The sequence below is a fragment of the Pseudomonas sp. IT-232MI5 genome, from assembly GCF_949767845.1.
Lineage (GTDB): Bacteria > Pseudomonadota > Gammaproteobacteria > Pseudomonadales > Pseudomonadaceae > Aquipseudomonas.
Genome location: NZ_CATKQE010000003.1, coordinates 230,686 through 287,138, shown reverse-complemented (window position 1 = coordinate 287,138; position 56,453 = coordinate 230,686). Strand labels below are relative to the sequence as shown.

General features: G+C 60.7%; 53 protein-coding genes and 1 pseudogene (2 of these 54 only partly in view). 26 read left to right on the top strand and 28 right to left on the bottom strand.

Annotated features, from left to right (window positions below):
• The 3 genes from ACM6JQ_RS03885 to ACM6JQ_RS03875 form a co-directional block, all read right to left on the bottom strand.
• Positions 1-1,323, bottom strand: partial view of an MFS transporter gene (locus ACM6JQ_RS03885; RefSeq protein WP_007914693.1) — the 5' portion only. The gene continues 60 nt to the left of window position 1, outside the view; 1,323 of the gene's 1,383 nt are visible here — the first part of the coding sequence; its start codon is at positions 1,321-1,323; its stop codon lies beyond the left edge, outside the window.
• A 127-nt stretch (positions 1,324-1,450) separates the two neighbouring features.
• Positions 1,451-2,185, bottom strand: a complete 735-nt coding sequence (locus tag ACM6JQ_RS03880) for an ArsR/SmtB family transcription factor (RefSeq protein ID WP_007914692.1) — start codon at positions 2,183-2,185, stop codon at positions 1,451-1,453.
• Between the two features lie 317 nt (positions 2,186-2,502).
• The gene (locus ACM6JQ_RS03875) at positions 2,503-3,432 is read right to left on the bottom strand and encodes a LysR family transcriptional regulator (RefSeq protein WP_007914691.1); all 930 of its coding nucleotides are present in this window, start codon (positions 3,430-3,432) and stop codon (positions 2,503-2,505) included.
• Between the two features lie 119 nt (positions 3,433-3,551).
• Here ACM6JQ_RS03875 and ACM6JQ_RS03870 point away from each other — a divergent pair, with 119 nt between their 5' ends.
• The 3 genes from ACM6JQ_RS03870 (at position 3,552) to ACM6JQ_RS03860 (ending at position 5,223) form a co-directional block, all read left to right on the top strand.
• On the top strand, positions 3,552-3,845 hold the full coding sequence (locus ACM6JQ_RS03870) for a putative quinol monooxygenase (RefSeq protein ID WP_007914690.1): 294 nt from the start codon (positions 3,552-3,554) through the stop codon (positions 3,843-3,845).
• A gap of 30 nt (positions 3,846-3,875) precedes the next feature.
• A complete protein-coding gene (locus tag ACM6JQ_RS03865; protein ID WP_414893254.1) occupies positions 3,876-4,889 on the top strand; it encodes a zinc-binding alcohol dehydrogenase family protein in 1,014 nt (337 codons plus the stop codon).
• Positions 4,890-5,049: 160 nt separating this feature from the next.
• The gene (locus tag ACM6JQ_RS03860; RefSeq protein ID WP_007914687.1) at positions 5,050-5,223 is read left to right on the top strand and encodes a hypothetical protein; all 174 of its coding nucleotides are present in this window, start codon (positions 5,050-5,052) and stop codon (positions 5,221-5,223) included.
• Between the two features lie 7 nt (positions 5,224-5,230).
• Here the strand turns inward: ACM6JQ_RS03860 and ACM6JQ_RS03855 are convergent, their stop codons facing one another.
• Both ACM6JQ_RS03855 and ACM6JQ_RS03850 read right to left on the bottom strand, forming a co-directional pair.
• Positions 5,231-6,433, bottom strand: a complete 1,203-nt coding sequence (locus tag ACM6JQ_RS03855; RefSeq protein ID WP_414893253.1) for a multidrug effflux MFS transporter — start codon at positions 6,431-6,433, stop codon at positions 5,231-5,233.
• Between the two features lie 87 nt (positions 6,434-6,520).
• A complete protein-coding gene (locus ACM6JQ_RS03850) occupies positions 6,521-6,718 on the bottom strand; it encodes a cation transporter (RefSeq protein WP_007914683.1) in 198 nt (65 codons plus the stop codon).
• 147 nt (positions 6,719-6,865) lie between these two features.
• Here ACM6JQ_RS03850 and ACM6JQ_RS03845 point away from each other — a divergent pair, with 147 nt between their 5' ends.
• The 3 genes from ACM6JQ_RS03845 (at position 6,866) to cueR (ending at position 10,216) form a co-directional block, all read left to right on the top strand.
• Positions 6,866-7,249, top strand: coding sequence for a hypothetical protein (locus tag ACM6JQ_RS03845; protein ID WP_414893252.1), 384 nt, complete (start codon positions 6,866-6,868; stop codon positions 7,247-7,249).
• Between the two features lie 163 nt (positions 7,250-7,412).
• Positions 7,413-9,806: a copper resistance metal-translocating P1-type ATPase CueA gene (gene cueA / locus ACM6JQ_RS03840; protein ID WP_095114402.1), complete on the top strand. Its 2,394-nt coding sequence runs from the start codon at positions 7,413-7,415 to the stop codon at positions 9,804-9,806.
• Positions 9,803-10,216 carry a Cu(I)-responsive transcriptional regulator gene (gene cueR / locus ACM6JQ_RS03835; protein ID WP_007914676.1) on the top strand — a complete coding sequence of 138 codons (414 nt, stop codon included), beginning with the start codon at positions 9,803-9,805 and terminating at the stop codon, positions 10,214-10,216. The genes cueA and cueR overlap by 4 nt, the downstream gene beginning before the upstream one ends.
• Here cueR and ACM6JQ_RS03830 read toward each other — a convergent pair.
• Positions 10,170-11,378, bottom strand: a complete 1,209-nt coding sequence (locus ACM6JQ_RS03830) for an MFS transporter (protein ID WP_414893251.1) — start codon at positions 11,376-11,378, stop codon at positions 10,170-10,172. The two genes, cueR and ACM6JQ_RS03830, sit on opposite strands and share 47 nt — an antisense overlap.
• 328 nt (positions 11,379-11,706) lie before the next feature.
• Complete coding sequence (locus ACM6JQ_RS03825; RefSeq protein ID WP_007914672.1) at positions 11,707-12,603, bottom strand: PA4780 family RIO1-like protein kinase; 897 nt, start codon at positions 12,601-12,603, stop codon at positions 11,707-11,709.
• Positions 12,604-13,050: 447 nt separating this feature from the next.
• Here ACM6JQ_RS03825 and ACM6JQ_RS03820 point away from each other — a divergent pair.
• Positions 13,051-14,139, top strand: a pseudogene (locus ACM6JQ_RS03820) (cache domain-containing protein); the annotation flags it as partial.
• Positions 14,140-14,229: 90 nt separating this feature from the next.
• Entirely contained in the window at positions 14,230-14,997 is a 768-nt protein-coding gene (locus ACM6JQ_RS03815) for a methyl-accepting chemotaxis protein (protein WP_371748302.1), read from the top strand.
• A gap of 214 nt (positions 14,998-15,211) precedes the next feature.
• Here the strand turns inward: ACM6JQ_RS03815 and ACM6JQ_RS03810 are convergent, their stop codons facing one another.
• Entirely contained in the window at positions 15,212-16,489 is a 1,278-nt protein-coding gene (locus tag ACM6JQ_RS03810) for an acetyl-CoA C-acetyltransferase (RefSeq protein ID WP_007914669.1), read from the bottom strand.
• Between the two features lie 257 nt (positions 16,490-16,746).
• Between ACM6JQ_RS03810 and ACM6JQ_RS03805 the strand changes: the two genes are divergently transcribed.
• From ACM6JQ_RS03805 to ACM6JQ_RS03790, 4 genes are all read left to right on the top strand, one after another.
• A complete protein-coding gene (locus tag ACM6JQ_RS03805; RefSeq protein ID WP_007950382.1) occupies positions 16,747-18,099 on the top strand; it encodes a 3-oxoacyl-ACP reductase in 1,353 nt (450 codons plus the stop codon).
• Positions 18,100-18,101: 2 nt separating this feature from the next.
• Entirely contained in the window at positions 18,102-18,956 is an 855-nt protein-coding gene (locus tag ACM6JQ_RS03800; protein WP_123376372.1) for a MaoC family dehydratase, read from the top strand.
• A 299-nt stretch (positions 18,957-19,255) separates the two neighbouring features.
• Positions 19,256-20,917, top strand: a complete 1,662-nt coding sequence (locus ACM6JQ_RS03795; protein ID WP_414893250.1) for a collagen-like triple helix repeat-containing protein — start codon at positions 19,256-19,258, stop codon at positions 20,915-20,917.
• A gap of 134 nt (positions 20,918-21,051) precedes the next feature.
• Positions 21,052-22,722: a ShlB/FhaC/HecB family hemolysin secretion/activation protein gene (locus ACM6JQ_RS03790; RefSeq protein ID WP_123376374.1), complete on the top strand. Its 1,671-nt coding sequence runs from the start codon at positions 21,052-21,054 to the stop codon at positions 22,720-22,722.
• Between the two features lie 554 nt (positions 22,723-23,276).
• Here the strand turns inward: ACM6JQ_RS03790 and ACM6JQ_RS03785 are convergent.
• The 3 genes from ACM6JQ_RS03785 to ACM6JQ_RS03775 form a co-directional block, all read right to left on the bottom strand.
• The gene (locus tag ACM6JQ_RS03785; RefSeq protein WP_007914653.1) at positions 23,277-23,687 is read right to left on the bottom strand and encodes a response regulator; all 411 of its coding nucleotides are present in this window, start codon (positions 23,685-23,687) and stop codon (positions 23,277-23,279) included.
• Between the two features lie 71 nt (positions 23,688-23,758).
• Entirely contained in the window at positions 23,759-23,971 is a 213-nt protein-coding gene (locus ACM6JQ_RS03780; protein WP_007914651.1) for a Flp family type IVb pilin, read from the bottom strand.
• Positions 23,972-23,989: 18 nt separating this feature from the next.
• Positions 23,990-24,199, bottom strand: coding sequence for a Flp family type IVb pilin (locus ACM6JQ_RS03775; RefSeq protein WP_007914649.1), 210 nt, complete (start codon positions 24,197-24,199; stop codon positions 23,990-23,992).
• A gap of 331 nt (positions 24,200-24,530) precedes the next feature.
• On the opposite strand from ACM6JQ_RS03775, the gene cpaB reads away from it, so the two are divergent.
• From cpaB to ACM6JQ_RS03735, 8 genes are read left to right on the top strand one after another with little or no spacing between them, the layout of a single operon-like run.
• On the top strand, positions 24,531-25,472 hold the full coding sequence (cpaB, locus tag ACM6JQ_RS03770; protein WP_414893249.1) for a Flp pilus assembly protein CpaB: 942 nt from the start codon (positions 24,531-24,533) through the stop codon (positions 25,470-25,472).
• Positions 25,473-25,492: 20 nt separating this feature from the next.
• Positions 25,493-26,710: a type II and III secretion system protein family protein gene (locus tag ACM6JQ_RS03765; protein ID WP_414893248.1), complete on the top strand. Its 1,218-nt coding sequence runs from the start codon at positions 25,493-25,495 to the stop codon at positions 26,708-26,710.
• Positions 26,707-27,897: an AAA family ATPase gene (locus tag ACM6JQ_RS03760; RefSeq protein WP_007914643.1), complete on the top strand. Its 1,191-nt coding sequence runs from the start codon at positions 26,707-26,709 to the stop codon at positions 27,895-27,897. Before ACM6JQ_RS03765 ends, ACM6JQ_RS03760 begins: the two co-directional genes overlap by 4 nt.
• Entirely contained in the window at positions 27,894-29,162 is a 1,269-nt protein-coding gene (locus ACM6JQ_RS03755) for a CpaF family protein (protein WP_095114393.1), read from the top strand. The genes ACM6JQ_RS03760 and ACM6JQ_RS03755 overlap by 4 nt, the downstream gene beginning before the upstream one ends.
• Before the next feature lie 18 nt (positions 29,163-29,180).
• A complete protein-coding gene (locus tag ACM6JQ_RS03750) occupies positions 29,181-30,065 on the top strand; it encodes a type II secretion system F family protein (RefSeq protein WP_414893247.1) in 885 nt (294 codons plus the stop codon).
• A 1-nt stretch (position 30,066) separates the two neighbouring features.
• Positions 30,067-30,951, top strand: coding sequence for a type II secretion system F family protein (locus ACM6JQ_RS03745; protein ID WP_007914637.1), 885 nt, complete (start codon positions 30,067-30,069; stop codon positions 30,949-30,951).
• Between the two features lie 22 nt (positions 30,952-30,973).
• A complete protein-coding gene (locus ACM6JQ_RS03740) occupies positions 30,974-31,696 on the top strand; it encodes a tetratricopeptide repeat protein (protein ID WP_007914636.1) in 723 nt (240 codons plus the stop codon).
• Positions 31,697-31,706: 10 nt separating this feature from the next.
• Positions 31,707-31,979 (top strand): DUF3613 domain-containing protein, encoded by a 273-nt coding sequence (locus ACM6JQ_RS03735; protein ID WP_034154790.1) that lies wholly within the window; start codon positions 31,707-31,709, stop codon positions 31,977-31,979.
• Positions 31,980-32,094: 115 nt separating this feature from the next.
• Here ACM6JQ_RS03735 and ACM6JQ_RS03730 read toward each other — a convergent pair whose 3' ends face one another.
• From ACM6JQ_RS03730 to ACM6JQ_RS03720, 3 genes are all read right to left on the bottom strand, one after another.
• On the bottom strand, positions 32,095-32,457 hold the full coding sequence (locus ACM6JQ_RS03730) for a DUF6124 family protein (protein WP_414893246.1): 363 nt from the start codon (positions 32,455-32,457) through the stop codon (positions 32,095-32,097).
• 1,261 nt (positions 32,458-33,718) lie between these two features.
• Positions 33,719-34,507 carry a response regulator transcription factor gene (locus tag ACM6JQ_RS03725; RefSeq protein WP_007914633.1) on the bottom strand — a complete coding sequence of 263 codons (789 nt, stop codon included), beginning with the start codon at positions 34,505-34,507 and terminating at the stop codon, positions 33,719-33,721.
• A gap of 126 nt (positions 34,508-34,633) precedes the next feature.
• Positions 34,634-35,104: a prepilin peptidase gene (locus ACM6JQ_RS03720; protein ID WP_176472353.1), complete on the bottom strand. Its 471-nt coding sequence runs from the start codon at positions 35,102-35,104 to the stop codon at positions 34,634-34,636.
• Positions 35,105-35,179: 75 nt separating this feature from the next.
• Between ACM6JQ_RS03720 and ACM6JQ_RS03715 the strand changes: the two genes are divergently transcribed.
• Together ACM6JQ_RS03715 and ACM6JQ_RS03710 are read left to right on the top strand one after the other, a co-directional pair.
• A complete protein-coding gene (locus tag ACM6JQ_RS03715; protein ID WP_414893245.1) occupies positions 35,180-35,623 on the top strand; it encodes a TadE/TadG family type IV pilus assembly protein in 444 nt (147 codons plus the stop codon).
• The gene (locus ACM6JQ_RS03710) at positions 35,620-38,373 is read left to right on the top strand and encodes a PAS domain-containing sensor histidine kinase (protein ID WP_095113550.1); all 2,754 of its coding nucleotides are present in this window, start codon (positions 35,620-35,622) and stop codon (positions 38,371-38,373) included. The genes ACM6JQ_RS03715 and ACM6JQ_RS03710 overlap by 4 nt, the downstream gene beginning before the upstream one ends.
• Here ACM6JQ_RS03710 and ACM6JQ_RS03705 read toward each other — a convergent pair.
• The 5 genes from ACM6JQ_RS03705 to ACM6JQ_RS03685 form a co-directional block, all read right to left on the bottom strand.
• Positions 38,370-40,367: a pilus assembly protein TadG-related protein gene (locus tag ACM6JQ_RS03705; RefSeq protein WP_007914629.1), complete on the bottom strand. Its 1,998-nt coding sequence runs from the start codon at positions 40,365-40,367 to the stop codon at positions 38,370-38,372. The genes ACM6JQ_RS03710 and ACM6JQ_RS03705 overlap by 4 nt on opposite strands.
• A gap of 203 nt (positions 40,368-40,570) precedes the next feature.
• The gene (locus ACM6JQ_RS03700) at positions 40,571-41,128 is read right to left on the bottom strand and encodes a DUF4136 domain-containing protein (RefSeq protein ID WP_414893243.1); all 558 of its coding nucleotides are present in this window, start codon (positions 41,126-41,128) and stop codon (positions 40,571-40,573) included.
• Between the two features lie 54 nt (positions 41,129-41,182).
• A complete protein-coding gene (locus ACM6JQ_RS03695) occupies positions 41,183-41,797 on the bottom strand; it encodes a DUF4136 domain-containing protein (RefSeq protein WP_007914627.1) in 615 nt (204 codons plus the stop codon).
• A gap of 12 nt (positions 41,798-41,809) precedes the next feature.
• Positions 41,810-42,559, bottom strand: a complete 750-nt coding sequence (locus ACM6JQ_RS03690) for a methyltransferase (RefSeq protein ID WP_007914626.1) — start codon at positions 42,557-42,559, stop codon at positions 41,810-41,812.
• The gene (locus tag ACM6JQ_RS03685; RefSeq protein WP_007914625.1) at positions 42,559-42,861 is read right to left on the bottom strand and encodes a MazG-like family protein; all 303 of its coding nucleotides are present in this window, start codon (positions 42,859-42,861) and stop codon (positions 42,559-42,561) included. The genes ACM6JQ_RS03690 and ACM6JQ_RS03685 overlap by 1 nt, the downstream gene beginning before the upstream one ends.
• A gap of 245 nt (positions 42,862-43,106) precedes the next feature.
• Between ACM6JQ_RS03685 and ACM6JQ_RS03680 the strand changes: the two genes are divergently transcribed.
• Positions 43,107-43,400, top strand: a complete 294-nt coding sequence (locus ACM6JQ_RS03680; RefSeq protein WP_007914623.1) for a hypothetical protein — start codon at positions 43,107-43,109, stop codon at positions 43,398-43,400.
• Positions 43,401-43,470: 70 nt separating this feature from the next.
• Here the strand turns inward: ACM6JQ_RS03680 and ACM6JQ_RS03675 are convergent, their stop codons facing one another.
• Both ACM6JQ_RS03675 and ACM6JQ_RS03670 read right to left on the bottom strand, forming a co-directional pair.
• Positions 43,471-43,929 (bottom strand): ecotin family protein, encoded by a 459-nt coding sequence (locus ACM6JQ_RS03675; protein ID WP_095113548.1) that lies wholly within the window; start codon positions 43,927-43,929, stop codon positions 43,471-43,473.
• 110 nt (positions 43,930-44,039) lie between these two features.
• Positions 44,040-44,483: an ecotin family protein gene (locus ACM6JQ_RS03670; RefSeq protein ID WP_414893242.1), complete on the bottom strand. Its 444-nt coding sequence runs from the start codon at positions 44,481-44,483 to the stop codon at positions 44,040-44,042.
• Between the two features lie 211 nt (positions 44,484-44,694).
• On the opposite strand from ACM6JQ_RS03670, the gene ACM6JQ_RS03665 reads away from it, so the two are divergent.
• Positions 44,695-46,044 carry an MATE family efflux transporter gene (locus ACM6JQ_RS03665; RefSeq protein ID WP_414893241.1) on the top strand — a complete coding sequence of 450 codons (1,350 nt, stop codon included), beginning with the start codon at positions 44,695-44,697 and terminating at the stop codon, positions 46,042-46,044.
• Here ACM6JQ_RS03665 and ACM6JQ_RS03660 read toward each other — a convergent pair.
• The 7 genes from ACM6JQ_RS03660 to ACM6JQ_RS03630 all read right to left on the bottom strand — a co-directional run bounded on the left by ACM6JQ_RS03660 (position 46,038) and on the right by ACM6JQ_RS03630 (position 53,710).
• Positions 46,038-46,913: an alpha/beta hydrolase gene (locus ACM6JQ_RS03660; protein ID WP_414893240.1), complete on the bottom strand. Its 876-nt coding sequence runs from the start codon at positions 46,911-46,913 to the stop codon at positions 46,038-46,040. The genes ACM6JQ_RS03665 and ACM6JQ_RS03660 overlap by 7 nt on opposite strands.
• Positions 46,914-46,930: 17 nt before the next feature.
• Positions 46,931-47,725, bottom strand: coding sequence for a DUF4123 domain-containing protein (locus tag ACM6JQ_RS03655; RefSeq protein ID WP_007914618.1), 795 nt, complete (start codon positions 47,723-47,725; stop codon positions 46,931-46,933).
• Positions 47,722-49,059 (bottom strand): type VI secretion system Vgr family protein, encoded by a 1,338-nt coding sequence (locus ACM6JQ_RS03650; protein ID WP_414893239.1) that lies wholly within the window; start codon positions 49,057-49,059, stop codon positions 47,722-47,724. Before ACM6JQ_RS03650 ends, ACM6JQ_RS03655 begins: the two co-directional genes overlap by 4 nt.
• Before the next feature lie 233 nt (positions 49,060-49,292).
• Positions 49,293-51,206, bottom strand: a complete 1,914-nt coding sequence (gene speA / locus ACM6JQ_RS03645) for an arginine decarboxylase (protein ID WP_007914615.1) — start codon at positions 51,204-51,206, stop codon at positions 49,293-49,295.
• A 219-nt stretch (positions 51,207-51,425) separates the two neighbouring features.
• Complete coding sequence (locus ACM6JQ_RS03640; protein ID WP_007914613.1) at positions 51,426-51,797, bottom strand: translation initiation factor Sui1; 372 nt, start codon at positions 51,795-51,797, stop codon at positions 51,426-51,428.
• A gap of 284 nt (positions 51,798-52,081) precedes the next feature.
• Positions 52,082-52,639 (bottom strand): NUDIX hydrolase, encoded by a 558-nt coding sequence (locus tag ACM6JQ_RS03635; protein ID WP_007914611.1) that lies wholly within the window; start codon positions 52,637-52,639, stop codon positions 52,082-52,084.
• 3 nt (positions 52,640-52,642) lie between these two features.
• Positions 52,643-53,710 carry a DUF2333 family protein gene (locus ACM6JQ_RS03630; RefSeq protein ID WP_007914608.1) on the bottom strand — a complete coding sequence of 356 codons (1,068 nt, stop codon included), beginning with the start codon at positions 53,708-53,710 and terminating at the stop codon, positions 52,643-52,645.
• Between the two features lie 425 nt (positions 53,711-54,135).
• On the opposite strand from ACM6JQ_RS03630, the gene gcbA reads away from it, so the two are divergent.
• Both gcbA and ACM6JQ_RS03620 read left to right on the top strand, forming a co-directional pair.
• Positions 54,136-55,806, top strand: coding sequence for a diguanylate cyclase GcbA (gcbA, locus tag ACM6JQ_RS03625; protein WP_007914606.1), 1,671 nt, complete (start codon positions 54,136-54,138; stop codon positions 55,804-55,806).
• A gap of 51 nt (positions 55,807-55,857) precedes the next feature.
• Positions 55,858-56,453, top strand: partial view of a methyl-accepting chemotaxis protein gene (locus ACM6JQ_RS03620; RefSeq protein ID WP_414893238.1) — the start only. The gene runs 1,351 nt beyond the window's last position; 596 of the gene's 1,947 nt are visible here — the first part of the coding sequence; it begins with the start codon at positions 55,858-55,860; its stop codon lies beyond the right edge, outside the window.

The window sequence follows — 56,453 nt, the reverse complement described above, 5'->3', positions numbered from 1 at the left end:
GAACAGCCACACCACCCCCGCCGCTATCGCAAAGCACGCCGCGCCCAGCGCAAACACCCCGCCCTGCCCGGTAATCGGGAACACCAGCCCGGTCACCAACGGCCCGAGCAGCGACCCCACGCGGCCAATTGCCGAGGCGAAGCCCGAACCGGTTGCCCGTGCCGACGTCGGATACAACTCCGGCGTGTAGGTGTAGAGCACCGCCCACATACCGAACAGGAAAAACTGCATCAACAGCCCGGTGCTGATCAGCAGCGCAACGTTGCCGCCAAACACCGCGCTCTGCCCATACAGAAACGCCATCACCCCGCCGCCGAGCAACGTGACGATGCACACCGGTTTGCGCCCCCAGCGCTCGACCAGCCACGCCGCCATCAGAAACCCGGGAATCCCGCCCAGGGAAATCAGCACCGTGTAATACACCGACTGCGTCACCGCGAAACCCGACTGTTGCAGCAGCGCACTGAGCCACGACGTCAGCCCGTAAAAGCCAAGCAGCGCAAAGAACCACAGACTCCAGATCATTGTGGTGCGCTGGCGATACTGCGGCGACCAGATCTGTTTGAGCGCCGAAAAGAAGTTGCCCGGCGGCGTCACAGTGCGCGGCAAACGAATCGGTTCCGGCAGCGCCGCACCGCCCAGCGAGTTGCGCACCCGCGCCTCGATGCCGTTCAACACCTTGTCCGCAGCGTCATCGCGCCCCGCCTGTTCCAGCCAGCGCGGTGACTCGGGAATGAAAAAGCGGATCGCCAGCACAAACACTGCCGGCACGGCCAACACCAGAAAGATGTCGCGCCAGCCAATCAGTGGCAGCAGAAAGTAGGACAGCACGCCAGCAGCGACGAAGCCGAGCGGCCAGAAGCCGTCCATCAACGCGATGTAACGACCGCGACGTTGCGCCGGAATCAGCTCGGACAACATCGACTGGGCGATGGGAAACTCCATGCCCATGCCGATCCCCAACAGGATGCGGAACAGTGTCAGCGTCTCGACCGTTTGCGCCGTCGAGCACAGATAACTGGCCACGCCCCACAGCACAATGCTCCACTGAAACACCGGTTTGCGCCCGAAGCGGTCGGCGAGCATGCCCGACAGCGACGCTCCCAGCACCATGCCGAAGAAGCTCGAACTGGCGAGCAGCCCCGCTTGCGCACTGCTCAGGCCGAACTCGGCTTTGATCGAGCCGAGCAGGAACGTCATCATCGCCAGGTCCATGGAGTCGAAGAAAAACGCCAGAGCAATAATGATGAAAATGATCCGGTGATAACCGCTTATTGGCAGTCGCTCCAAGCGTTCCGCCGCGCTGTAGCCGTGTGTGTCCATGCCGCCTCCCCCCATCCGAAATATCCCCGGATCGAGTGTGCGCGATAGCGCTCAGGCGTTGCTACTGGATGCGACCTGTTCGCAGTCGTGGACGACGCCAGAAGTGCTGACGTCGAATGCGAGTGCTCTACAACGCCATTTCCAGTTCGGTTTCCTTGGCGAAGCGGTGCAGTTCCCGTTGGCCAGTGGCCGTCAATTGCAAGGCTCTGGAATCGTTGGGCAGGGTCAGCCAACCGGACTGCATGAACAACTGCAGCAACGCGGCACCCAGTGAGCCTCCCATGTGCGGACGACGCTCGCTCCAGTCCGGACAGGCACACGCCACTTGTACGTTGCGATGGGCCAACGCTTGAATGAACACACCGCGCCCAGCCAACAATTTCGCCCCCTTGTGGGTCACCACGACGCGTTGCTCAAGCTGTTCGATCCAACCGGCATCAAGCAGCCGCTGATACAGATCCGCCGCCAGCGTACCGCCCAGATGGTCATCGCAAAAACGCGCACGCAACAGTGAGGACGGCGCGGTCTGCGGTTTGGCCATGGGGGTGGTGCGTTTGAATACCTCGGGAATGTCCCTTGGAGCACTGGCAATGGTAGCGCTGGCCAACGCTTCTATTGCAGCGCCGACCTCCGGTGCCGAGAGACGGAAAAACCGCTTGCGACCGCGGACTTCGACCTTCAACAGACCACCCGTGGAAAGCCGCGCCAAGTGCGCGCTGGCCGACGACGGCGACAGCCCTGCCAGTAGCGCAAGCTCCTCGGTTTGCCGGGCCGAGCCATCCATCAACGCCCACATCATCGCGCTGCGCTTGGGGTCGGCCAGCAACGTGGCGATCTGGCTGATGCAAGGTGCATGTTCCATGTGTTCACTCCCTGTTGAATCGTATCGTCTACTGCTCGGAGACATCTTGGCCGGTAATGAGTCATCGGCCAAGACGCGAAAATCGCCATGAACCGGGACAAGGCAGGCCAGTGACGCAGCCTGCTCCAGCACAGAACCCGCAGCAGTTGCGCGACCATCACTCGAATACTGGCGACGCGGTGCGAGGGTCTCCGGGCCGGGGTGTCGGTGCTGGCATGAGGCGGGCGCTAGTATAAGCGGGTTAGCTCCCGCGTCCCGCGCCGGGGCCTGCGCAGGTGGTGATTGTTCCTGACAGAAATTTCTCTATTTACCTGCGACTAATGATCAACTTCCGAAAAAGCGGGAAATTGACTACTCAAATCAGCGCATCGGCTGGCGAGCATTTCCCGCAGAAGGTTCACCGGCTTACTCAATTGAGCGCGATGGGCGCACAACAAATTCAGCGGTGCGCGCTCACACAGCAACTCCGGCAGCAGCACTTTGAGACGCCCGGCGAGCACATCGGCGCCCACGTCCAGCCACGACTTGTAGGCAATTCCGGCGCCGGCCACCGCCCACAGGCGCACCACGTCGGCGTCATCGCTGAAACGGTCACCACTGACGGTCAGGCCGACTTCACGTTTGCCGTCATGAAAACTCCAATGGTCATGCACCCGACTGCCGAGCATGTACAGCAGGCAGTTGTGCTGGGCCAGTTGTTCGAGCTGGCGCGGTTCGCCGTGCCGGGCCAGATACGCCGGCGAGGCACACAGCACACGACGGTTATGCGGGGCGATGGGCAAGGCGACCAGGCTTGAGTCTTCCGGTTCGCCATAACGCAAGGCGATGTCTACCGGTTGGCGGAACAGGTCAGCAATGCGGTCGCCGAGCAGCAAACGCACGGTCAGCTTCGGGTGTTCGCGCTGGAACGCGTCGAGCCATGGCAGCAACAGATTGCGGCCGAAGTCCGAAGGTGCCGACAACTGCAAGACCCCACTGACCTGATCCTGGCCGCTGGCCAGCAAGCGCCGGCCTTCATCGAGATTGCTCAACGCCGCGCGGGCGTATTCGAGAAAGCCTTCACCTTCGGCCGTCAGACGCAAACTGCGGGTCGAACGCGCGAGCAACCGCGCGCCGAGTTGCTGTTCGATCCGTTTCAACGCCGCACTGGCCACGGCCGCAGACATGTCCATTACCCGCGCTGCCGCCGACAGACTGCCCAGATCCGCCGCCCGGACAAACAACTGCAAGTCATCGAAACGCAGCATGCTCAGCCTCGATTATCAAAAAAATATTGAAAGAGACTGCTCTTTTAGCCGGTTTTATCTCGCAGAGAAATAGCCAATCATCACTCCATCGCATTCATCCCGCTTCTCTGGAGCCGAGCATGTCCCAGCCTTTCACCGCTATCGCCACCCTGATTGCCAAACCCGGTCAACAGGATCTTCTCGAACAGGGCTTGCGCGCCCTGGTTGAACCGAGCCGCGCCGAACACGGTTGCAGCCAGTACGACCTGCACCGCGACCTCACCGACCCGCAGGTGTTTTATGTGATCGAACACTGGGCCAGCGAAGCGATTCTTGAGGCGCACAACAACAGCGCGCACTTTCAGAACTTCCAGGCCACTGCCGGCCACACCATCGAACACTTCCAGCTCAAGCGCCTTGGCGTGATTGCCTGAACTTCTTCTATTAACTGTACGGAGCCCTTCATGAAAGCCATTGCCTATTACGCTTCCCTGCCGATCAGCGACGCCAAATCCCTGCAAGACATCGAACTGCCAGAACCGGTCGCCGGCCCGCGCGACCTGCTGGTGGAAGTCAAAGCCATTTCGGTCAACCCGGTCGACACCAAAGTGCGGCAGAACGTGGCACCGGAAAACGCTGCAGCGAAAGTGCTGGGCTGGGACGTTGCCGGTGTGGTCAAGGCTGTCGGCAGCGAAGTGACGCTGTTCAAGGCTGGCGACAAGGTTTTCTACGCCGGCTCCATCGCCCGTGCCGGCGGCAACAGTGAACTGCACGTGGTCGATGAGCGCATCGTCGGCCATATGCCGAAATCTCTCGGGTTTGCCGAAGCTGCCGCACTGCCGCTGACCACGATCACCGCATGGGAATTGCTGTTCGAACGCTTGCAAATCCGCGAAGGCAAAACCAACGAAGATCAGAGTTTGCTGATCGTTGGCGCGGCCGGCGGGGTTGGCTCAATCCTCACGCAATTGGCCAGGCAACTGACCGGCCTGAAAGTCATCGGCACCGCATCCCGTGAGCAAACCCGTGACTGGGTCAAACAACTGGGCGCCGACCTCGTCATCGATCACAGCCAGCCGCTGAGCGAAGAACTCAAGCGCGCCGGGATCGACAGCGTGACCCACGTCGCCAGCCTGACCCAGACCGAACAGCACCTCGATCAACTGGTCGAAGTGCTGGCGCCGCAAGGCAAACTGGCACTGATCGACGATCCGAAGTCGCTGGACGTGAGCAAACTCAAGCGCAAGAGCCTGTCGCTGCACTGGGAGTTCATGTACACCCGCTCGCTGTTCGAGACGCCGGACATGATCGAACAGCACAAACTGCTTAACCGCGTGGCGCAGCTGATTGATGCCGGGACGTTGAAGACCACGGTGGGCGAGCACTTCGGCACGATCAATGCGGCGAACCTGCGTCGTGCTCATGAGCTGCTGGAAAGTGGCAAAGCCAAGGGGAAAATTGTTTTAGAAGGTTTCTAAAAAACCGCACGTCGCAGCCTTCGCCGAACCTAGAGCGGTCGGCGGGGCTGCGCTGTTTTTTGCCGTCAGTCCGATGCTTGACCGTTGTCACAATTGCGATCGTATTCAGGTCTACAATCGAAGCCTCTGCGATACATCTTTTACGCAAGGGAGGTCAGCAATGAAGATCCTGATAAAAGAAGTGGCAAAGTCTCAATGGCAGGTTCGTCTGGACCAACACGCCGTGACATTCCGCAGTGAAGCCGAAGCACTGGCCTTCACCCGCACCCTCGAAGCGCGACTGTGTGCGCCCCATCAGATTCCCGACCGCAGCCAGCAGCGCGCTGCCGGCTGAGGCTGTTTTATGCCTCGGCCTGAGCTTGCGCCAGTGCCCGGGCATTCTGCAGACGGCGGGTGAGCAGCGCCACGCACACCACCAGCAAACCGCACAGGCTGATAACCATCGCCATCGGCACGGCTGTGCCGTCGTGCAACACCCCCACCAGTGCCGAAGCGCCGGCGGCGACGCTGAATTGCATGCAGCCGAGCAGCGCCGAGGCACTGCCGGCGCGCGCACCCTGGCCGTTCATCGCGCAGGCAGCGGCGTTGGGGCTGATGCAGCCCAGGCTCGACACGCAGATGAACAGTGGAATCAGCAGCGGCCACAAGGACTCGGTATGCATTGCGCTGACCGCGAGCAGCGCCAGCCCGGCAGCGAAATACACCCACACTGCCCTCGACAGCAGGAACGCCGGGCCGCGTTTGGCCAACATCCGCGCATTGACCTGCGCCACCAGAATGAAGCCCGCCGCATTGGTACCGAACAGCCAGCCGAAATGTTCGGCCGGGACGCCATACAACTTGATGAAGATAAACGGCGAGCCGGCGATGTAGGCAAACATCCCGGCGATGGCGATGCCACCGGTCAGGGCATGACCGAGGTAAACCCGATCCTTGAGCAAGCGCCCGTACTGGCGCAGGGCGCCGGACAACGGCTGGCGCGGCATGTGCGCCGGCATACTTTCCGGCAGCCCCAGCGCCACGGCCAAACCGGCCAAGGCACTGAACCCGGTCAGCACAAGGAAGATCGACTGCCAGCCTGTGGTGTTGACCAGCAGACCGCCGAGCATCGGCGCCAGAATTGGCGCCAGGCCCATCACCAGCATCAATTGCGAGAAGACTTTCGCCGAACCCACCGCGTCGCACTTGTCGCTGACCACCGCCCGGGAAATCACCATCCCCGCACAACCGCCCAACGCCTGGACGAAACGTGCGCCGATCAGCCATTCCAGGTTCGGCGCATAAGCGCAGGCGAGCGATGCCAGGGTGAACAGCGTAAGCCCGACGAGTAACGGGATGCGTCGGCCAAAGCGATCCGCCACCGGCCCATAAGCCAGTTGGCCGATCGACAACCCGGCGAAATATGCCGCCAGCGTCATCTGCACGTTTTTCTCGTCGGTGCCGAACGCCAGCGCCATCGAGGGGAATGCGGGTAAATAGAAGTCGATGGCCAAGGGCCCGAAGGCGGTCAAGGCACCGAGAATCAGAATGGTACGGAAGTTCATCAGGCATCCAGGTTGCAAGTCGGCAGCCCGACAGTCTAGCCGCGCCCGGACGCCTTGAACATTCCGATAGCTCGCTAACGATCAATTTCAGACGAGCTTCACCTCATATCCCTCTTCGCGAATCGCTTCGATGACCTGATCAGCACTCATGGCGCTTTCGACGCCGACCTCTTTCGCCGCCAGATCGACCCGCACGCTGGCCGCCGGATCCTTGGCCTGCACGGCGTTGGTGATGGCTTTGACGCAGTGACCGCAGGACATGCCTTGAACGTTGAACACTTGCATGGAATGACTCCTTTGAGTGAGGTTGCCGCCACTTTCGAGCTTGCCACGATGGCAAGGTCAAGTTCTTCAATAAACTGCCGGGCTGGCAATCGGCGCCGCGCTCGGCCAAGCTGCGTACATCAATGACTCGATTCAGGAGATTCAGCCATGCGCTGGTCAGCTTTCAGCCTGTTTGGCTTTCTCGGCCTTTTTACCGCCGTCCCTCAGGTGCAAGCCGCCGGCGAGGACTATGCGGTGCTGATCATTTCCCGCGAGCGTCTGGAAGTGTCGACCTCGTGTGAGATCGGCGTGTACATCCAGGATCAGCTCTCGGCGCGGTTGCTGCAGGAGCAAAGCATTTCCTTCAACCTGCCGCCTGGCACTGTTTCGCTGCGCTTGAAGTTGCTGCCGGGACAAGTCGCCGGTTGCAATCCGGGGATGCTCGCGCCGGGGTCGCAGGAGATCAAATTGCATGCCGGTGATGTGCTGAAGTATCGGTTGGCGATGAATTCCGAAGGCGTCTACTTGAAGCCTGCGGCTCTCGAATACTGAGTCGCTAGCCAAAAGATCGCAGCCGTCGGCAGCTCCTACAGGGATTGCATTCCAATGTAGGAGCTGCCGAAGGCTGCGATCTTTTGCATTTGAGATTGGCGCTTGACCTTGCCCGCATGGCAAGGTTGATCCTTGTAGGCATCTACTACAGGGAGTACGACCGATGTCCGATTCCATCACTTTCGATCTGCCGATTGCCGGCATGACCTGCGCCAGTTGCGCCGGGCGTGTCGAGCGGGCATTGAGTAAAGTCAGCGGCGCCAGTGCCGTCAGCGTCAACCTCGCCACCGAGCAGGCCCGCGTGCAGGCACCCGGCGACAGCCTGCCGGCCTTGATGGAGGCGGTTGAACGCGCCGGTTACAGCGTCCCGCAGCAAACCCTGGAACTGAACATCGAAGGCATGACCTGCGCCTCCTGCGTCGGTCGCGTCGAGCGTGCGCTGAACAAAGTCCCCGGTGTGAAAGGCGTCAGCGTCAACCTGGCCAACGAACGTGCGCACCTCGAACTACTTGGCCAGGTCGATCCGCAAAGTCTGCTCGACGCGGTGAGCAAGGCCGGCTACTCGGCCAGCGTCTGGCAAGCTGATCACCCGCAAACCGATATCCAACAGCAGCGGCTGAAACATGAACGCTGGGCGCTGATCTGCGCGATCGCCCTCGCCCTGCCGCTGGTGGCGCCGATGTTGCTGCAACCGTTCGGCATTCACTGGATGCTCCCGGCTTGGGCGCAATTCGCCCTCGCCACGCCGGTGCAGTTCATTTTTGGTGCGCGCTTTTACGTCGCCGCGTGGAAAGCCGTTCGCGCTGGTGCTGGCAACATGGACTTGCTGGTCGCCCTCGGCACCAGCGCCGGCTACGGCCTGAGTCTTTATGAATGGGCCACCGCTGCCGGGCGCATGCCGCACCTGTATTTCGAAGCATCGGCGGTGGTCATTGCCTTGGTGCTGCTCGGTAAATATCTCGAGAGCCGCGCCAAACGCCAGACTGCCAGCGCCATCCGCGCCCTCGAAGCCTTGCGTCCGGAGCGGGCGATTCAAGTGATCGAAGGCCGCGAGCAGGACGTCGCTATCAGCGCCCTGCGCCTGGGCGATCTGGTGCTGGTCAAACCCGGCGAGCGTTTCCCGGTCGACGGCGAAGTCATCGAAGGCCAGAGCCACGCTGATGAAGCACTGATCAGTGGCGAAAGCCTGCCGGTACCGAAACAACCGGGCGACAAAGTCACCGGTGGCGCGATCAACGGTGAAGGTCGCTTGCTGGTGCGCACTCAGGCACTCGGCGCGGAAACCGTACTGGCGCGGATTATTCGTCTGGTGGAAGACGCCCAAGCGGCCAAGGCACCGATTCAGAAACTGGTGGATAAAGTCAGCCAGATCTTCGTGCCGACGGTGTTGCTGATTGCCCTCGCTACGCTGATCGGCTGGTGGCTCTACGGTGCGCCAATGGAAACGGCACTGATCAATGCTGTCGCGGTGCTGGTCATCGCTTGCCCATGTGCACTGGGCCTTGCCACGCCGACGGCGATCATGGCCGGCACCGGTGTAGCAGCGCGTCACGGCATTCTGATCAAGGATGCCGAAGCGCTGGAGCGCGCCCATGAAGTCAGCAGCGTGGTCTTCGACAAAACCGGTACGCTGACCTCCGGCACACCGCGTATCGCCCACTTCAGCGCCATCGACGGTGACGAAAACAACCTGCTGACACTGGCCGGCGCTCTGCAACGCGGCAGCGAACACCCACTGGCCAAAGCCGTGCTGGATGCAGCCGCCGAGCGCGGCTTGACGGTGCCCGAGGTCAGCGACAGCCAGTCGCTGACCGGTCGCGGCATCGCTGGCAATCTCGACGGCCGGCGCCTGGCGCTGGGCAATCGGCGGATGCTCGAAGAAAGTGATTTGAGCGCGGGCAACCTGAGCGAATCTGCCCAGGCATGGGAGGCCGAGGGCCGCACCCTGTCGTGGTTAATCGAACAAAGTCCTGAACCGCAAGTACTCGGCTTGTTCGCCTTCGGTGACACTTTGAAACCCGGTGCACTGGAAGCCGTACAACAACTGGCCGCGCGAAATATCCACAGCCATCTGCTGACCGGCGACAACCGTGGCAGCGCTCGCGTCGTCGCCGAGGCCCTGGGCATCAGCAATGTCCACGCTGAAGTGCTGCCAGCGGACAAAGCCGCCACCGTCACTGAGCTGAAAAAAACCGGCGTGGTCGCCATGGTCGGTGACGGCATCAACGACGCGCCGGCCCTCGCCGCTGCGGACATCGGTATCGCCATGGGCGGCGGCACCGACGTGGCCATGCACGCGGCGGGCATCACCCTGATGCGCGGCGACCCACGCTTGGTGCCGGCGGCGCTGGAGATCAGCCGCAAGACCTATGCGAAAATCCGCCAGAACCTGTTCTGGGCCTTCGTCTACAACCTGATCGGTATTCCGCTGGCGGCGTTCGGCTTCCTCAATCCGGTGCTGGCCGGTGCGGCGATGGCGCTGTCGAGCGTCAGCGTGGTGAGCAATGCGCTACTGTTGAAAACCTGGAAACCCAAGGACCTGGAGGAGCACCGATGAACATCGGTCAAGCGGCCAAACACAGTGGCCTCAGCGCGAAAATGATCCGTTATTACGAGTCGATCGGCCTGCTCAAAGCGGCGCATCGCACCGACAGCGGTTATCGGCTCTACGGTGACGATGACCTGCACACGCTGGCATTCATCAAGCGCTCGCGGGACTTGGGCTTTTCCCTGGAAGAAGTCGGCAAACTGCTGACCCTGTGGCAGGACCGCCAGCGCGCCAGCGCTGATGTGAAGGCGTTGGCGCGCCAGCACATCGACGAGTTGAATCAGAAGATTCGCGAACTTGGCGAGTTGCGTGACACCCTGCAAGACCTCGTCGAGCACTGCAACGGCGACCACCGTCCCGACTGCCCGATTCTCAAGGAGCTGGCGTCGGGCTGCTGCGCGCAACCCGCCCGCGCTTGAGCGCCAACAGTTTCACCGTGAGCAATGTGCCGAGGGGAATGCCGTGGAACAGCATGACCACGGCACCCGGCGTCCACCACGCGTAGAAAGGCGCGGCGATGAGCATGCCGATGCCGAACCCGGTCATCTGCAGCAAAGTCAGCACGCTGAAAATCGGCAGGCGTAACTGCTCGGGTTCGCGTTGCAGACGCGACATCAGCCCGACTTCGGAAAAGCCGTCACCCAGTCCCGCCGGCAATGAAAACAGCAGCAGGCCGTAGAGGCTGTGTTGCTGGAACATCAGGATAAAGCCGCAGGACATCAGCGCCACACCGAAGAAAAACCGTCGCTCGAGGTCAATGTTGTCCGAACCCTTCAGACGACTGGCGATTCGCGCACCCAGCAGTTTGCCGCTGGCCCACACCGCCAGCATCAGCCCCAGCGTGGTACTCGCCGACTCTGGCGTGAGCAGTTTGGAAATGATCGGAAAGCCAACGTTGTGCGCGGCGCTGCCCAGGGTGTCGGCCATGGTCACCGCAAGCATCGCAGCAACCACCGGCGCAGCACGCAAGCCCTGTTTGAGGGCTGACCATTCGCTGCGTTCGGTTTCCTCGCTGGCTGTTGCAGGTTCGAAACGCAGCGGCACGATCAACAATGCTGCCAGCAAATAGGTCAGTGCATTCAATGCGAACACCGTTTCAAAACCAAAACCCGCCACCAGCAAACCCGATACCAGACTGCCACCGACCATCGCGGCAGATGAGGCCGAGGTGATCCAGGCGTTGGCCTTGAGCAGTTGATCGGCGGGGATCAGACGCGGCAACTGACTGTTGAGGCCGATGGCGAACATCGAGTTGCCCAAGCCCAGACCGAAGGCAATCACCGGCAACAGCATGGCTTGCTGGCTGACAGGCACAATCAATAACAGACCCAGCACACTGGCGCGCAGCAGATCGAACGCGATCAGTGGCGCGCGTCCGCTGCATCGCCGGTAAAACGCGGTGCCGATCAAACTGGCAAAGATCCCCCCACCCACGCGGCTGGCGAGGAAAATCCCGACGCTCATGGCGCTGTTGCTCAGCAGGTAGACGTAGGTGGCCAGCGCGACCATGTTGAGGAAGGCGCCGAAATCGGAGATCAGTCGGGCGGTGACGATCAGGTGGGAGTTGCGCGGGGTGGTCACATTCAGTCCTTGAGTGTGGCTGGAGCGGTGGACAGTAGACGCGAAATTGCGTTGATCCGAAAGGGCCCTCACCCTAACCCTCTCCCAGGGGGGAGAGGGGACTGATTGGGGGATGCTGTGGAGATACGCCGACCTGAAATTTCTTTACCGAATCCAAACAGGTCCAAATGCTGACCTCGTCCAATCCATAATCGACCCGGTATTTCAGGTCGATGTATGAAGCAAGACACCTCGGTCGGCCCCCTCTCCCTCCGGGAGAGGGCTGGGGTGAGGGGCTTTTCTGAGTATCAAAAAAAACCCGGCCGAAGCCGGGTTTCTGGTCAAGCGATCACTGCATCCACGGTGGCGGCGGTGGTTCGTCGGACTTGCCTTTCGGCTCGTCGTCCGCTGCGCGGATGGCCTGCTTGCGTTCCTCGTCGAGGCGCGCCGCTTCGATCTCGCGCAATACCCCGCCCACATCGGCCAGGTCTTCCGGATCATCGAACTCACCGGTCAGCACACTGTTCGGGTGCAAGGTGCCGGCTTCGTACAACGCCCACATTTCCTTAGCGTACTTGGTCAGTTTCAATTCCGGCGCAAAGCGACCGAAGTACGAAGCCATGTTGCCGACATCGCGCTCCAGCATGCTGAACGCATGGTTGTTGCCGGCAGCGTCGACGGCTTGCGGCAGGTCGATGATGACCGGACCGGTCGGCGTCAGCAGCACGTTGAACTCCGAGAGGTCACCGTGCACCAGACCGGTACACAACATCAGCACGATCTGCGAGATCAGGAACGCGTGATACTCGCGCGCCTGATCCGGCTCCAGCACCACGTCGTTCAGACGCGGCGCGGCATCGCCGAATTCGTCGGCCACCAACTCCATCAACAGCACGCCGTCGAGGAAGTCATACGGCTTGGGCACCCGCACGCCGGCACCGGCCAGACGAAACAGCGCCGCCACTTCGGCGTTCTGCCAGGCATCTTCAGTCTCTTTGCGACCGAACTTGGAGCCCTTGGCCATCGCCCGAGCCTGTCGGCTATTACGAACCTTGCGGCCTTCCTGATACTCGGCCGCCTGGCGGAAACTGCGTTTGTTCGCCTCCTTGTAGACCTTTGCGCAACGTAACTGATTGCCGCAGCGCACCACATAAACAGCTGCTTCTTTACCACTCATCAGTGGGCGCAGCACTTCGTCGACCAGACCGTCCTCGATCAGGGGTTCAATGCGTTTTGGAGTCTTCATCAGCTTTTATTGTGGGTCCTTTATTACCAAACACGCGAATGTCACTCGTTATACGGCAATCCTCGCATCACGGGGAGGGGTTGCCGACCTGTGAACGTTGAGAATGCACACACTGTGCCGGATTAAACAGGGCCAACTCTGCGTTCGCGCATCGACCGTCGAGAATCATAGCCGAGCCTGTTGTACTTGTTGGTACATGTCTTCAAGGGCATTTGCGACAGAATCTGACATTTGGCTGATGCCCCTTCGGAAGATTTTTGCAAAGTCGCCTCAATTTCCCTGTTTCGCAGCCGAAGTCCTCAATGACAGAGGGATTTGTCCGACAATCGTTCCACAATAATCAGCGATGCCGCACTCAGGGCAACGGGTGATCCATAACGTTTTCGGCTGCCAATAAACCACAAGTCATCTGCACTGCGTGGGCCTACAAGAAAATCTGGAGCGCGGATGAACATCAAACAGAAATTGACGTGGGCGTTTGCAATCATCGCCTGCTTGCCGGTGGTGCTGGTCGCAACCCTGGTGGTGATGAACCTGCGCAGCGATGCCCGGGACAACTTTGTCGACAGCAGCGGTCGCGAGATCCGTCAGGTCAGCAATGCCATGCAGCTGTTTTTTGATGGCATCAGCCAGAACGTCGATTACCTGGCGTCGCAACCGCTGATCAAAAACACCGACGACAGCCTCAAGACCTACATGGGCGCCAACGCCGAATCCATCCCGCAGGGCGAGATGGACAAAAAGGTCTTCGCGTTCCTCCAGGACCTGGGCAACGCTCACCCGGCTTACGCCTACGCCATCGTCGGTACCGCTGCCGGTGGTTACGTGTCGTGGCCGGACGATCCCAAGCTCAACAACTACGACCCGCGTCAGCGGCCGTGGTACAAGGCTGCCCAGGCCAAACCGGGCAAGCCGTTGCGTACCGCCGCTTATTACTGGGCGCAGGACGATGCGACCTACGTCAGCACCGTGCGCACCATCGACAACAAACTCGGCAGCAACGGCGGCGTGGTCAGCATCGACGTGACGCTCAAGCAGCTCACCGAGATCGTCAAACAGATCAAGCTGGGCGAAACCGGCTACCTGATGCTCCTGGAAAACAGCGGCACGGTGCTGGTCGACCCGAAACAGCCGGAACACAATTTCAAGCCGCTGGACAGCCTCGGCGAAGGCTATGCGCAACTGGCCAAGGCCGGCAAAGGCCTGGTGGAAGTCGAGCTTAATGGCGAGCGCTACATGGCCAACGTCTGGCCGTCGGAGCAATTGGGCTGGACCTTCGTTGGCCTGATCAAGCAGAGCGACGTGATGAGCTCGGCCACGCAACTGACCTGGCTGATCGCGATCATCGCTGCCGTGCTGGCCGTGCTGTTCGCCGTGGTCGGCGCCAGTTTCGCCAGCCTGATCGTGCGTCCGATTCGCAGCGTCGCCAGCGGTCTGGAAGGCATCGCGCAGGGCGAAGGCGACCTGACCAAAAACCTCGACATTCGGGGCAACGACGAAACCGCGCAACTGGCTAACTGGTTCAATCAGTTCCTCACTGCGATCCGCAGCCTGATTCAGCACATCGGCGGCGCCGCCGGGAAAATCCTCGCGACCTCGCAGAGCTCGACCCGCGTGTCGAGCGACATGGCCGAAGCGGCCGGGCGGCAGCGTGAAGCCGTCGACATGGTCTCGACCGCCTTCCACGAAATGGTCGCCACCGCCAACGAAGTCGCGCGCTCGTGCAGTCAGGCGGCGGACTCGGCGGACAGCGGCCAGCGTCAGGCTCGTCAAGGCCAGCAGCAGATTGATGCGGCGGTGCACAGCGTCGACCAACTGAGCCAAGAGCTGGAGCAATCGGCGCAGTCGATGCAGCAACTGGAGCGCGACAGCAACGATATCCAGTCGATCCTCGGCACCATCCGTTCCATCGCCGAACAGACCAACCTGCTGGCGCTCAACGCCGCCATCGAAGCGGCGCGTGCCGGTGAACAGGGCCGCGGTTTTGCCGTGGTCGCCGATGAAGTGCGCGCACTGGCCAAACGCACCGCGGATTCGACGGCAGAGATTGATGGCCTGCTCGGCAATCTGGCCAAGCGCACCAGCCAGGTCACGCAACAGATGCACGCCAGCCTGCAAGTGTCGCAGCAGTCGGTGACACGCATCGGCGAGGCGCGCGAGAGTTTCGGGCAGATCCGCGAGTCGGTGGACGTGATTCGTGACATGAACACGCAAATCGCTACCGCCGCTGAAGAACAGCATCAGGTGGCTGAGGACATTAACCGGCACATCAGCCAGATTCACGGGGATGCGCAGTTGGTGGCAGAACTGGCCAACTCGGCGCGTCTGGATTCGCAGAGTCTGGCGGGGTTGTCGAATGAGCTGGATGGGTTGGTCAGACGGTTTCGTACCTGAACCTCAACAGCGACCCCAGCCCTCTCCCAGAGGGAGAGGGGGGGGGCTGACCGAGGTGTCTGGCGGCATGCATCGACCTGAAATACCCCGTCGATTATGGATTCGGTAAAGCAAGATCAGGTCGGTGTAACTCTAAAGCATCCCCCAATCAGTCCCCTCTCCCTCTGGGCGGTCCGACGTTTCGGGAGGGCTAGGGTGAGGGGCTCTTCAAGCGTTAGCGTTCGATGATGGCGGTGACGCCTTGCCCGCCCGCCGCGCAAATCGAGATCAGCCCCCGGCCCTTCCCCGCCGCGTCCAGCAACTTCGCCAGGTTCGCGACGATGCGCCCACCGGTCGCGGCAAACGGATGCCCGGCCGCCAGCGAACTGCCCTTCACATTGAGTCGGCTGCGATCGATCGAGCCTAGCGGCGCATCAAGACCCAGCCGGGTTTTGCAATATTCCGGATCTTCCCAGGCCTTCAGCGTGCACAGCACCTGAGCCGCAAACGCTTCATGAATTTCGTAGTAGTCGAAGTCCTGCAGGGTCAGACCATTGCGCGCCAGCAACCGCGGCACCGCATACACCGGCGCCATCAGCAGCCCTTCGGCACCGTTGACGAAATCCACTGCCGCTGCTTCGCCATCGCGCAGATAAGCGAGGATCGGCAGGCCACGCGCCTTCGCCCATTCCTCACTGCCGAGCAGCACCACGGACGCGCCATCTGTGAGCGGCGTGGAGTTACCCGCCGTCAACGTGCCTTTAGCGCTTTTCTCGAACGCCGGTTTCAGCGTCGAGAGTTTTTCCAGGGTCAGGTCCGGGCGCAAATTGTTATCGCGAGTCAGACCAAGGAACGGCGTCATCAGGTCGTTGTGCCAGCCTTCGCTGTAGGACGCGGCGAGTTTGTGGTGGCTTTCGAGGGTCAGTTGATCCTGCTCTTCACGCGGGATCTGCCAGGTCTGCGCCATCAATTCACAGTGCTCGCCCATCGACAGACCAGTGCGTGGCTCGCCGTTGCGTGGGAAATCCGGAATCAGATGTTTCGGTCGCAATTGCAGAAAGGTTTTCAGTTTGTCGCCGGTAGTTTTGGCGCGATTGGCTTGCAGGAGAATTTTGCGCAGGCCTTCGCTGACACCGATCGGCGCGTCCGAGGTGGTGTCGACGCCGCCAGCAATACCGCTCTCGATCTGGCCGAGGGCGATCTTGTTTGCCACCAGGATCGCCGCTTCCAGACCGGTGCCGCAGGCTTGCTGAATGTCGTAGGCCGGCGTGGCCGGGGACAGGCGCGAGCCAAGCACGCATTCGCGGGTCAGGCTCATATCTCGTGACAATTTCAGCACCGCGCCCGCCACCACTTCGCCGATGCGCTGACCGTGCAGGTTGTAGCGTTCGATCAGGCCTTCAAGGGCGGCGGTGAGCATCGCCTGATTACTCGCGGTGGCGTACGGCCCGTTGGAGCGGGCGAAAGGGATACGGTTACCGCCGATGATCGCGACGCGGCGCAGCTGACTCATGAATAACTCCTTTTCAAATTGATCGAATTTGATGCAGTCCCCTGTGGGAGCGAGCCTGCTCGCGAAAACGCCGGCACATTCAGCATCTTCAGTGGCTGACATATCGCTTTCGCGAGCAGGCTCGCTCCCACAAGTACCGCGTTCCTCTGCAAGACCTGCTAAACCTCAGTGTCTAGCGTAGGCCTTATTGCGTGAATCGAACGATTGATTGCCATCGACAGTCCACACTTTGAACCCCAACTTCTGGAGAGCGTTCCATGTCTGACCGCTATATCGACTTCGCCAACTCGTCCATCGGCCATCGTCTGGTCGGGGCGCTGGGTCTGCCGTCGCCGGTGCGACTGGAACGCTGGCAGGCCGGGCGCCTGCGGCCGGTGGAAGGTGCGCTGCTGATCGGCGGCGGGCCGCTGGCCGAACGCGTCAGCGCTTTCGCCAACCGTTTGACCGAGAGTATCTACCGCTACGGCGAGCAACCGACGACCGCGACTGAATGGATTCCCGGCCACGGCCCGAAACTCAAAGCCGTGGTGTTCGACGCCAGCGAACTGCTGCACACCGACCAGCTCAAACAGCTGCGCGAATTCTTTCAGCCGTTGATGAAGAACCTTGAGCACAGCGCGCACCTGGTGATTCTCGGTCGTGCGCCGGAAAGCCTGACTGACCCGTTTGCCGCGAGTGCGCAACGAGCACTGGAAGGGTTTTCCCGTTCGCTGGCCAAGGAGCTGCGCAGCGGCGGCACGCTGCAATTGATCTACGTCGGCGAAGGCGCTGAAGATCAACTGGAAGGTCCGCTGCGGTTTTTCCTCTCGCCGAAAAGCGCGTTTGTCTCCGGGCAGGTGATTCGCCTGACGGCGTGTGCAACGCAGGTGACTGACTGGACGCGGCCACTGGCCGGGCGCAAGGCGCTGGTCACCGGTGCTGCACGCGGCATCGGTGCGTCCATTGCCGAAACCCTGGCCCGCGATGGTGCCGAGGTGATCCTGCTCGATGTTCCCCCGGCCAAGACGGATCTGGAAGCCCTCGCCGCGCGCCTCGGCGGTCGTGCGATTACCCTCGATATCTGCGCCGAAGACGCCGCCGCGCAATTGATCGAACAACTGCCTGACGGCCTCGACATTCTGGTGCACAACGCCGGCATCACCCGCGACAAAACCCTGGCCAATATGACCCCGGAATTCTGGGACGCGGTGCTCGCAGTCAACCTCAATGCCCCGCAAGTATTGACCAAGGCGCTACTCGACAATGGCACGCTGCACGATAATGCGCGGGTGATTCTGCTGGCCTCAATCAGTGGCATCGCCGGCAACCGTGGGCAAACCAACTACGCCGCGAGCAAGGCCGGGCTGATCGGTCTGGCGCAGGCATGGGCGCCGACGCTGCTGGAACGCGGTATCAGCATCAACGCCGTCGCCCCCGGTTTTATCGAAACGCAGATGACTGCACACATTCCGTTCGGCCTGCGCGAGGCTGGCCGGCGTATGAGTTCACTGGGCCAGGGCGGTTTGCCGCAGGATGTCGCCGAAGCGGTCGCGTGGCTGGCGCAACCAGGCACCGGCGCATTCACCGGGCAGGCGCTGCGGGTTTGTGGACAAAGTGTTCTGGGGGCTTAGGCATGAGCATCGAATGGCATACGCTGGATCGCGAACCGAATCTGCCGGGGCTGTACGCACGGGCGGCGACACGACGGAAAATCACCGGCACTCAATTGCCTGACGGCGGCTTGCGCTGTTGGGTCGATGTCGATGGCAAACGTCTGGCGGCCTATCGCAAGGTGTGTGGATTCGTCGATGACGGTCTGCTGCCGCCGACGTATCCGCACATCCTCGCCTTCGCCCTGCAGATGCAATTGCTCACTGCCAAAGAGTTTCCGTTTCCCCTGTTGGGGCTGATTCATTTGAGCAACCGCATTCGCGTGTTGCGCCCGATGGGCGGGATCGGTCGGGCGCAAGTCAGCGTTCGCGTGCACAACCTGCAACCGCACCCCAAAGGTGCGACGTTCGATCTGCTGACCACGCTGGATGATCAGCTCGGGCCATTGTGGGAAGCGGAAAGCCAGATGCTCTGTCGCGGCGTCAAGCTTGAGGGCGAGCCGGTCGAACAGACCTGGGAGCCGTCGCAATCGCTGGTGGAGGTGGCGCGCTGGAAAGCCCCGGCCGATATCGGTCGGCAATACGCCAAAGTGTCCGGAGACTACAACCCGATTCACCTGAGTGCGGCAAGTGCCAAGCTGTTTGGCTTCCCAACAGCCATCGCCCATGGTTTGTGGAACAAGGCTCGAACCCTGGCGGCGCTGGGCGATCATTTGCCCAAGGCCAACCTCGAAATCGCCGTGCATTTTCGCAAACCGGTGCGCCTGCCCAGTGAGGTGACCTTGCTGGCGAGCGCGGCGGGTTCCAGTGGAGAGTTGCGGCTGATCGGTGCACAAGACCTGGAGCACATGGTCGGGCAGTGGCAACCGATTGCCTGAGCACTCGGAACACCGTTAATTGTGTGTATATCACTTAAGTTTTTCCCAGCCTTTCCCCCTTCGCCGAAAAAACCCGGGCCTTGATTATCAAGGCCTTTTTTTGCGCGGCTATATCGTGGGTATTAGTCCTTAGGCGCTGAACTTCACCCTCTATATAAAGGCGTTAATACCAACTTGAGAATGGCCTGAAACCCGCCCCTGGACTGAGATTGAGCACAACGGTCGAAGGCATCACCGACGACAGATCGGCGAGCCATCGAAGTCAACGAACGTTGTGACAGGTGCAAGGAATTACGATCATGAAAACTCAAGGCGTATGGTGCAAATCGGCAATCGCTCTGGCATTGATTCTCTCCCTTGGCCTCACCGGGTGCAGCAGCGGTGGTGGCGGTCATAAAAGCAGCTCCGGCAGTTCTGCGGCGGACGGTACCGCTGGCACTGGCGGTACGGGGGGCACCGGTGATACTGCGGGCACTGGCGGAACCGGGGGCACCGGTGATACTGCCGGGACTGGCGGAACCGGGGGCACCGGTGGCACCGGTGATACTGCCGGGACTGGCGGAACCGGTGGCACGGGTGGTACTGGCGGAACCGGTGGTACAGGTGGCACAGGAGGCACCGATCCGACCAATCCAACCAACCCGACAGATCCGACCGATCCCACCAACCCGACCAATCCAACCACCACCCCGTTGGTCACCACCACACTGGTGCAGGATGTCGGCACCACCGTGGCCGGTGTCGGCGATGGCGTCGGCCAGATCGGCGATTCCCTGAGCACCGTTCCTGTGGTCGGTGGCGTGGTCCAGAGTGCGGCCAACACCGCCGGCAATGTCGTCACTACGTTAGGTAATGGTGTGAGCAACGGCATCGGTAAACTGGCCACCGACCCTAACGGCCTGACCACCACCGTCGCTTCGGTCGGCGGCGTGGTCACCGATGTAGGCAACGGCGTCTCTGATCTCAGCGGCAAACTGGCAACGGCAACCGGCAGCGTGCCGGTGGTCGGCGGTGTGGTGACCAAAGTCGCACCGTTGCTTGATGGTGTCGGCGAGAAAGTCACCATGCTCGGCAATACCCTCGACACCACACTGACCAGCGGCCCGACCAGCCAACTGACCAACAAACTCGGCGGTAGTCTGGTGCCGGTGATTGCGATGGTCGAAAGCACCACGGACAAACTCGGCGCGACCACAGGTCTTGGCGATCCACTCAAAGGCGTGGTTGCGCAAGTCGGCGGCGCGGTGAACACCCTGGGCGGCAAGGTCACCGACGCGGGTAACGGCAATGCCTTGACCAACACACTCGGCGGCGCATTGAGCAATACCGGCACCGCGGTGGGCAAGGCCGGCGGTCTGGTGTCCAACGGCACCGGCGCGGGTACTGGCGGTGGAGTGGGTGGTGGCTTGGGCGGTGGCCTCGGCGGCACCGGTTTGCTGCAAACCGTTGGCGGTGCGGTGGTCAACGTTGGCGCAGGTTTGAATGCCGGGAATACCAATGGCGTCGTCAGCGCAGGTGGTGTTACCGCTGTCGGCCTGGGCAATACCGTGGCTTCGCTCAACACCGTGCTGGGCGGATCGGGCACCCCGATCACCGCGACAACTTCACCTCTGGCCACGGTCGGCGCCACCGTAGGCAATGGCCTGAACCCGGTCACCAGCGCTGTTACCAACGTGACTCAACAAGTCGGCGCGGCGACCGGTATCGGCTCACCTGTTGCAGGTCTCACCGGTCAGGTTGGCGGTGCGGTCAGCAGTATCGGCAACACCATTGCAGCGACCAATAACCCGGTCACCACCGCGGTCGGTGGTCTGGTCACCAACGTCGGCGGCACCGTCGCTGCCGTCGGCGGTCTGGTCAACGGCGGTACCAGCGGGGGTACCAGCGGGGGTACCACCGGTGGCGGTCTAGGCGGTGTACTCGGCGGTCTGACCGGCGCCTTGGGAGGCAACAAACGCTAAATTGCACCTGGCCGATTCGACGGCCTCACCTACAGCGCCTACGCTTGGTTGAGGGCGGAAGATTCCCACGAGTCTTCCGCTTTTTTCTTAGGAAAAAAACAGCTCTGCGCTGTGATCTGACCATGGAGTGTCCTATGCGCGTAATGGCATCCCTGCTGTTCCTCAGTCTCAGTTCCACCGCCCTCGCCGACACCCTGCCCAGTTTTCTCAACAGCAACGAAACCATCCGCAACCTGCCTGTGCCGAATCTGCCGGCCGACGCTTATCGTCCGAGCGCCACGCCCGTGCAAGTGCCGGACGCCGGTGCCGCCGCTGCGCAACCGCTGTTGATGGATACCAAGATCAATCTGCAAACCGTGCAGATCGAAGGCGGAACCCTCTACCCGCTCAACGAGCTCGCCGAAATCTATAAGCCCCTGATCGGCCACCAAGCCACGCTCGCCGACCTGATCGAAGCCACGCGAAACATCACTCGACGCTATCAGCAGGACGGTTACCTGCTGTCCTATGCGTTCTTGCCGCAGCAAAACTTCAATGATGGCGTCGCGCGCGTGGTGCTGGTGGAAGGCTACGTGCGAGATGTCCAGATCCAGGGCGATGTCGGCCGGGTCAAAGCGCTGCTCGACAAACTGGCGGCGAAGATCCAGGCCGAACGGCCGCTGACCCGCAAGACCTTCGAGCGCTACACCACGCTGATGACGCGCATCCCCGGCGTGACGATTCAGGCCCAGGTGCCACCACCGGGCACCACCGACGGCGCGACAACCCTGGTCGCCCAGGCCAGCCGCAAACCCTTCACCAGTACGCTGAGCACCACCGAAGACAACCGCAACGGCACCCAGGCTTTGCTCGGTGTCAGCAGCAACTCGCAAACCTCGATGGGCGAGCAACTGAGCCTCAGCGGTTTGTTCCCGCCGGGTGACGATCACGAACATTACTACCGCCTCGACTACAACCAGTTCCTCAATGACGAAGGCGCGCAACTGGCGCTGTCCGCATCACGCTACCGCGCCGATCCCAGTACCGAAGTCCTCATCGACGGCGGTGGTCGACTCAGCACCCATCGAGAAAACGACCGCTACTCCATCGGTTTCACTCTGCCGCTGATTGCCGCCTCCAACGAATTGCTGACCGCCGGCTCGCGCCTGTACGCAGTCGACGACAAGACTCGCTACAACGGCATCAACTTCCCGTTCAGCACCGAGTTCCGCACCGACGTACGCGCTCTGGCCTTCGAAGGCGACTGGCGCAAGGCCGATGCCCGGCAACTGCGCATTCTCAGTGGCGGCGTGTATCAGGGTTTCGACAGCCTGGGCGCGCATACCAACTACGACGACATCGACCTCGATTTCTTCCGCGTACGCCTGTCCGGGGTGCAGAGCAACAAGTTCCTCGACAACTGGCAAGGCGTGCTGTCGGCCGCGCTGTACTGGAGCGACGACACCCTGCCCGACAGCGAACGCGCGGTGTTCGGCGGGCAGAATTTCGGTCGCGGTTATCCCGACGATCAAGCGTCCGGCGACAAGGGCTGGGGCGTAGCGTACGAGGTCAACTACAGCTTCAACCGCGACGGCAACTGGGTGCGCATCCTGCAACCGTACGTGGTGCTCGACCGCTCGCGCAGCTGGTTCAACGAACTGCCGGTAAAGGCCAATAATCTGTCATCGGCAGCAATCGGACTACGCTTTGGCGACGCCAAGTACTACAACATTGCGCTGGAAGCGGCGAAGGCGATGTCGGATGAAGCGCTGGACACGTTCAATCGCAAGCCCAGGTACAGCATAAGTTTCAGCTACCAGTTGTAAGCTGAAATACCAAGGAGGCTTCGGCAGCGGCGGGTGGAATGTACAACCGGCAGAAATGGGTCGGATTGCAGGCCGCCTTCGCGAGCAGGCTCACTCCTACAGTTGGATTGAGTGCATTCAGTTAGAAATTGGTCGGCTGTCAGGCCGCCTTCGTAGGAACACCGCCCGGAGCAAGCTCGCTCCCACAAAAAAGCAAAAGCGACCCACGCCGCTCCTAAGCTTTTCACCACTCAACAGGATGAGCGTTAGCTCGGCTGCAGCTCTTGATCTTGATCCACGGGCGACGTCGGAAGGCTGAGTGGAGGGATTGATCCGAGGGTGGGAGCGTAGCGACCGTTTGGCGAAGCCAAACACAGCGAGAGGAGGTGCAGCGAAGCAAACCGTAGGCGCTGCCCCCGGATCGATCCCGGAGCGAAAGAACCCCGAGCCCCAGCGAGCGGGCCGCACGTAGGAGCAAGCCTTTTTGGTTACTTTTTCGGCGTCTGGAAAAAGTGACCCGCCGTAAGGGCGGAACCCTAATCAGCCACACCCGCAGCAACGGATAGGCCCCCCAATCACCCAGCCACATTCCTCGAAGGCTTGGGAAACAAATTATCCAGCGTTTCCAACAACCTGACGTAATAAATCGGCTTGCGAAAAAGATCCACCACCTGCAACCGCAACAGATCACTGACGTCTTCCATATCCGCATGCCCCGACATCACAATCACCGGCAAATGCTGCCGAGAAGTATGCTCACGCAACCGCTTGATCAACGACATCCCGGACTCCTCCGGCATACGCAAATCAGTAATCACCAGCGCGATATCGGGATGGCGAGTCAGATGATGCAACGCCAGCTTCACCGACGTCGCCGTATGGCAAGTAAACCCTTCCCCCTCCAGCAACTCCGCCAGCTCCAGCAACGCGTCCTCTTCATCGTCAACCAGAAGCAACTGTTGGCGCGGCAGCGAAGGAGCATTCATGGGCAATCCCTGAAAACTGAAAGTGAACCCGAGTGTAGCGCGGCATCAACCAGGCATCAGCTTCGTTCAGCTCAGGACGGCGGTGCGGGGGCCGTCACGGCAGTGCCGCCCAGTGCCACCAGCAAATTGTTGAACATCACCAGTACCCGGGCGCCAACGGGGGTGACGAAGACGATGACCACCACCGCCACCATCGCCACGACAATCGCATACTCGATTGCCGACGCTGCTTCAGTACTGGCAAAGAAGCCGCGGACACGCACTTTCAAATAATCAAAGAGCATCGCAATTCTCCTCGCCAGTCAGGGCCTGGTTACCGCTGTGCCACCCAGCCCGGTCAGAATGTTATTGAAGTAAGCCAACACCCGGTTACCCAGCGGAGTGACAAAAGCCACAACGACTACCGCAACCATCGCCACCACGATCGCATATTCGATCGCCGACGCGGCTTCTTCGTTTTTGACCAGCAAACGGACTCTGGCCATCAAATAATCGAGGATCATCCGACACATACGACTACTCCTTTGCGCCTTTGGCGCCAATGTCACGCTGCAGCGGCCAAGACCCACCGTGCCATTTGAGCATTGTCAACAAACCCCCGCCCAACAACTGTAAGAACGGATTAATCACAAAGGATTAATCACATCGCGAAGTTGCCGATTGCTGCAGTTAATTGGCCAAGACTCATACTTTCGTGAGTTATTTTCCTGTCAGTAATGGCGTTTTGGCTTGAATCAGCTAGCGTGGAAATAGCGAAATAGTTGCATGTTCATAGCTGCCGGATTGGGAACTTCTCTCGTTAGCAAGTGCGGTGGGTAGTGCAGCAGGAAAGGGAGAGCCGTCATGAACAGTCGCGTCACCATGGGCCTTGCAGCCATCCTGTTATTGGGAGCCATTTTTGTCGGTTACTGGGGACTGGTACTCAGTCGTCAACCAGCGCCCGTCGCCGCCGCCCCCGTCGCCCCAACTGTCACCGTTGAAAAAACTGTCGCGATCGCCGAAGACCAGACCCGCCAACCGGTAGTGGTGTTGCTGCACGATGTGCCGCCGTTCACCGCGCTGACGGCCGCCGATGTCACGGTGGAAAAACTGCGCAGTGCCCCGGCCGGCAGCTTGAGCAATGTCGATCAGGCCATCGGCCGTACACCTTGGCGGCACCTCAGCGCCGGCACCTGGCTGAATGATGAAAGCTTCAGCGCCGGCGGCTCACTGGCACGCATGATTCACCGCGATGAGCGCGCATTGACCGTGGCGGTCGACGAAGTGATCGGCGCGGCTGGACAACTGATCCCCGGCGATTACGTCGATGTCTTGCTCTACCTGCGCCAGGATTCCAGCAACCTCGAACAATCGGCGCAGATCGTTCTACCGGCCATGCGCGTGCTTGGGGTGGGTGATCAGTACGGCCTGACCAACGACGGCCAACCGGCATCGCCGGCCCTGAGCGCCGATGAAAAACTCAAACAGGATCAACGCCGCATCGCCGCGCGCACCGTAGTGCTGGCAGTGCCGGAACAACTGCTCAGTCGCCTGATGCTCGCCACACAAGCCGGCACCTTGCGCCTGGCCGTACGCAGCAGTGAAGAACAACGCCTGGCCAAGTACTGGGCCGGCGAAAATCAGTCCGCGGCCCATGTCGACACAGCTAACCGACAACTCTTCCAGTTCACCCAACTGGCCATGGGCGCGGCACCGAAAGCGCCCTCCAGCGGCGGCTCCGCTGGCGCTGCACGGCAGGCGGTGGAAATCATTCGCGGCAATCAGATCACCCAACAAAACCCATGACTGCGCAAGGATCCAAGGGCATGCAGAGTCGTTTCAGGCCGACATTCAAAACCATGCTGCGCGCCCTGCTACTGATGGGTCTGTCGATGGACGCTGCGTTCGCGGCGGTCGGCAACTGTTCGGCACTGGGGCGCATGCCGCCGGTGATCGAAATCGGCGAAGGGTTTCAACAGGACGTGCAGTCCCCGGTAGCGATCACCCGTCTGGCGATTGGCGATCCGAAAATCGCCGACGTACACGCCAACGGCAGCTCGTCCTTTCTGCTCACCGGTGTGGCGCCCGGCGCCACCAGCCTGATGGTCTGGACGTCGTGCTCAAGCGAGCCGCGCCAGAGCATGGTGTTCGTGCAGGGCGCCGCCACCGCTGCGTTGAGCAGCAGCCTGCCGTCGGATGATCCGAGCCTGCCGTCGCAAGTGCAGACCGACATCCGTTTCGTCGAAGTCAGCCGCACCAAACTCAAGGAAGCCACCGCCTCGCTGATCGGCACGCGCGGCAACTTTCTGTTCGGCTCGCCCGGCACCCTGCCCCCCATTGATGGCGTGCCGCAGCCACGTCTGCCGGTGGACAACTCACTGTTCAACTTTTCGTGGATCGGCGGCAAGACCATGGCGATCATCAATGCCCTGGAAACCAGCGGCTTCGCCTACACCCTCGCACGGCCGAGTCTGGTCGCGCTGAACGGTCAGAGCGCAAGCTTTCTGGCCGGCGGTGAAATACCGATTCCGGTACCCAGTTCCGGCAGCGACAGCGTGTCGATCGAATACAAGGAATTCGGCATCCGCCTGACTCTGACGCCGACCATCATCGGCCGTGATCGCATCGCGTTGAAGGTCGCTCCGGAAGTCAGCGAACTGGACTTCAGCAATGCGGTGCAAATTGCCGGCACCACCGTACCCGCCCTGACCATCCGCCGCACCGACACCAGCGTGTCACTGGGCGATGGCGAAAGCTTCGTCATCAGCGGCTTGATCAGCACCACCAACAGCTCGCAGGTGAACAAGTTTCCCGGCCTCGGCGACATCCCGGTGCTCGGCGCATTTTTCAAAGGCTCGCAGATCAAGCGCGAAGAGCGCGAACTGCTGATGATCGTCACCCCGCACCTGGTGCAGCCATTGGCCGCCGACGCCCAGCTGCCATCATTACCCGGGGAAAAACTGCGCAATTACGACCCGAATTTCTATCGCATGTTTTTTCTTGAAAACGGCAACTTCGACAAGCGCAGCGGGTTATCCCAATGAGCCAGAATCTGAGCCAGACCTTTCTCGCCATCACCCGCAACAGCACCGATCTGGAGTGGCTGCAAGGCGCGCTCGCGCCGCTCGGTCAGGTGGTCAGCGCCGGTGGCGGCAGTCTCGACGAATTGCTGGCACTGGTGGACGTGACCTTTGCCAGCCTGGTGTTCGTCGGCCTGGATCGCGAACACGTGGTCGCCCAGAGCGCATTGATCGAAGGCGCGCTGGAAGCCAAACCGATGCTGGCAATCGTGGCCCTTGGCGACGGCATGGACAATCAGTTGGTGCTCAATGCCATGCGCGCCGGCGCCCGAGATTTTGTCGCCTACGGTTCGCGCTCCAGTGAAGTCGCCGGGCTGGTGCGGCGCTTGAGCAAACGCCTGCCGCCCGTGGCACCGAACACGCAGTTGGGTGGCCTCACGGTCATGTATGGCGTGCAGAGCAGTTCCGACGGCGCACTGCTGGCCAACCACATGGCCTTGGTGGTGCAAAAGAGCGGTCAGCAAACCTTGTTGCTCGACCTCGGGTTGCCGCGCGGTGACAGCCTCGCCCTGCTCGGGCTGGAGAGCTCGTTTCACTTCGGCGATGCCTTGCGCCACTTGCGCAGGCTCGACGCCACGCTGATCGACAGTGCCTTCACCAGCGCCGAGGCCGGCCTGCGCATTCTCGCCTACGCCAGCAACGATGAACCGCTGGAAAACACCAGCGCCGCCGAGCTGTACATGTTGCTCAGCGCCTTGCGCCAGCACTTCCAGCACATCGTCGTGAACCTCACCGGGCAGACCGACAGCGAAGCCTTGCGCACCTTTGTCAGCCACTGCGACAAGTTGCTCTGGTACACCGATCAGAACGTGCTCAACTGCCGGCGCAACCTCGCCGTGCTCAATCTGTGGCGGGAAAAAGGCATGAAGCTCGACCACGGACGCCTGCTGATCGACCGCTACCTGAGCAACGTTGCGCCTAATTCGGAAACCCTCGGCAAAACCTTCAACCTGGAAGTGATCGCCACGCTGGCCCTCACCCCGGAAGTGCGCCTGAACGCCAAAAACCAAGGCGTCAGTCTGTTCGAACTGGCCCCACGGGAAAAACTCACCCAGAGCCTGCGCGCCCTCGGTGAAAGGTTAGCGAAACGTTCCGAGGGCCTGGCCAAGCCTAAAGTGACCTGGTTCGACCGCTTGCGAGGCACCTCATGAGCGCAGAAAAACTTTTCGGCGCGGCGCCCCGCAGTGGCGTCGGCAACAGCGATCACGAAGGCCTGAAACTGGTTCTGCATCGCTACATCATCGACGCCCTCGAAGAGTCCGGCAAAAATCTGCTGGAAGGTTCTCGTCAGCAACTCGCACAGTTCGTCACCGACAAAGTCGCCGAGTACATCGCGCGTTTGCACCTGGCGATTTCCCGCTACGAAATGGAACGGCTGGCCGAAGAGATCGTCGACGAGTTAACCGGTTTCGGCCCGCTGGAAGTGTTGCTGCGCGATCAGTCGGTGACCGAGATTCTGGTCAACGGCCCGCACCGGGTGTTCATCGAACGCGACGGTGTGCTGCACCAGAGTGACCTGCGGTTTATCGATGCGCATCACGTCGAACGCGTGATGCAGCGCATCCTCGCGCCACTCGGTCGGCGCCTCGACGAATCTTCGCCGATGGTCGATGCGCGCCTGCCGGATGGCAGTCGGGTCAACGCGATCATTCCGCCGATAGCCCTCGATGGACCATGCCTGTCGATCCGTAAATTTCGCAAGGACATGCTCAAGAGCAGCGACCTGATGGCGATGCAAACCATCGACCTGTCGATCTTCGAGTTTTTCCAGGATGCCGTCGGCAAGCGCTGCAACATCCTGATCAGCGGCGGCACCGGCACCGGCAAAACCACGCTGCTGAATATTCTCAGCCAGTTGATCAACCCGCACGAACGTCTGGTGACCATCGAAGACGTCGCCGAATTGCAGCTCGGTCACCCGCATGTGGTGCGCCTGGAAACCCGGCCACCGAACGCCGAAGGCCACGGTGAAGTGAAGGCCAGCGACCTGATCCGCAACGCCCTGCGGATGCGCCCCGACCGGATCATTCTCGGCGAGATTCGTGGCGTCGAAGTGGTCGACGTATTGACCGCAATGAACACCGGTCACGACGGCTCGATGAGCACCGTGCACGCCAACAACGCCCAGGATGCCCTGCTGCGCCTGGAAACACTGGTCGGCCTGACGGGCCGTTCCATCGCCGAACGCACCCTGCGCCAGATGATCTGCGCTGCCCTCGACGTGATCATTCAGTTGACGCGCATGCCTGACGGGCGCCGCTGCGTCAGTGAAGTGGTGGAAGTGGTCGGTATTCGCGAAGACGTCTACGTCACCAACACCCTGTTCCGCCTCGACCGCCGCACGGGCTTCGGCTTCCTGCGCGAAGCGGTCAATCCGGCCGGCGACAAGCTACGCCACGAGACGCATCTGGGCTGACGGCAAGGAGCACCGAGCATGCTGGGACCGATCATTCTCATCGTTATCTGCCTGACGCTGCTGGGGCTGTCGATTCGCCTGTTTTTGCAGGGGCTGCGCAAGACCGCAACGGAAAAAGTCCTCAATCGACTGGCCGCCGGGCAACCGCAACTGGCTACCGAAAAACCGGTGTGGGTTGGCCTGGAACGGATGTTTCTGCGCGCAGGGCTGGGCCGCCCGACCGAGCGTTTCGGCCTGTGGCTGAGTCTGTGGGCGCTGGCGATGGCACTGGGTTATTTTCTCGCCGACTGGATCGGCCTGCTGCTGATGATCTTCATTCCGCCCCTGGCGTTACGGCTGTACATCGCCGTGCTCTACCAGCGCCGGGTCAAACGGATGATCGAGCAACTGCCACAGTTGCTTGATCACACCGTGCGTAGCCTGAAGTCCGGGCGCACCCTGAGTGACGCGGTCATGGGCGGCATCGAAGCCAGTGAAGATCCGCTGAAAAAAGCCATGGGCCGGGTCCAGCGCAACGTGCAATTAGGCGTGAACTTGCCGGATGCCGTCAGCGACTTTGCCGAACTCTATGAACAGGACGAACTGCGCATGTTTGCCCTCGGACTGAAGGTCAATCATCGCTACGGCGGCAATGCCAGCGAACTGCTGGAGAACCTGATCAAACTGATCCGCGAACGCGATCAGGGCGCCCGGCAACTGCGCGCCCTGACCGGCGAAACACGCATGACCGCGTGGGTGCTCGGCTCATTGCCGTTGCTGCTGGTGAGTTACTTCATGCTGACTAACCCTGGCTACATGCTCGGGATGTGGAACGACGCGAGCGGGCAGCACATGCTGATCAGCGCCGCCGTGTTGCAAGTGTTCGGAAGCCTGGCGCTGTGGCGCATGTTGCGGAGTGTTTGACATGGTCTGGCTCGCGGCTCTGATGTTGCTGCTTGGCGCCTTGATGCTGGTGATCAATCACCTGCTGGTGGAGCGCCGTCGAGTGCGCCAGGTCAACCAGCGCCTGCAAGGACAACTGGTGCGCGAGAACCGCTTCGGCAGCTGGTTGCGCGCATTGGGCAGCAGTAAGTTCGGGCAACGCTCGGTGAGCATCGACAGCGAAACCCAGACCCTGCTCAACCGTATCGGCTGGCGCCGCGCCAACGAGCGAGCGCTGTTCGCGGCCTGCCAGATCGGCACGCCGTTGCTGACACTGGGCCTGGCGATCTTTCTGCAAGAAGTGTTTTTCCCCCAGGCCAGCAACCGCTGGATCGTGCCGATGCTCGCCACCGGCGGCGGCTATCTGCTGCCCAAACGTCTGCTGGCTTACGCAGCGACGCGGCGGCAGAAAACCATTGCCGTGGAGGTGTCGACCTTCATTCCGCTGCTGCGCATCCTTTTCGAATCCGGCATGGCCGTCGAACAAGCCCTGCGGGTACTCAGCATTGAAGCGCAAAAACTGCTGCCGGAACTGACCAGCGAACTGCGCCTGATTCTGGCCCGTGTCGACAGCGGCCTGGAACTTGGCCAGGAGTTGAACAAAGCGGCGGTGATGCTCGCCGTAGATGAATTCAGCGACACCTGCGTGATCCTCCAGCAACTGATTCAACAGGGTGGCGGCGCGATGAAGTCGCTGCTGGCGCTCAAGCAACTGCTGGATGACCGCCGCCTGACGCGCCTGCAGGAATACATCTCGAAAATGTCGGCGAAGATGTCTGTAGTGATGATGCTGTTTCTGTTTCCGGCACTGCTGATCGTCCTCGCCGGCCCGGGCTTCACCGCCATTGCCCGGGCGTTTGCCAACTGACCTTGCTCATGGAGAGCGTTTGATGAAAGTACTGATAGTCATGGCAAGTCTGTTGCTGCTCGGCGGTTGCGCCACCGACGGCCAGGCACCGTGGACGGCGCTGCTGTCACCGAGCAGTTGCAGCAAAATGACCCAGGAGCAGGAGCTGGCCCTGAACCTCGCGGACGACCTCGCCAACGACGGCAAACTGCACGCCAGCCTGGCCAACCTGCAAAGCCTGCCGGACAACATCAGCGAAGTGCGCCTGCGCAAAGCCAAGGTCTATCGCTTGCTCGGCCGCAGCGAAGCCGAGCCGCTGTACCGCGGCCTGCTCGGCGGCTGCCTGACCGCCGAAGCCGAACACGGCCTCGGCCAACTCTACGCCGCCCGTGGCGACAACGGCCAGGCCCAGGCCCACCTGCAACGCGCCGCCCGCCTGGCGCCCACCGACGAAAAAATCCGCAACGACTTGGGCGTGGTCTATCTCAACCAACTGCGCCTGAACGACGCCCGTTTCGAATTCCTCACCGCGATCGAACTCAAGCAGAACAACCAACTGGCGACGCTGAACATGGTCACCCTGTTGCTGTACCAGAACGACTGGCCACAAGCTGCCGAAATCATCAGCCGCGCGAAACTGACCCCGGAACAATTCACCGAAGCCCAGCAACGCGCAGAAAAACTCAAAGCCCCGGTCAAGGCCAAACCGGCCACCAGCAATCAAGTGGCCGCCGTCGCTGACCCGTTGCCGTCATCGCTCAAGTAAGGAGACAGCCATGCATCCCTTCAAAGGCCTGTGCTACCTGACCCTGCTCAGCCTGCCCCTCAGCGCCGCCGCCATCGACGCCGGCCCCGCCTCGGCGCAACAACAGGAGACCGAAGGCTGGCTGGTCCTGCAAAGCCGCAACAAAGCCGCCTCACCCAAGCCACAAACGGCGACCGCGACCGAACGGGATCTGGCGATGCAGCGGTGGCTGAAGAAGTACAAATATGAGATTCCGGATTTTTATGATCCGGATGCGGGCGGGAAGATCGAGAGCAAGAATTAGTGATGGGGTGACCCTTGCGAGCGCTTTCGCGAGCAGGCTCGCTCCCACCTTTTGAAATACACTCCACCTGTGGGAGCCTGCTCGCGAAGAACGATGACACGGTGTGCCTGCCGGATCAGGCCTGCGGATCCAACCGATCCAGCGCCCGGTTTACCGCCAGCTCGGCCAGCATGACGATCTGCTGAATCGCCAGCGCGGTATTGCGCTCGGGCCGGCCGAGCTGATCGGCAAAGTTACCCGCCAGGGTGTTGGCCGAAGCCAGGGATTCGCAGGCATGGGCGAGCAGGCTTTCCGTATCGATTTTCGGATGGATGAGAAACATCGTGCTGGCTTGGCGGGGTTTTTCAGGTTCGGGGCAGAGGTAGAAATCGAGAGCGCGTTTGATGGCTTCGCGGTTCTTGACGAGGTCGTCGGCGCGGATGGCATCTTCGAGCGGGGTGGCGGGTTCGTGGGGTGGGTCGGGGATCAGTTTGTCCATTGAAACAACTCCAAAGTCTTTGCCGCCACCCACTGCCATTCTCACGGGGCAAAAGGTGGCAGCTGTATGCGGGGTGAGAATACCGGTTATGGACACCCGGCCAGACCGAAGTCTGCCCGCACACAGCCGCCATGACACATTGCAGACAGCAGACAAGCTGGCGGCGATTATGCGTGCACAGAAACTGGATGACCATAAATTGCCGGGTTCTCACACCCGATCGCTGAGTGTTCAGCGACAGCCAGAGACTAGAGAGCGCACGTCCGACGGACAACCTGAAAACCGTGTGGGAAGGTTCCGGTTATCTGCAACAAATTTAAACAGCCAAAAGCCAACCCTCACCCTAGCCCTCTCCCAGAGGGCGAGGGGACTGACCGAGTTGTCTGTGGAGAGCTACGCCGGCGTGAAAGACCGAGTCGAACTCAGATTATGAAACAGATCAAAAGCCCCTCACCCTAGCCCTCTCCCAGAGGGAGAGGGGACTGACCGGGGTGTTTGGTAGAGCTACGCCGACGTGAAATACCGAGTCGAATTCAGACTCTGAAACAGATCAAAAGCCCCTCACCCTAGCCCTCTCCCAGAGGGAGAGGGGACTGACCGGGGTGTTTGGTAGAGGTACGCCGACGTGAAAGACCGAGTCGAATTCAGATTCTGAAACAGATCAAAAGCCCCTCACCCTAGCCTTCTCCCTGAGGGAGAGGGGACTGACCGAGGTGTTTGGGAGAGCTACGCCGACGTGAAATTCCGAGTCGAATTCAGATTCTGAAACAGATCAAAAGCCCCTCACCCTAGCCCTCTCCCAGAGGGAGAGGGGACTGATCGAGGTGTTTGGGAGAGCTACGCCGACGTGAAAGACCGAGTCGAATTCAGACTCTAAAACAGATCAAAAGCCCCTCACCCGCTCCTAACCACTCAACAGGATGAGCGTTAGCTCGGCTGCAGCTTTTGATCTGCTGGCCCCTTCGGCAGGCTGAGTGGAGGGATTTATCCGGGGGTGGGAGCGCAGCGACCGTTTGGCGAAGCCAAACACATCGAGAGGAGGTGCAGCGAAGCAAACCGTAGGCGATGCCCCCCGGATAGATCCCGGAACGAAGGAACCCGAGCCACGGCGAGGGCCGAACGCCGGGGCCCAGCCTTTTGGTTACTTTTTGGCGTCTGAAAAAGTGACCCGCCGTAAGGGCGGAACCGCCAGCCGCAACACCCAAAAAAACGGATATACACACCAAACCCCAAGAACCTGGTCGGCCCACAGGCCGCCAAGTCAATGCGCCGTAACCCTCTGCCGCGCAGCAGAAGCACTCGGCGACAAAGCCAGAGCCAACTGCGTCCGATTATGCATATGCGTCAACCGCAACACCTGCGAAACATAAAGCTTCACCGTGTTCTCGGTAATCCCCAACTCACAGGCAATCTGATAATTGGTCTGCCCCTTGCCCACCAACCGCGCCACATCCAATTGCCGCGGCGACAACTGATTGAAAATCGCCGGCATCTCCTGCGCCTCAGCCTCAGCAGACTCACCACCCAATCCATCGCGAGCCACCGACGAAGGACTACGCCGTACCTTGTCCAGATCCTGATAAAGGTCATCAATCGACTCAGACAGATACTGCAACTTCTGATTCAAATGCCCCAGTTGCAGATTCTTCTGCCGTTCCTGCAGAGCCGCCTCCTGTCGCCGCACACCTTCGAGCAATTCATCCAGATCAATCGGCTTCTGATAGTAATCAGCAATCCCGGCACGCAACGCCTTGATCACATCCTGCTTGTCGGCACGCCCGGTGAGCATGATCGCCTCAAAAGCCCGATGCTTGCCCGCCAGTCGCTGCAACGCCTGAATCAACTGAATGCCATCCATGTCCGGCATGTGCAGATCACTCAGCACCAGACCGATTTCCGCGTCCTCAGTGAAACGCTCGATCGCCTGCAGACTCGATTCGCACGGCACACAGCGATAACCGCTACTTTCAAGAAACTCGCACAGCTCCTCAACAATCAACGGCTGATCGTCGACCACGAGGACTTTTACCGCAGACGTAAGCTTGTTCACGTGCTACTCCATGTGCCAGGCCAAAGCTGACCATTCCTGTACTGCCAGCCTTTGGCTGTATAACCAGTTCCTTTGAAAGTAGACGTACTTTCCGACTATGTACATAGGACTAGTGGCGCTTGGCGACTAGTGGATCCAAAGCATGACAAACACGGCCCCCACCAACACGAACGGTGCAAATGGCAGCTTTTTTGACTTATCTGGCGCCAGATATCGCAGACGATCTCTAAGCCCTTGACTCATATGGAGCCAGACTCTTGGCGCCAGCAGCAGCCAGACCACACTGGCAAACCCTGCGCCAATAAACACGCCAAGAATGAACAGACCGTCCGTCGCAAGGCCCAAAGCTGTCATTAATTTCACATCGCCGGCACCCATCCGGCCCATGAAAAAACCCGGAAGGGTCAGCGCCAGAGCGATCAGGCAAGCCCAACCGCCCTGCCCCGCATCAGCGCCCAGCCAAGTGCTGCCGGTCCACAGCAGCCAGATCAGCGCCAGCGCGGCGACGCCGAAGGTCAGCCCATTGGCGATGCGTCGCTGGCGGGCGTCTTGCGCCGCGCACAGCCCCAGCCAGATCAAGAGGACAAAACTGTACATCGGGTAAAAACCGTCCATTTTTGCGGAATGATTCTATGCTGATACTACGCAGTGACAGTCAGGGTAGACGCACTCATGAAAACCGGCTTTCGGAAGTCGCAAAAAGGTGCGGTGGCGATCGAGTTCGCCTTGGTGTTCATCATCTTTTTCGCCGTGTTCTACGGTCTGGTCAGCTACAGCCTGCCGTTGGTGATGATGCAATCGTTCAATCAGGCCACGTCCGAAGCGGTACGCCGCAGTGTCGCGGTCGACCCCAACACGCCCGACTATTCAACGGTCGTGCTTAACACCGCGAATGCCACGCTGACCCAGCAATTGTCCTGGATTCCGCCGGTCTTCAACCTGGTGGTCGGCGTTGATACCAGCAGCCAATACAGCGCGTCAGGCCTGCTGACGGTGCGAGTGGATTATCCAGTCAGCAAGTTGAATCAGGTCATGCCGTTTCTGGTGCTTCCGGTCGTTGGCACAGTGCCCAGTCTGCCCACCTATCTGACCGCCAAATCGAGTCTGCAATTTTGACGTCGGGGGACAAACTGTTCGGGCGCTTGCTCAAACGCACACCGCCCGCCGCCCATGAGTTGCCCGACCCTCTCGGCTCACCCGCAACAGGCTTGCACCTGTACCTGAACGATGACGGTGGCGTGCTGCAAATGGCTGGGCCGTTGCGGCATCTGCTGGCGCAGTTCAAGCCTCACGATCACCCTTTACCGCTGAGCACCTACCTGCTGCCGCACAGCACACTGGCCATCGAAGGTCGACCAAGGGAATGGCAGGGGCTGCTGCTTGATCTCGACTTCTTCGGTCTGGGCGAGCAAACCGTGCACCTGCGTGGCTGGGTGCAGCCGCAGGGCGAAGGCTGGCTGATGCAGTTGATCGATATCGCCGACTTGCTGCTCGAACGTCAACAATCGCGTCAGCGGGATGCCTGCCAATTGATTGCCGGGCAGATCAGCGAACAGTTACGCGCGTGCAGCCAGTTGCGTTTGCCAGTGATCGTCAGCGAACAATTGCAACTGATCGCCCAGCGCTGGCATATCCCTTGTGTGGCCCTGGCTTTGCTCGATGACGAGCAACAGGGTTGGCAAATCTATCGCCAGTATCGCGCTCACGATGCGCCGAATCTGTGGCATGACCAGCAGCGTCTGGGCACGCCGCTGGACAGCCTGAACGGTGTCGCGCCACAGCGTGTCGGCGCACACCATGGCCTCGACGAACACTCGCGGGTGCAAGTCCTGTTCGGCAATGCCGAAGGTTTCGCGGTGCCGTATAGCGATGAACGCGGCGTGGTGGCTTGGCTGCTCTGCGGTTTTTACTCCGTGGACAGCGCCGCGCCGTACCTGACCGAGCGCGACTGGATCGCACTGGTCGGTGCACTGGCCGGGCCTTTACTGGGGCGTTTGCGTGAACAGCAACATCACCTGCAACTGGAACGCATCGAAGCGCTGCAAACCCTGCTGGGCACCGGCTGGTGGGAGATCCTTGCAGGCGACAACAACATTCAATTGGCGCCTGCGCTGGCCGCAGCCCTGAAGGTGAACCCTGGCGGATTATCGCTGGAAGACTGGCTGAGGCAAATCCATCCCGCCGACCGTGAAGAGCTGCGCAGCCGTCTGCAAGCCTTGCAGCAACAGGGCGAAGCCCTGACGCTTTCGGTGCGTCTGAGCAGCGATGATCCCGCGCAGGCACCCCTGTGGTATCGCGTGCAGGGCCAAGTGATTGGCAGCGGCGAGTACCGCCGGTTGGTCGGTTTCATGCTCGATATCAGCGACATTCAGAACCAGCACCAACGAGCCGCTGCCGCACATGCACGGCTCGACAATCTGATCGCCAGTTCGCCCGCAGTAATTTACGTCCAGCAGTACCACGAAGGTGCACTGATTCCGGCGTTCTTCAGTGCCAGCCTGCAGCCGTTGCTGGGCTGGAGCCTTGATGATTGCGGGAACGGGGCCTTGGTCGAAATGATCCACCCCGAAGACCGTGACCTGTATTTCGCCCGCAGTCGCCAGCTGTTGCGCGAAGGTTCAGTGCGCGCGCGTTATCGGCTGCGCGATCGTCACGGTGAATATCACTGGCTGCTTGATGAAGCCAAGTTGCTGCGCAATGACCTGGGCCTGCCCGTGGAAGCAGTCGGTCTGTGGCTGGACGTCACCGAGGCGACCCTGGCGGCCGAGCAGGTGAAAAAGAGCGAAGAGCGCTATCGGATTCTGGTGGAGGACTCGCCAGCGATGATCTGTCGTTATCGCCCGGACCTAATCCTGACTTTCGGCAACCGGCCGCTGGCGAGGTATCTGGAATGCACGCCGGAGCAACTGCCGGGGGTCGATCTAGGCAGTTGGATGTCCGAGGAACAACGCGCCGCATTCGTCCAGCGTCTCGGATCACTGACGGCGGAGCAGCCGGTGAGCACCGCAGAAATCAGCCTGCAACTGCCCGGCCGCGAACACGCCTGGTGGGTCTGGTCCGATCGCGGTGTATTCGATGAACACGGCCAATTGATCGAAGTGCAAGCGGTGGGCCGCGACAACACCGAGGTGCGCCGCTCGCAGCAGCAACTCACGCAAAGCGCGAAAATGGCCACCCTCGGCGAAATGGCCACCGGCCTGGCCCATGAAATCAATCAGCCGCTGAACGTCATGCGCATGGCCATCGTCAACGTGCTCAAGCGTCTGGGCAACGGCGATGTGCAGGTCGACTACCTGACCGACAAACTCAACCGCATCGACGCGCAGGTGCAGCGTGCGGCGAAAGTGGTCGATCACATGCGCGTATTCGGCCGGCGCTCGGAGATCGAGCAGCAACTGTTCAACCCCGCCTCGGCCATTGAAGGCACGCTGTCGCTGCTGGCCGAGGGCATGCGCGGCAAAGGCGTGGATTTGCGCATCAGCGAGACCGGGTTCGAGGTCCAGGTGCGCGGCTACGTCGATCAGCTTGAACAGGTGTTGATCAATCTGATGGTCAATGCGCGCGACGCGTTGCTGAGCAAACGCGAGAAGGATTCATCCTTCAAACCGTGGATTTCGATCTATGCCGAACGCGATGAACAGTGCGTGCGGTTGTGGGTCGAGGACAACGGTGGCGGTATCGATCCACGCTTGCTGGAGCGGATCTTCGAGCCGTTTTTCACCACCAAACCGATCGGCGTCGGCACCGGTCTGGGATTGTCTGTGAGCTACGGCATCATCGACAACATGGGTGGCCGGTTGAGCGTGCGCAACTCGGTGGAGGGCGCACGGTTCTGCATCGAATTGCCGGTTGCCGTGGACGCCTAGATCACCAGATAGGCCTTGCCGGTCTGGCCGCAGGTCATGTTGGCGCCGACATCGACGTCCATCAGATTGATGCCCAGACCTTTGAGCAGGTTGTTCAGCAGCGGGTCGAGCAATGGGCTGACCAGATTGGTCACCACTGGCAGTAACTTGCTGGTGACATCGCTGATCAACGAGGCGACGCCGGTAACAACGGCACCCAATGGATTACTGCCCTGGGGTTTGTAGACGATCAGGTTGATGCCGGCGAGGGTGTTCGACAGGCTGCCGACGATGTTGTTGGTGGGTGCGGCTGACTGAATGCTTGGGGGCAATTTGAGGTTGGCCGGGGTGGCGAATGGCGTGGCGCTGGAGAAGACCAGATCCTGAGTGTTTTGCGCGACGCTGGTGTCGAGCATGATGCCGATGCCTCCCGCGCCGAAAGGGACATGGGTGGCAGGATCACAGGTGCCGAGCAGCAGGATTTTGTGACAGGTGACGATCCCCAGATCGATCAGCGCCAAGGGCGCCACCGTGGGTTCGGCCGCCGAAGAGAAGGCATTGGTCGGATCGATCTTGCCGAGTTTCAAATCAGCGATGGACGTGATGGTATGCGCGGTCAGGCTCTTGGTGCCGGTGGTGCCCGTCGGACAGCTGTAATCGGTGACATAACTCTTGGCGCCACCGGCATCCAGACTGATGTCGATTTGCGGTGATGGCAGCAATTGTGGATCAAGTTGCTCACAACCGGCGCCCAACAGACACAGGACTGAATTGAGCGTACTGACCAGATTCAGACTCAGTAGTGCATTGAGGGTCGGGGTCAAGCCACCGACCAGCCCCAGCACGGCATTGGTCAGCCCGGTGACGCCGCTGAGCACCGGCAGACTGACTGACACCAATGTGCGCACCTGCGCCGTACGCACATAAATCCGGTCCGCCCCGGTCGGGTTGACCTTGGCCCGCGCCGGATCGCCAATCGCAGAAAACTGCGGCGGTTCGATCACTTTCACCCGCACCGTGACATTCGCCAGCCCGAGCACGCTGATCGGCAATGTCGCCGCCACCGCACTCTTGCTGTTGGCCAGTTGCACCACGCCCTGAATCAGTTGCAGCAGTTGCAGATTGGCGTCCAGCCCTGCCGCCGTGGTGCCAGTCTGCAGTTGCAGGATGTCGCCGAGTTTGACCGGCGCGGCATTGATTGCCGCGACCTGCAATTGGCCCAGTGCAGTGATCACCTGGGCGGTCGCGCCATTGAGCTGCACCACCGTCGCCGCCGCCTGAATCAGTTGCGTCACGGTCGCCTGGGTGTTGAGCAACTGCGTGTAATTGCCGGCCGCGACGTTGAGATTGATCGCCAGTTGATCAAGGTATTTGAGCAAGTTGATGTCGGTGTTCAGCAGGCCATCCCAGCCCAGAGCCGTGAGATTGACGTTACCGCCCAATAATCCGGAAAACAGTGGATTGAGGATGTTCGACTGCGCCGTATCGATGCTGGCCAGGGTGCTGCGAATATTCAACTGGGCCACCGTCGGCTGCGGTTTGGCGGCCACCGCCGAGGCATTGAGCGTGGTATTGAGACTGACCGGTGTGCCGCTGAACAAGGCCTGTACGCCACCGGCAAAACTGCTGGTCACCGTGCGACTGGCGACGACTTTGACCGCTGCCGCTTGCGTGGCATCCACTGCGAACGTGCGCAGGCCGGTGGCGGCCGTCACCAAGGTGCCGCATGTGGTGGCGAGGGTGTTGCTGGCATCGACGAGGTAGCCATTGCGCACCGCGCTTTGCCCGGCATAACTGGCGGCGCTCAGGCCCGGCAGGCAATTACCGCCACGGCTGACGGCTTCGAGGGCGGCGTTGTCGACCACGCGCTGCAATTTGCGTTGTTCCATGTACAGGCGACCGGTGTCGACCACCAACAGCAGCATCACCACCGCCAGACTGAGGGTGGCCGCCGCCATCAAGCCAATCGCCCCGCGCTGCCGGGCCGGGCTGTTGAATCGCGAACGAGGCGACATGGCGCACTCCTTTGCCGCTAGCTCCATTGGTGCAACTGAGTGTAGACGCGCAATCCCCGGTAGGAGCTGCCGCAGGCTGCGATCTTTTGATCTTGGCCTCGAAAAAGCAAAATCAAAAGATCGCAGCCTTCGGCAGCTCCTACAGGGGTTCGTCGCAGGGCAAAAAATGGGAGCTCAAGAGCTCCCGCTTTTCCTGAACGGATTCAGCGCGGTGGATAGTTGACCAGAATCCGCCCGACCGTCTCGCGGATGGCATTGCTGCGATCCTGCGGATTAGGCTTGCTGGCGAGCATCTGCTCATCACTGCCGCGCCACACCAGTTTGCCGTCCTTGCCGTCGAGCAGGTCGATCTGGATGGTCGCGACCTTGTAGGTGATGTTGCGCGTTTCGTTGTACATCGGTGCGCCCCAGTAGCCGTTCCACGGGCCACCCCAACCGCCGCCGTAGTTGGTCGTTACTTGCTGCTGACGATCCTCGACGATCAAGTAGGTCTGCACACTCAAGTCACCCTTGGCCCCCGCCGCTGCCGGGCGCAAGCCACGCTGATCGAGCTGGTCGGCGACGGCCTGGCGGATGCGTTGCTCGGTCAGGTCGCTTTTGATTCGTGGATCATCGGGGCGATATTGCAGGGCGGGGTCTTTCCAGCTCCAGCTGCGATAGGCGGCAAAGTCGCGGCTGGCATCGAAGTCGTGGTTGACCTGGTTGGCGGCGCAGGCGGTGAGCAGCGCGGCCATGGCCAGTAGAACGAGACGGCGGAACATGGTTTTTCTCCGGTTGAAGACATGAACCTGCGGCAGCTTCTGATTGGCAGGAAGCTAACCGGGAGGATACGCCGACATGGCCTTTTCCACAGCCTCGCGGATCGAATCGGTGCGATCGATTTCGCTGCCCTTGTTCGCGGTTTCAGCACTGGCGCTCCACACCGGTTGCCCCGTGCCGGCATCGAACAGATCTACTTGCACCACCACAACCTGCTCCGAATACGTGCGTACGATCGGCACCGTGTTGTACATGCCATAACCGCGACCATATCGATCATAGCCGCCGTATCCGCCGCCGTAATAACCGTAGTCGTCCTGGACCTGACGCAAGCGGGTTTCCAAACGCAGATTGGCGCTTACCAACAAGTCGGCCGGGCGCTTGTCGTGCAGCGGGCGCAAACCGCGCTGATCGAGGGCATTGCTCACCGCCTCGGCCACTTGCGCCGAATCGGCCCACGCCGTACCCGGCGGCAATTGCCCATTGAGCCAGGCCCAACTGCGATAGCGTCCGTAGTCACGCGGCGGCGCCGGGTACGCGCTGCGGTCGAAGGTGGCGGCGGCCTGGGGCGGTGCAGGCGGCAAGGGCCGCGATTGCGCCACGTACGGGTTGCTGCTTTGGCAGGCAGCCAACCCCAGACAGATCAGCAATAACCCGGATTGAGCTTTCATGTCGCGCTCCGATCAGATCGGCCGGCAGATCCAGTGCAAGTAGCGCCCAAGCCCGGCGAAGCTTGGGTGACGGCGGTGAGCGAGTTCCATCTCGAGCAAATCCGCGAGTTCGGCGCGGGCCTGGAACTCCACCGGCATGTAGTCGTGGAAAACGCGAATCCCGCTCTGGGTTTCGACCTGCCACAGGCCGTCGAGTTGCGTTGCCAATTCCCGTGGGTCCAGCGGTTGTTGCGGGGTCAGGCTCTGCTTTTCCCCGGCCATGCTGTTCTTGCGCATTTTCTTGAAATGGCCTTTGAGCAGGTTGCGGTAGATCAGCGCATCACGGTTGTAGAACGCCAGCGACAACCAGCCACCAGACTTGGTCAACTGATGCAGCACCGGCAGGATCGCGTGGGGTTCGGCGAGCCATTCCAGCACGGCGTGGCAGATCACCAGATCGTACGGTTCAGTAAGTTGCCCGAGCAGTTCCTGCCATGGCGCCTGAATGAACGTCGCGGTTTGCCCGGCTTCAGCGAAACGCTGGCGCGCGCCTTCGAGCATCGGTGCGGCCGGCTCGGTGAAGGTCACATCGTGACCGCGTTCAGCCAGCCACAGCGACATGTGGCCAAGGCCGCCGCCAATGTCGAGCACCCGCAACGGACGACCCGGCAATGCCTCGATAAGATCGGCCTGCAACACCGCGAGGCGAATCGCGCCTTTGGCGCCGCCATAGATTTTTTCGGCGAACCGCGTCGCCAACTGATCGAAATGCCGGTCGCTCATCAGCTGAACCGCCGTTCGCTGTCGGCGAGCTTGGCGCGCACCACTTCATTCATGTCCAACCCCAATTCGCTGCACAGCAGCAACAGATACAGCACGATATCGCCGACTTCCTGCCCGGCGTGGGCGAGTTTGTCCGCCGGCAACTGGCGCGACTGGTCTTCCGTCAGCCACTGGAAGATTTCCACCAGTTCAGACATCTCGACACTGGCCGCCATGGCCAGATTTTTCGGGCTGTGAAATTGCCGCCAGTCATTGCGGTCGCGAATGGCGTGCAGGCGTTCGGTCAGTTCAACAAGGTTCATCGGGCTCTCCTGAAGGCGTATAGCTTCGGGGGGATACCCACCAAAGGCAAGCGGCGCAGGTGATCTGATGTGGGAGCGAGCCTGCTCGCGAATACGGTGTGTCATTCAACCCATCAGTTATCTGATCCACCGTATTCGCGAGCAGGCTCGCTCCCACACAGAATGGGTGCAAACCTTCTATCATGCAGGGAACTCGGCCACCTGCGTTGTGGCCCAAGGCTCAGCTCTTTCATCAGGATGCACACATGCAGGTAGAAAGCTTTTTCGAATGGCTCGGCCAGGCGCTCGGTTCGGTCATCCGCTTTATCGTCGACGGCCTCAGTGGCTTGTTCAACATTCTGAGCAATGCCGGCGGCAACTTTGTCGACGGGCTGGCCAAAACCCTGGGCATGGACACCTCGATCATCAGCATCATCGCGCTGATTGTCGGGTTGATGCTGTTGTGGTCGGCGATTCGGGCGTTCATGAATGCCTCGATCATTGCCGGGATCATCTGGTTGTTGCTGGGGTTGTGGCTATTGAGCTGGATTATTCATTGATCCTGTAAAAGCCCCCTCATATCAGGGGGCTGATCAAATAAAGGATCAATCAATTCAAAGCTGGCAGCACTCAGCTCCCGGATTCTTCGGGCCTGGCTTCTACGGTGTAATGAATATCGATGTCCTCATGTGCGTGAATAACAATTGGAGCGGTGCTGGAATAGGCAAGCAGGCTGTCTCTGAGTATCAGATCGTAAGTCTTGGCATCACGACCGCATTGCAGTCGCTGTGTAGTCAGTTCATAGGGTTTATCGATCTTGTAATAACCCTCCGGAATCGCCTCCAGATCACCGAAAAACAGATTGCCCCCCATTCCGCAGTCTGTCCAAAGATTGCATTCTCCAATAACGGTGATCCTGGCCTGAATCCGTACGACCAGCGTTTGCGCGTCGTCGCGCCTCGGCAGCCAGAAAACATGTTTCCGATCAGGGGCTTTTATCCGGATATTCTCCGGGCGTTCGGAATAGTCCCTGTCGCGCAAAGTTTCCTGAGACACAGGTTCGTGGATGATGTTTCGCTCGTTTTCCATTTCGTTTCCTTACAGCCTGATCATTAGTAAACACAGGCCAATTCAATCCATTAATGTTCCGGACATGCGCCGCAGCGAAATACCCGGCGGTTTTTTTGTTCAACAACCGCTCAACCGCTAATCGCCGCGCGCTTTTTTTCAATCGCGTACGAAATATCAATATGCTCGTGCGCATGAATAACAATGGGTTGTCTGCTCGAATAATCGAACGTGTTATCCGTGAGCACTAACGACACCGTTTCTTCGTGGGTGACCGGGCATCCCTTTCTTGTCGACAGGGTAATCGGCAAATCAAGTCGGAAATATCCCAGCGACTCTTTGTGAAGTCTGCCTGGCAATATAGTCGTCACGTTGCAATCAACGCTTCTTGTTATCTCAGCCTTGATGAGGACCTCAAGGGATGCTTCATCGCTGCGCTTTTTCAGCCAGATAATGTGCTTGCGATAGGGGGCGCTGACTATCGAGTTCTCTGCGCTTTCGAAAAAACCGGTGGAACGAAGCGCCGTCACAACGGCGTTGACGATGCCAGAGATGATGCTTTCAGAGTGATCCATTGCGCCTTCCAGTAATTTGTTTGACTGCTTGAGGGCGATTGAACCCCGTGTGCAAATCTGGTGTGCGGTACATAGATATACGCGGCATGTTTTTGAGCTGGGCGCATAACCCGATGTGTCGTCGGGGAGCGCCATTGCCGCCCGACGCAGATTTCGGGTGCGGTAAATCCGCGGTGCATCGCTACAATGTCCGCTTCCCCAAGGAGCCTGCATGCCCACTCTGATCGCCGACTGGCGCGACCGCCCGACGCACCGCAAGGTCTGGGCACTCGCCGCGCCCATGATTCTGTCGAATATTTCCGTACCGTTGGTGGCGCTGGTCGACAGCACCGTCATCGGCCACCTGCCCCACGCCCATCAATTGGGCGCGGTGGCAGTCGGCGCCAGCCTCTACACTTTTCTCGCCTGGGCCATGGGTTTTCTGCGCATGGGCACCACCGGGTTTGCCGCACAGGCTGCCGGGCGCAGCGACGGTGCGGCATTACGGCAGATTCTGTTGCAGGGCCTGCTGCTGGCGATGGGACTGGCACTCGTGCTTGGCACGTTGGGTGTGCCGCTGAGCGGCGTCGCGCTGCACTTCATGCAACCGTCGGCGGAGCTGGATCAGCTCACTCGGGACTTTTTCCACACGCGGCTGTTCGGCTTGCCGGCGGCGCTGGCCAGTTATGCGCTGGTCGGCTGGTTCCTCGGCACGCAAAACGCCCGGGCGCCGCTGGCGATTCTGCTGAGCACCAACCTGATCAACATCGTTCTCAATTTGTGGTTCGTCATCGGTCTGGACTGGGGCGTGGTCGGCTCGGCGCGGGCCTCGGTCATTGCCGAATGGAGCGGCGCCCTGCTCGGCCTGCTGCTGACACGCAAGGCATTGCGGGCGTATCCGGGGCACATTGTCTGGGCGACGCTGAAGGTCTGGCAGAGCTGGCGCCCGTTGCTGGCGGTCAACCGCGACATCTTCATCCGCAGCCTGGCGCTGCAATCGGTGTTTTTCATGATCACCGTGCAAGGCGCGCGACTGGGTGATTCGACGGTGGCCGCCAACGCGCTGCTGCTCAATGGCTTGCTGTTGACGGCGCATGCGCTGGACGGTCTGGCCCATGCCGTCGAAGCTTTGTGCGGACACGCCATCGGCGCCCGTGATCGCCTGGCCCTGCGTCGATCGCTGGTGGTTGCCGGCGGCTGGTCACTGATCGCCAGCCTCGCCTTCGCCACGTTGTTTCTGCTGGCCGGGCACCTGTTCATTGAGATGCAGACCGACATCCAGAGCGTGCGCGACACGGCCTTCGTCTACCTGCCCTACCTCGCCGTGCTGCCGCTGATTGCAGTCTGGAGCTACCTGCTCGACGGCTTGTTCATCGGCGCCACCCGCGCGCGGGAAATGCGCAACGGCATGTTGATCACTGTGGTGCTGTTGATGCCGTTCGCCTGGGCGTTGCAAGGTCTGGGCAATCACGGGCTGTGGATATCTTTTCTGCTGTTCATGGTGTTGCGCAGCCTGACGCTCGGCGCACAAGCCTGGTGGCTCAAACGCAACGATGGCTGGTTCAGTGGCGGCGTTCACTGAGCTGGCGTGTGGGCGATAAACCCGACCACCTGATCGAGCACCGGCGCCAGTTGCCGCAACGGTCGTGACAAGGTCGCAACCAACGTAATGTGATTGGGCCGCGAGTAATACAAGTCCTGCACAGGCACCCCTGCCTCGCGCAGTTTGCTCGCAAGCCCGCCGGTGTTGCGCGTCGGGTTGACCAGATCATCCTCGGTCGCGGCAATCAGCAGCGCGGGCGGTGCGCCGCGACTGACATGGTTGATCGGCTGCGATTGCGGCGGTGAGTCCGGCCAGAAGAACACCGGGCGCACCTCGGGATTCTTGATCGGCAGAAAGTCGTAAGGCCCGGCGAGACCGATCCAGCCGCGCAAATCCTTGGGCGACATGCCCACCGCCGCGAGCCACTCACCATCCAGCGCAAGCATCGCTGCGTTGTATCCGCCAGAGCTGTGACCCATCACATACAAGCGCTGCGGGTTGCCGGCAAACTCGCGGATATGCGCTTTGGTCCACGCCACCGCCCGCGCGCCGTCCTGCAGAAACAGTGGATAGCGCACCTGTGGATACAAACGGTAATCCGCCACCACCGTGACTATCCCCCGGGACGCCAGCGCTTCACCGACAAAGCGGTAGTCAACGCGCGAGCCACTGTTCCAGCTGCCGCCATAGAAAAACACCACCACCGGCGCGCCCGCCATCGGCTGATGCGGCACATACACATCGAGCTTCTGCCGAGGGTCGTCGCCATACGCGATGCCCATGGTTTTGTCGTAGGTGCTGTCCGGTGTCAGCGCGTTGAGCAACTGCACGGGCGAGCAACCGCTCAGCGCCAGCAGCAACACACTGCCGATCACAGCGCCCACCCCTTGCCGGAAAAACCGTGTCATACGCGCCGAACCTCGCCTCAGGACTGATCGCCGCGCCACTGGCGTCGTACATGGTCAAGCCGCTGCTGTTGGGTCAAACCCACCGGCGGTGGCACCAGCACGGCACGCGGATGCAGCAAGCGTAGCCATAACCAGCCATCGAGCACGGTGCGGTCGCTGAATCCTAGCGCCAGGCCTTGTTGAACATGGGAGGACATCGTCGCGTAATCGGTTCCCAACGATTGGCACCAGCGCCAGATGTGCTGTTCCAGCAAGCAGGTTTGCAAGCGTTCGCGCTGGCGCCGGGTCAGGCTTTCTTCGATGCTCAGCGGTTCGACGGCAAGCCCCGGATTGCGCAACTGCTGCCAGCCCTGGCTGCCAATCGCGCGGTCGGCCCAAGTGCCGCCGAACCAGCGCAACTGACGGATCGGCCCGAGCCAGCGGCTCAATTCAGAGGCGTCGCAAGCGTCGAAAAAATAGCTCGCGGTCTGCCGGTTGTAATAGCTGAGCAACGCCCGATGACTCAATCCGAACGACACTGTGAGCATGCGCTGCAAGTGCCTCAGCAACTGTTGCGCCGAGACCTCACTGCCCAGCAACAGCCCACGCCAGGTGTCCGGATCGCGGTGACACAACGCGGCCAATGCCGGGCAATCGCGCAACTCGATCAACACCGGGCCATGCTCGCTGACCGGTTCAAACTCGGTGCCATCGAACAGCTTGAAGCACCGCACATCGGCAAAGGCCTGGCGCAATACCAGCAAGGCCTGCGGTGCATCCGGGCCATCGAGCAACAGCCACTGCGCCATGGGCTCAAGCGCCGCGCCAGTCATGTTGTGCCGCTCTGTTCAAGGGCGGTGACCAGTCGACAACTGCACACCGGCTCTGCGCAGTGACTGAAACTGCCGCCGCCGGGGATCAGGCACAACAGCAGCAACGGCTCGCCGGACGCCAGCAGTTGCTGCAGGCCTTCACTCACCAAGCTGTCGGGCAGTGGCGGGGCATCGTCAGGCTCGGCGACGGCAAGTGGCGGTTGCAGTACACCGCTGATCATCGGCTGATCCGGATCGCCCTCGAAAAAGCTCACCACCACCTCGACGCCATCGCTCAGCGCCGCCATTGGCGTTTGCGCCACGGATGGCGCGAGCGGTAGCCAACAGTGACTCGGCGCGGCGCCTTCACCTTGATAGAGCCAATCGAATTGCACCGCCACCGGGCGCTGGCAATCAGGCTGCGGTTCGTCCACCGTCACCACCCACGCCCGTTGCAGGCTGTGCATGCGCGAGGGCGCAGTGGCTGATGCACACGGCACCTGCAACGCACCAAACAAGCGATTGGCATAAGGACGTTCGAGGGAGGGATCGGCGCGGTGTTCAATGCGTGTGAGCAACCATGGGCGATTGCATTCGGCGAAAGGATGACCGGCCAATCGCAGCCAATGACCGCTGCGCAACGCCGCCAGCTCACTTTGTCCTTCGGCCTGTTGCTGGCCCGATGAGCTGGCCTGCACGGTCTCTTGCAACTGCCATTGGTGCAAGGTGCGAGAAGCGTTATGCCCATTGTCCTCGCGCTGATACCGCGCGGCACCGGCCAAGGGCAACTGCGCCGGATCATCGGCAAAAACCAGACAATGCCGGTCACGGTCGTGTTCAAAGTAATAGTGAATCCGCGCCTGCGCGCACAAGCGCTGGAGCAGTTGCAGATCGGACTCGCGGTATTGGGTGCAGAACGTCCGGGGCGCGTACTCCCCGCGTAACTCGAAGCGGCGCTGGGCACCGACGATGCCGTGCTCTCTGAGCACCTGTTCGATGATCTGCGGCACCGAACGGCCACTGAAGATTCGTTGGCTGAAGCGCAGCGCGAGGCAACCCAGTTTCGGCCCCAGACGGATCCGGCTCAACCGCAAACCCTGTCCATGATCATGCTCATGCTGGACAAGGCTCTGCAATTGCCCGTGCACACCCTCCCCCGACGGCCCGAAACAGAGGAACGCCGAACGGTAAAGCAGACCGGCGAGATCCAGGTGCGGATCGTCGATCAACACATCGATCTCGAACGCAAAGGATTCGCTGAGGGCTTCGCTACCGGTAAAGGCCAGGACTTCGAAGGGGTCGGACAGGCCCGCTACATCGAGACGAAACGACGACTCGTTGACTGGTTCGAACATGGGCGGATCTCTACAGGAGGGGCGGTCGGGGATTCTCGCCGAGAGCCATGGCCGAGTAGAGAGCTGAAGTACAACTTAGGAAATGACCTACGTGAAAAGCAGACCGGATGACTTTGCTGGCCGGGGATGCCAAGCATTTCGCGAAGATTTTGGGAGATATCCCACCGGGTCATGCGAATTTTCCACCACTTTCGGAAAAAATTCGGACAACCCGGCGAGATCGCCACCTGGCGTCAGGAGGACAGGTAGGAGGAACGGGTCAGGCCCAGACGCAAGGCATCGAGAAATTGCGTGCGCTCGCTGGCACTGATGCGGGCACTGGCGCACTTGTCGCGGTAGTGAGTCATCAGTTCTTCCGGCGACAAGTGCACGTAACGCAGCATGTCTTCGATGGTGTCGTGGGTCTCGATGCCGGCGTGGTACACGCTGCCATCGGCGTTCTGGTAGATGTTCACCGAGTCGGTGTCGCCGAACAGGTTGTGCATGTCGCCAAGGATTTCCTGATAGGCGCCGACCAGGAATACGCCCAGCAGGTAGTCTTCGCCTTCATTCAAACCGTGTACTGGCAGGCTGGTTTCGATGCTCTGCTCGTCGACGTACTGGTTGATCTTGCCGTCGGAATCGCAGGTCAGATCCTGCAACACTGCGCGGCGCAGCGGCTCTTCGTCGAGACGGTGCAGCGGGATGATCGGCAGGACCTGATCGATCGCCCAGGTGTCCGGCAGGCTCTGGAATACCGAGAAGTTGCAGATGTACTTGTCGGCCAGCTTGTCGTTGAGTTCGTCGAGCACCTGACGGTGCGAACGCTGACGCGCTTTCAGCGAGTTGTGCAGGCGACGGCAGACAGCGAAGTAGCACTGCTCGGCCAGGGCTTTTTCAGCCAGGGTCAGTTTGCCATCGGCGTATTGCGCGGCCACGTCGCTCATGTAGTGAGTCGCGCGCCAGTAGGTTTCGGTGACCATTTCGATGTCGGTCGGGCCGAGCAGATCAACCAGCCACTGCACGGTTTCCGGCAGCGCTTCCTTGTTTTCGATCTGCGGGATTTCGTCGTTGTGCTTCTCGACGTCGGTGACCTGCACGACCAGCATCGCGTGGTGCGCGGTCAGCGAGCGGCCGCTCTCGGAGAAGATGTGCGGGTGCGGCAACGCCTGCGCGTCGCAGAACTCCTTGAGCATGCCGACCACGACACCGGCGTAATCGTCCATGTCGTAGTTGATCGAGCTGGCGTTGCGCGAGTGCGTGCCGTCGTAGTCGACACCGAGACCACCACCGACGTCGATGTGATCAACCGGCAGACCGAGGTTGCGCAGCTCGCCGTAGTAACGGATCGCTTCCTTGAAGCCGTGCTGGTAGTCGGCCAGGTTGGCGATCTGCGAACCCATGTGGAAGTGCAGCAGACGGATGCCCTGATCGAGACCGGCCGCGCGGAAACGCTCGACCACCGACAGCAGTTGCGCCGCCGACAGACCGAACTTGGATTTTTCGCCACCGGTGTCCGCCCACTTCGACGACGCCAGCGACGACAGACGCACGCGCAGGCCGACCTGTGGCTTGACCTTCAGCGAGGCAGCTTCTTCGATCACCAGACCGACTTCGGATTCTTTCTCGATGACGATGAACACGTTGTGACCGAGCTTCTGACCCATCAGCGCCAGACGGATGAACTCACGATCCTTGTAGCCGTTGCAGACGATGGTGCCGCCCTTCGGCGCCAGCGCCAGCACGGCCAGCAGCTCAGGCTTGGAGCCGGCTTCCAAGCCGATGGACACGTCCTGGGTGGCAATGATGTTCTCGATCACCGCTTCTTGCTGGTTAACCTTGATCGGGTACAGCGCGGTGTACTTGCTCTGGTATTCCAGACGCTCGATGTTGGCATCGAAGGCGCCGGTCAACTGGCGGACACGGTCTTGCAGGATGTCGGGAAAACGGACCAGCAACGGCAAAGACAAACCGCTCTTGCGCAGTTGGTCGACTTGCTCGAACAGGTCGATAGGCGAGCTGCTCGGGCCGTTCGGACGAACTTCGACGCGACCGGCGTCATTGATCGCGAAATACCCGGCCCCCCAATGGCGAATCCCGTAAACACTGCGGCTGTCCGCAACTGTCCATTGGCTGCCATCGTCTTTGCGTGTGCGTCGTACGGACATCGAAGTCCCCTATAAAGAAGTCATAGTGCGTCGCCTGATCGCAGGCCGGCGCAGTCTAAAGAATGAAAATGACGGTTCGTCAGTGCGGCGGTAGACCTCACTGACTGCGTGGAGTTTAGAAACCGGTCATGAACAGGCTCTGTGAAAACCATGGAGACGACGCCGGATCTGAAGTGTTTCAGCGCCGGATCAAGCCGCAGATGGATTTCACAGAGGCTGCTAGCCGCCGGACTTCTTCGCTTTGAAACCGTGCTTGATCAGCTCAGCCAAGAGTAGCTCGACATGATCGCCCTGGATTTCGATGATGCCGTCTTTCAACGCCCCGCCAGTGCCGCAACGTTTCTTCAACGTTGTCGCCAACTCTTTGAGCGCGTCTTCGGCCAGTGGCACGCCGGTGATGGTGGTCACCGTCTTGCCGCCACGGCCCTTGCTCTCGCGACGCACGCGGGCAATGCCGTCACCGGCCGGGATCACGGTTTGTTTGCAGATACAGGCGTCTACCGGCTTACTGCATTCCGGGCAATGACGACCTGCGTCGGTGGAAAATACCAGGCCACCAAGGGCGGCGAAGGATGCGGCTTTTTTGGCCACCGGCAATCCTCTTGGGAGGACAAAGACTGATCGCGACCTTGGGCAAGGTCATCGACCGCGAAGCCCCACTCAGGCAGGGGCAGCGCTACTGCACCGATAAAGCGCCAAATGTAGGAGCTGTCGAGTGAAACGAGGCTGCGATCTTTTGATTTCGACGCCAAAACAAAAAATCAAAAGATCGCAGCCTGCGGCAGCTCCTACAAAAAGCACTCGCGGCGCAGCTTGAAAAGGTCGCGCAGTGTAACGGCAAAAATCCCGATTGCTAAGTGCCAATCGGCGCCAATTTATGTGTTCTTTGCGACGTCGCTTTGCTGCGCCTTCAGATAGCGCTTCAAAGCGGCCAGAGAGTCCGGGCAATAAGGCTTCTGCTCGATTTCCCGCATGACCTGATCGACTGGAATAAACCGCGCTTCCAGCACTTCTTCAGGTTGCAGGTTCAACGGGCCGTCCCACACGGCAGAAAACGCCGAACACCACAGACGATTGCCGGTGTCTTCGAAGTAGAAATGGTCATGGGCCGTCAGCTCTACGCCGCTGACACCCAATTCTTCTTCCAGCTCACGGGCCGCCGACTCGGCGTAGGTCTCGTCCGCCTGCACCATGCCGCCCGCCGCGACATCCCAGTAGCCGGGATAAATCGCCTTGCTCAAGGTGCGCCGGTGCACGCAAAGCTCACCGGCGGAATTGAACAACATGATGTAGGTGCCTCGACCAATCAGCCCACGCTCGCGCAGATCGGCACGGACGAGCGCGCCGAGCAGGTTGTCCTGCTCGTCGACCCAGGCGATCTGTTCGGCATCCGAGGCGGCGCGATGGGCCGCCTCTTTGGCGTTCTGACTCATGAATCAGCCCTGATTGAGCAGTTGACGCAAATCGATCACAGCGGCGTTGGCACGGGAAATATAGTTGGCCATGACCAGCGAGTGGTTGGCGAGGACGCCGAAGCCGCTTCCGTTAAGAATCATAGGACTCCAGACCGGTTCCTGCGAGGCTTCCAGTTCACGGATGATCTGACGCACGCTGACCGTGGCATTCTTCTTCGCCAGCACATCGGCGAAGTCGACCTCGATGGCGCGCAGCAGGTGCGACAGCGCCCAGGCCTGACCACGCGCTTCGTAGAACACGTTGTCGATCTGCATCCACGGGGTTTCGACGACTTCTTCATCAACCTGCGGCACTTCGCCGATCGCCGGCACTTCGGTTTTCAGCGCGGTATTGAGTTTGACCCGGCCAACGCTGGCCGACAGGCGTTGCGACAGCGAACCGAGACGGGTGCCGACGTCGCCCAGCCAGTTGTTCAGGTTGTCGGCGCGGGCATAGAACAGCGCGTTTTTCTGGGTTGGATCAGACAGGCGAGCCTGATAGCGGCTCAGCGAGTTGATGCCTTCCTGATACTCCGACTCACTCGACGGCAAGATCCAGCTCTTGTTGTCGAAGTTGAAACGCGGCTCGGCCTTGGCCAGATCGGCATCTTCCGCCGACTGCGATTGCGAACGGGCAAAGTCTTTACGCAGGGCGCGGGTCAGGTCGCGCACCTGCACCAGAACGCCGTATTCCCAGCTTGGCGTGTTGTCCATCCACAGGCCCGGCGGGAAGCGGTCATTGGAAATATAGCCGCCCGGCTTGTTGAGCAAGGTGCCGGCAACGGTCTTCAGGGTTTCGACGGTGGTGTAGCCGATCACCATCTGCTTGCCTTCTTTCTCGGCCGCCACTTGAGCGTTTTGCGCGACCGGAAACAGCGCCGGCTCCTGGCTCCAGTACCAGCCCAGGCCAATGGTCACCAGCAGATAGAGGCCGATCAGCGTGGCCAAAGCTCGGCTGAACAGCACCCCACCGACATAGCTGCGGGCGGCCGACTTGGGCTCGGCGGCACGTTCAGGCGCGCTGCCCGCGCGGTTTTTCCAGTCCAGCATGGCGATATCCTTTCAATCACTTGGGTTCAACGGTTCGACCACAACCATACAACAACGTGCCAAGGCCGGGCACCCGCGCGTAAAGATAAGCCGCAATTCGTATGGGCGAATGACGCTTCGACGATGACTAAGGGAATCCCCGATGCCCACGCTTCAGCCCATTGGCTTGAAAACCATCGCAAAGGTCACTCAGCGCTCGGGTAAAAGCACGACAGCGTGGTCATCCTGATCACCCTGTTTAGTCAGGGAGTGCCCGGTCTACGGGGACTTGTCAGACGCCAAGGTCAAAAACAAAACCGTCCGGTCAGAAACTGAATAGTGACGCATTGCAGATTATTGACGTACGACACTCGTGTAAGGGAAAAGAGGTGCTAGCATAGAGCCACCAGTCGATCTCAGCATGCAGCCTAACTAGTAGTCAGGATATGACCGAGCCAGAAGACCCCAGCCGTGAGCGTCTCAAGCACCACTTTGCCCAGCGGGTAATTCATCAGGCACGTCAGATTCTTGAGATATGGCAGCGCCTGCAACGCAGTGAGTGGTCCACTGTCGACCTCGCCGAACTGAGCGAGGCCAACCTGCGCCTGCTGCGTTTTGCCGAGCGCTTCGAACAGCCGGAACACACTCAGCTCGCGCGGCACATCAGCCAATCGCTGGAAGCAGTGGACGCCAATCGCGGCCGCCTCAGCAGCGGCCTGATCACCGACCTCAATCGCTTGATGCAGCGCTTGTCGCGTACCGGCCTGCGCCATGGCGACCAACTCGACCAGACTTTTTTGCCGCCTCTGCGCAAACCGATCTACGTAATGCTGCAGGACTACGACCGCGCCGAGCGTCTGGCCAAGCAACTGGAATTTTTCGGCCTGAGCGCGCAGGCGCTGGACAGTGTTTCAGCCTTTCGCTCCTCAATGGTCGAACGTCTGCCAGCAGCGATCGTCATGGACGTGGACTTCAGCGGCGCCGGCATCGGTCTGAAGCTCGCCGCCGAAGCCCAGGTCGGGCTGGAAGAGCCGCTACCGCTGCTGTTCTTCAGCCTGCACGAAACCGACACGCCGACGCGTCTCGCCGCCGTGCGTGCCGGTGGCCAGGAGTTCCTCACCGGCACTCTCGAAGCATCGAGTCTGCTGGAAAAAATTGAGGTCCTCACCTGCGTCGCCCAGTACGAACCTTATAAAGTGTTGATCATCGACGACTCACGCGCGCAAGCCCTGCACACCGAACGCCTGCTCAACAGCGCCGGGATCGTCACGCGCACCTTGATCGAACCGATTCAGGCGATGGCCGAGCTGGCCGATTTCCAGCCGGACCTGATCATCCTCGACATGTACATGCCGGCCTGCACCGGCACCGAACTGGCCAAAGTGATTCGCCACAATGATCGCTACGTCAGCGTGCCGATCATTTATCTGTCGGCCGAAGACGATCTGGACAAGCAACTCGACGCCATGAGCGAAGGCGGCGATGACTTCCTGACCAAACCGATCAAGCCGCGCCACCTGATCACTACCGTGCGCAACCGCGCCGCCCGCGCGCGCAATCTGAAAGCACGGATGGTCCGCGACAGCCTTACCGGCCTGTACAACCACACGCATATTCTGCAACTGCTCGAGGATTGCTCATTCCGCGCCCGCCGCGAGAACAAGCCGCTGAGCTTTGCCATGCTCGACATCGACCACTTCAAACGGGTCAACGACAGTCACGGCCATCCGATGGGCGACCGTGTGATCAAGAGCCTCGCGCTGTTTCTCAAGCAGCGCTTGCGTAAGACCGATTTCATTGGCCGATACGGCGGCGAAGAATTCGCCATCGTCATGCCCGACACTGATATAGAAGCCGCGCACAAAGTGCTCGACGAAATCCGCCAGCGCTTCGCCGAAATCCATTATCCGGCGCAGCCGCAGGATTTGTGGTGCACCTTCAGTGCCGGCGTGGTGGAAATGCACGATGACTGCGACAGCCTGATGATGGCCAGTCAGGCCGACGAAGCGCTGTACCGGGCCAAGGGGGCCGGGCGCAACCGGGTGCAGACCGCGCGCGACTCAAAGCAAAGTGCCACTTTTTCATCAGATTCCACTGATTCGGTCATAACCCTGTAACAGAACCGCAATAAATTCAGGCGCTTACCATTTCTGCCGTTGGTAGCCGTCATGCGCCTGAAGTTGCTCACCAATCTCAATACGCTGCTGCTGGTCGCCGTGTGCCTGGCACTCGGCGCTACGCTGTGGTGGTCGCAAAAAGCCCTCGAACGCCCGTATCTGTTGATGGAGCGTTATCTGGGGCTGTCGCAACAATTTCAGAACGAGGTGGCACGCAACGTTGAGGACTACCTCGGCAGCGGTGATGCCCTGCGCCTGAGCAGCGCCAGCCAGGCCATCGATAGCCTGCGCAAAGAACTCGATGAGTTGCCGCCGGCGCTGGCTGAAACGCTGCGCCCGAGCCTGTCGGGCCTGGATGAGTTCAGCAAAACCGACTTGCTCGCGGCCGGCAAACTGGCGGGTGATCCGCAGGCGTTGCTATTGCAGGCCGAGCGCGAATTGAGCGCCAGCCTCGATCAGTTCAGCACCTACGCCAACGGTAATCCGGCTTATCTGGCGCCGTTGCTCATCGCCTCTCAGCACTTGGGCAAACTGTCACTGGCGCGGGGCAAACTGGTCAGCAGCGGGCGCAGCGAACTGGCGGCCGATGTTGAGCGCGAAGTCACCAGTATTCGCTCGCAGGCTCAAGCGCTTGATGCCCTGCCGCT

Coding starts and splice junctions, on each gene's coding strand:
- ACM6JQ_RS03685 (WP_007914625.1), bottom strand. CDS start 42,861: ATGAACCTTGTTGAACTGACCGAACGCCTGCACGCCATTCGCGACCGC.
- ACM6JQ_RS03730 (WP_414893246.1), bottom strand. CDS start 32,457: ATGGACAAACTGATCCCCGACCCACCCCACGAACCCGCCACCCCGCTC.
- ACM6JQ_RS03650 (WP_414893239.1), bottom strand. CDS start 49,059: ATGTTCGAACCAGTCAACGAGTCGTCGTTTCGTCTCGATGTAGCGGGC.
- ACM6JQ_RS03690 (WP_007914626.1), bottom strand. CDS start 42,559: ATGAGCGACCGGCATTTCGATCAGTTGGCGACGCGGTTCGCCGAAAAA.
- ACM6JQ_RS03850 (WP_007914683.1), bottom strand. CDS start 6,718: ATGCAAGTGTTCAACGTTCAAGGCATGTCCTGCGGTCACTGCGTCAAA.
- ACM6JQ_RS03660 (WP_414893240.1), bottom strand. CDS start 46,913: ATGACACGGTTTTTCCGGCAAGGGGTGGGCGCTGTGATCGGCAGTGTG.
- ACM6JQ_RS03755 (WP_095114393.1), top strand. CDS start 27,894: ATGAGCGCAGAAAAACTTTTCGGCGCGGCGCCCCGCAGTGGCGTCGGC.
- ACM6JQ_RS03750 (WP_414893247.1), top strand. CDS start 29,181: ATGCTGGGACCGATCATTCTCATCGTTATCTGCCTGACGCTGCTGGGG.
- ACM6JQ_RS03870 (WP_007914690.1), top strand. CDS start 3,552: ATGTCCCAGCCTTTCACCGCTATCGCCACCCTGATTGCCAAACCCGGT.
- ACM6JQ_RS03825 (WP_007914672.1), bottom strand. CDS start 12,603: ATGAAGACTCCAAAACGCATTGAACCCCTGATCGAGGACGGTCTGGTC.
- ACM6JQ_RS03865 (WP_414893254.1), top strand. CDS start 3,876: ATGAAAGCCATTGCCTATTACGCTTCCCTGCCGATCAGCGACGCCAAA.
- ACM6JQ_RS03695 (WP_007914627.1), bottom strand. CDS start 41,797: ATGAAAGCTCAATCCGGGTTATTGCTGATCTGTCTGGGGTTGGCTGCC.
- ACM6JQ_RS03775 (WP_007914649.1), bottom strand. CDS start 24,199: ATGTGTCGGATGATCCTCGATTATTTGATGGCCAGAGTCCGTTTGCTG.
- ACM6JQ_RS03780 (WP_007914651.1), bottom strand. CDS start 23,971: ATGCTCTTTGATTATTTGAAAGTGCGTGTCCGCGGCTTCTTTGCCAGT.
- ACM6JQ_RS03630 (WP_007914608.1), bottom strand. CDS start 53,710: ATGCTGGACTGGAAAAACCGCGCGGGCAGCGCGCCTGAACGTGCCGCC.
- ACM6JQ_RS03765 (WP_414893248.1), top strand. CDS start 25,493: ATGCAGAGTCGTTTCAGGCCGACATTCAAAACCATGCTGCGCGCCCTG.
- ACM6JQ_RS03635 (WP_007914611.1), bottom strand. CDS start 52,639: ATGAGTCAGAACGCCAAAGAGGCGGCCCATCGCGCCGCCTCGGATGCC.
- ACM6JQ_RS03810 (WP_007914669.1), bottom strand. CDS start 16,489: ATGAGTCAGCTGCGCCGCGTCGCGATCATCGGCGGTAACCGTATCCCT.
- ACM6JQ_RS03655 (WP_007914618.1), bottom strand. CDS start 47,725: ATGACTGGCGCGGCGCTTGAGCCCATGGCGCAGTGGCTGTTGCTCGAT.
- ACM6JQ_RS03845 (WP_414893252.1), top strand. CDS start 6,866: ATGCGCTGGTCAGCTTTCAGCCTGTTTGGCTTTCTCGGCCTTTTTACC.
- gcbA (WP_007914606.1), top strand. CDS start 54,136: ATGACCGAGCCAGAAGACCCCAGCCGTGAGCGTCTCAAGCACCACTTT.
- cpaB (WP_414893249.1), top strand. CDS start 24,531: ATGAACAGTCGCGTCACCATGGGCCTTGCAGCCATCCTGTTATTGGGA.
- ACM6JQ_RS03745 (WP_007914637.1), top strand. CDS start 30,067: ATGGTCTGGCTCGCGGCTCTGATGTTGCTGCTTGGCGCCTTGATGCTG.
- ACM6JQ_RS03740 (WP_007914636.1), top strand. CDS start 30,974: ATGAAAGTACTGATAGTCATGGCAAGTCTGTTGCTGCTCGGCGGTTGC.
- ACM6JQ_RS03855 (WP_414893253.1), bottom strand. CDS start 6,433: ATGAACTTCCGTACCATTCTGATTCTCGGTGCCTTGACCGCCTTCGGG.
- ACM6JQ_RS03760 (WP_007914643.1), top strand. CDS start 26,707: ATGAGCCAGAATCTGAGCCAGACCTTTCTCGCCATCACCCGCAACAGC.
- ACM6JQ_RS03675 (WP_095113548.1), bottom strand. CDS start 43,929: ATGGAAAACGAGCGAAACATCATCCACGAACCTGTGTCTCAGGAAACT.
- ACM6JQ_RS03680 (WP_007914623.1), top strand. CDS start 43,107: ATGCAGGTAGAAAGCTTTTTCGAATGGCTCGGCCAGGCGCTCGGTTCG.
- ACM6JQ_RS03800 (WP_123376372.1), top strand. CDS start 18,102: ATGAGCATCGAATGGCATACGCTGGATCGCGAACCGAATCTGCCGGGG.
- ACM6JQ_RS03795 (WP_414893250.1), top strand. CDS start 19,256: ATGAAAACTCAAGGCGTATGGTGCAAATCGGCAATCGCTCTGGCATTG.
- ACM6JQ_RS03805 (WP_007950382.1), top strand. CDS start 16,747: ATGTCTGACCGCTATATCGACTTCGCCAACTCGTCCATCGGCCATCGT.
- ACM6JQ_RS03875 (WP_007914691.1), bottom strand. CDS start 3,432: ATGCTGCGTTTCGATGACTTGCAGTTGTTTGTCCGGGCGGCGGATCTG.
- cueA (WP_095114402.1), top strand. CDS start 7,413: ATGTCCGATTCCATCACTTTCGATCTGCCGATTGCCGGCATGACCTGC.
- ACM6JQ_RS03665 (WP_414893241.1), top strand. CDS start 44,695: ATGCCCACTCTGATCGCCGACTGGCGCGACCGCCCGACGCACCGCAAG.
- ACM6JQ_RS03880 (WP_007914692.1), bottom strand. CDS start 2,185: ATGGAACATGCACCTTGCATCAGCCAGATCGCCACGTTGCTGGCCGAC.
- cueR (WP_007914676.1), top strand. CDS start 9,803: ATGAACATCGGTCAAGCGGCCAAACACAGTGGCCTCAGCGCGAAAATG.
- ACM6JQ_RS03700 (WP_414893243.1), bottom strand. CDS start 41,128: ATGTTCCGCCGTCTCGTTCTACTGGCCATGGCCGCGCTGCTCACCGCC.
- ACM6JQ_RS03860 (WP_007914687.1), top strand. CDS start 5,050: ATGAAGATCCTGATAAAAGAAGTGGCAAAGTCTCAATGGCAGGTTCGT.
- ACM6JQ_RS03705 (WP_007914629.1), bottom strand. CDS start 40,367: ATGTCGCCTCGTTCGCGATTCAACAGCCCGGCCCGGCAGCGCGGGGCG.
- ACM6JQ_RS03670 (WP_414893242.1), bottom strand. CDS start 44,483: ATGGATCACTCTGAAAGCATCATCTCTGGCATCGTCAACGCCGTTGTG.
- ACM6JQ_RS03815 (WP_371748302.1), top strand. CDS start 14,230: ATGGCCGAAGCGGCCGGGCGGCAGCGTGAAGCCGTCGACATGGTCTCG.
- ACM6JQ_RS03785 (WP_007914653.1), bottom strand. CDS start 23,687: ATGAATGCTCCTTCGCTGCCGCGCCAACAGTTGCTTCTGGTTGACGAT.
- ACM6JQ_RS03790 (WP_123376374.1), top strand. CDS start 21,052: ATGCGCGTAATGGCATCCCTGCTGTTCCTCAGTCTCAGTTCCACCGCC.
- ACM6JQ_RS03715 (WP_414893245.1), top strand. CDS start 35,180: ATGAAAACCGGCTTTCGGAAGTCGCAAAAAGGTGCGGTGGCGATCGAG.
- ACM6JQ_RS03735 (WP_034154790.1), top strand. CDS start 31,707: ATGCATCCCTTCAAAGGCCTGTGCTACCTGACCCTGCTCAGCCTGCCC.
- ACM6JQ_RS03720 (WP_176472353.1), bottom strand. CDS start 35,104: ATGTACAGTTTTGTCCTCTTGATCTGGCTGGGGCTGTGCGCGGCGCAA.
- speA (WP_007914615.1), bottom strand. CDS start 51,206: ATGTCCGTACGACGCACACGCAAAGACGATGGCAGCCAATGGACAGTT.